A 56,896-nucleotide genomic window follows, 5' to 3' on the forward strand; every position below is an offset into this window, starting at 1 on the left:
GTGCCGGTTCTTGCCGAGAAGGGCCATCGCCATTTTGACTTCGTGTTCCGACCACTGGTTCGGGCCTGGGCCCATGACGGGGTAGGCCGACATCACATCATAGATGGGCGTCAGCTTGAAGCGGCCCGTGCCGGCCAGCAGCTGGATACTGAAGTTCTTGGCGTGGCCGTCCGGCGCGCGCAGCATCCAGAACAGCAGCTGCGACGCCATCAGCGTGCGCATGTCCTCTTTGGCCTGCTGCGACTGCTGGGCCAGCGTGAAAATTTGCTTCAGGCCCGGGCCACCTTCATTCTCATACTTCACCAGGGGCGACACGCCGGTGGCCTGGCAGAAGTCTTCCTGGACGAGCCGGAACAGGTGCTGACCGCTGGCCGAGCGCACCCGGTCGAAGCGCTCGACGACGAGGACACGCTGCTTGCCGAAGGTAGCAATCTCGGCGTTCGCCGTCGGCAGGCCGAATTCCTTGAACAGTCGTAGGCAGAGCCACTCGTTGTCGACCGAGGTCGAGAAGTCAGCTTTGCGGCCGCCGACGAGCCCGATTGGAAGCTTGAAGATGTGCGTCGTCGGCGTGGCGCCGCGCGGCTTCATCCATTTGCCATCCCACCACAGGAACGCGTCCTTCTCTTGCGCGCCAGCCAGAGAAATCCGGAAGTCGTCGTCTGGGGCCTGCGGGCCGCCGCGCTGGTCTGGGTTCACCACATCCAGAAGGTGGCGCTCGATGGCTTCGTCATCGACGACAGTGCCGTCCACGTGGTCAACGCCCTCCGGCTGGGCGCCATCCGGCAGCAGCTGCAGGGCGCCAACGCAGTCCCGGCCGATGGCGGCCAGCAGGTCGAACGCGTCAATGGAGCCTGTCTTGAACCGGGCCGCAACCCGTCTGCGGATCGAATCGCTGTCGGGCAGCAGGCCGTCGAAGTAGTGGGAGACCCGGGCCCCCTTCAGCGGCTCATTGTGCAGGTTGAAGGGTAGCGACAGCGAGATAGGGCGGCCGCGCGGGGAGGCGCACCAGCCGGCATCGTACTGCAGCTCCGAGTTTCCGGCAGCATTGACCGTCCAGCGGCCGACATATTCTCCGTTGGCCCAGAGATTGAGGGTTTGGTTGTGCGAGCGACGCCCCATGATTACCACTCCGCCGAGTTGCTGGCCGCCGACGTATCCCTCTCGCCGAGTTTGAGCTCCAGCTTTAGTGCCGAGCACCAGCTGAGCAGCTGTTTGACGCTGAGTTCCTCGGGGTGATTCTCGAGGTGCGAGATACGGTTCTGGCTGACCCCGACATAGCCAGCCAGCTCAGCCTGCGTGATTTTATGCCGTTTGCGCGTGGCCTTGAGGAGCTGGCCGAGGTGGGATGCCGTAGAGAGCGTGTGGTAGTCGGGCGCGAAGGACATAGGCAATATCCGATATTCAGATATGTCGAGTTTATCTGATTAGCAGATAAAGTCAATATATCTGAATATCGAATAAAGCGATTTTATTCGATATTCGGATAAATCGCAGACTGCTCCGCGACGAGGTACTCCCACAGATCCGCGACGATCTGCTTGCCCGGCCGCGCATCGGACGGCCGTTCCCGATACAGCCGGATCTCCATCTCGATCTCCCACTGACCCGGCTCGCTGGCCCGCGCCAGCTGCCCCTGCGCGACCTCGCGCGTGACCGCCGATTCGGGCAGGAACGCGATGCCATGGCCATCGAGCGCCATCATCTTGAGGCCTTCCGCCATGTCGGTCTCGTAGCGTTTGTCGAAGTGCAGGCCGGGCTTCGCGTCCGCGAGGATCAGGTCCACCATCCGTCCGAGGTAGGCGTTCGTCGTGTAGGAGAGGAACGGCAGCGGCGCGTCCTTGCGGCCGGGCAGGCGGTATTCCGGGTGACCGTCCGCGCCGCAGCGCGCGTACGCGCACAACGCTTCGCGGCCCATCAGCAGCATGTCGTAGCGGCCCGGATCGACCTGCACCGGCTGGCGCGGATGGTGGTAGCACAGCAGCAGGTCGCACCCGCCCTCGACGAGCTGCAGCACCGCGTCATGGACGTTGAGCGCGATGAGGCGGCTGTTGATCGACGCGAAGTCGCGTTCCAGCGCGGCGAGCCACTTCGGCACGAACGTGAGCGACAAGGTGTGCGGGACGGCCAGGTCGATCGTCTTCGTCGCCGTGACGCGGTTGTTGCGCAACATCTCGCGCACGCCGTTGATCTGCCCGAGCATTTCCAGCGCCTGTTCGTAGAAGATCATGCCGGCCGGCGTGACGCGGGTGGGGAACGTGGTACGGTCGATCAGGTCCGTGCCGAGCCAGTTTTCCAGCGAGCGGATGCGGCGCGAGAACGCGGGCTGCGTCACGTGCCGCAGCTGCGCGGAGCGGCTGAAGTTCTTGGTCTCGACCAGTGAAATGAAATCTTCCAGCCATTTGGTTTCCATGCCGCGTCCTGCACTGTTGAATATCGCGGCATTGTAAGGCCATTCCCGGCCCGGCATACAGGGCCTTGCGGAGCCTTTCCAATTATTCATACAGCCCCCGCCAAGGGCGTCCCGAAAGTTGGATGCTCCGGGCTCGCAAACTTCAGTTTCCAAAATAAAACACATTTGTAATCAGGCGTTTACGACGTAAATATTTCAAAGATCTCTCTGGCATGCGGCTTGCTGTTGTGGTCGCACCCGGTTCCCGCCGGGTCACGACAACACGCGGCGCCAAGAAACGCCGCGATTCTTGGAGATCAAAGTGAAAAAGAAGCGTCCCCTGACCCTGTACATCCTGATCGCGATGGTGCTGGGCGCCGCGGTCGGCTACGGCCTGCATGAAACCGTCGCCGACAAGACGATCAGCGCCGACATCGCCGCCCACATTTCCATCGTCACCGACGTGTTCCTCCGGTTGATCAAGATGATCATCTCGCTGCTCGTGTTCTCGACGCTGACGGTCGGCATCGCGCACATGGGCGACGGCCGCGCCGCGGGCCGCATCGGCATGAAGGCCATGGCCTGGTTCGTGATCGCGTCGCTGGTCTCGCTGAGCCTGGGCATGTTGCTGTCGAACGTGATGCAGTTGGGCGCGCACCTGAACCTGCCGCTGCCGCCGGTCGACGCGGCCACGGGCCTGAAGACCGCCGCGTTCACCTTGAAGGACTTTGTCGCCCACCTGGTGCCGAAGTCGCCGATCGAGGCGATGGCCAACAACGAGATCCTGCAGGTGCTCGTGTTCGCGCTGTTCTTCGGCGCCGCGCTGGGCGCGCTGGGCCAGTCGGCCGCCGGTCTCACCGCCGTGATCGACCAGCTGGCGCAGGTGATGCTGCGCATTACCGGCGTGATCATGAACATGGCGCCGCTGGCCGTGTTCGCGGCGATGGCCTCCATCATCACCACCAACGGCCTGGGCATCCTCCTCACGTTCGCGAAGTTCATGGGCGGCTTCTACCTCGGTCTCCTGACGCTGTGGGTGCTGCTGATCCTGGGCGGCTCGCTGTTCATCGGCAAGCGCGTGCTGCACCTGCTGGCGCTGATCCGCGAACCGTTCCTGCTCGCGTTTTCCACCGCCAGCTCGGAAGCCGCGTATCCGAAGCTGCTGCTGGCGCTCGACCAGTTCGGCGTGCAGCGCAAGATCTCCAGCTTCGTGCTGCCGATGGGGTATTCGTTCAACCTGGACGGCTCGATGATGTACTGCACCTTCGCCGTGCTGTTCATCACGCAGGCGTACGGCATCGACCTGTCGCTGGGCACGCAGATCACCATGCTGCTGCTGCTGATGCTGACCTCCAAGGGCATGGCCGGCGTGCCGCGCGCGTCGCTGGTCGTCATCGCCGCCACGCTGAACCAGTTCCACATCCCCGAAGCGGGCCTGCTGCTCCTGATGGGCATCGACCAGTTCCTCGACATGGGCCGCTCGGCCACCAATGCCGTCGGCAACGCCGTCGCCACGGCCGTCGTCGCCAACTGGGAAGGCGCGCTGGAAGAAAAACCGCAACAGGTCGCACCCGTCGTCGCGCAAGTCGGCTGACCACATAACAAATCAAATCAACGGAGACTTCATTGAAATATCGTCATATCGCTGGCGCCGGCGCGTGCGCGCTCGCCATGCTTGCCACCTGCGCGCAGGCGCAATCGTTCGTTAAAGTCTACGGCGTCGCCGACGCCGGCATCGTGCTGGACCGCGGCGGCGCCGCCGGTTCGTCGCAGAACATCGGCAGCGGCGTGGCGTCCGGCTCGCGGCTGGGCTTCAAGGGCAAGGAAGATCTCGGCGACGGCCTGAGCGCCGTCTTCGTGGTGGAAAACGGCTACAACATCGACACCGGCAAGGCCGCGCAGGGCGGGCTGCTGTTCGGCCGCCAGGCGTACGTGGGCCTGTCCGGCGCGGCCGGCACGATCAGCCTGGGCCGCCAGTACGCGCCGTACTACAAGGTCATGCGCGACATCGTCGACCCGTTCTGCACGGGCCTCGCGGGCAATGCGCAGAACATCCTCCCCGGACTCGGCCGGGTCGACAACTCGGTCGAGTACCAGTCGCCGAAGTGGAACGGCTTGTCCGCCGACGTGCTGGTCGGCGCGGGCGAGGTGGCCGGCGATGCCGCGAAGAACCGCACCTTCGACGCGTCGGCCACGTACGAAGCGGGTCCGCTGACGCTGGCGCTGACGCATCACCGGCAAAACGATGCGACGGGCGCCGCGCACGACCGCAACACGATGGTGGTGGGCCGCTACCGCTTCGGCACCGTGACCGCGCACGCGGCCTTCGCGCGCAACCGCAACGTCCTGGGGCATGCCAGCCGCGACGCGCTGCTGGGCGTGGCCGTGCGGGCCGGCGCCGCGGGCAGGGTGCTGGCCTCGGTGATCGTCCACCGCGACGATTCAGGCCGCGACGCCCACGCGCGCCAGGCCGCGATCGGCTACGAGTACAGCCTGTCGCGCCGCACCGACCTGTACGCGGCGTATGGCCATATCGTCAACCGCGACGGCGCCGCGTACACGGTCGGCGACGCCACGAACGCCGGCACCGGCACCACGGGCATCAACCTGGGCGTGCGTCATGTGTTTTAATCGCACAACGTAAACATTCCAGGACCGCCATGCCCGCAGCCGCATCCACCGTCAACCCGCAGCATATCGGCCGCTGGCCGCGGCGGCTGGGGCTGTCGCTCATGCTGCTGCTGGTGTGCGCGGCGCTGGCGGCCGTGGCCTACCGTTATGCCGAGGATGCCGCGATCGACCGGCTGCGGCTGTCCGGCGCGCAGCGGCTGGACACGTACGCGGCAGGCCTCGAACACCTGCTGTCCAAGTACGATTTCCTGCCCGGCACGTTCGAATTGAACAAGGACGTCATCGCGCTGCTGCGCCAGCCGGACGACGAGGCGTTGCGCCGGGACGTGAACATCTACCTGGAGCGCGTCAACCGCCTGGCCGGGTCGACCAGCATCTACATCGTCAACCTGAAGGGCGTGACGCAGGCCGCCAGCAACTGGCGCGCGCCCGACAGCTACGTCGGCGACTACATCGCGTTCCGGCCGTACATACGCGAGGCCCTGCGGGGCATGCCGGGCGGTTTCTACGGGGTCGGCACGACCCGCGGCGAGCCCGGCTATTACTTTGCCCGCGGCATTTATCACGAGGGCCGCATGCTGGGCGTGGCGACCGTCAAGGTCAACATCGAGAGCCTGGAGGCGAGTTGGGCGGAGGCCGGCGGCAGGGCCTTGCTCACCGATCCGCATGGCGTCGTGTTCCTGAGTTCGGTGCCCGAATGGAAATACCGGACGCTCGCGCCGCTGACGCCGGCCGCGCGGCAGGAACTGGAACAGTCGCGCCAGTATTTCTCGCATGCGCTCACGCCGCTGGGCCTGCGCGAGGTGCGCGCGCTCGACGCCCGCGCGCGCATCGTCACCGGGCCGCCGCCGGCCACGGGGCCCATGCTGAGCCAGTCGCGCGGGCTGGTGACGCGCAACTGGCAGATGGTGTACCTGTCCGACCTCGCGCCGGCCCGCGCGAGCGCGCGCGCGGCGGCGCTGCTGGCGGTGCTGTCGGAAGCGCTGGCGGTCATGCTCGTGCTGTATGCGCGCCAGCGCCACCGCCTGGGCCGGCAGCGCCAGCGGGCGCGCGAGGATCTGCAGCGCGCGTACGACCAGCTGGAAAACCTGGTGGCCGACCGCACCGCGAGCCTGGAGCAGATCACGCGCGAGCTGCGCGACGAGAACGCCGTGCGCCGCCAGGCCGAAGAGCAGTTGCGCAAGGCACAGAGCGAATTGGTCCAGGCGGGCAAGATGGCCGTGCTCGGGCAGCTCTCCGCCGGCATCACGCATGAACTGAACCAGCCGCTGACGGCGCTGCGCACGATGGCGGACAATGCCCGCGTGCTGATCGAGCGCGGCCGCCACGCCGATGCCTCCGCGAACCTCGCGACCATCTCGCAACTGGTCGAGCGGATGGGCCAACTGACCGGGCAGCTGCGCCAGTTCGCGCGCAAGTCCGACACGCGGCCGAGCGCCGTGCCGGTGGCGGATGCCGTCACCGCGGCGCTGTTCCTCGTCGAGCGCCGCATCGCGCAGGAACGTGTAGGATTCCGCATGGCGACCCATCCGCGCGACCTGTACGCGCTGTGCGACAGCAACCGGCTGCAGCAAGTCCTCGTCAACCTGTTCAGCAACGCGCTCGACGCGATGGAGATGGCGGGGAGTGTCTCGCGCCAGCTCGTCGTCGAAGCGGGGCGCGAGGGCGCGCGCGTCCTGATCTCCGTGACTGACAGCGGTCCCGGCATCCCGGAGGATGTCCGCGCGCACCTGTTCGAACCCTTCTTTACCACCAAGCCGCAGGGCAAAGGGCTGGGCCTCGGGCTCGCGATCTCCGAGCAGATCGTACGCGAGTCCGGCGGCCGGCTGCGGGCCGAGTCGCCACCCGAGGGCGGTGCCCGGTTCATCATCGATCTGCCCCGGGCGGAGTAGGATAGCTACCATGTCTACATACGAATCCATGAAAGTGCTGCTCGTCGAAGACGACGCCATCGTCCGCGCGGGCAGTGCGCAGGCGCTCGATCTCGCCGGTTTCCAGGTCGAGGCGTTCGACGCCGCCGAGCCGGCGCTGGCGCAAATAAGACCCGGTTTCGCCGGCGTCGTCGTCAGCGACGTGCGCCTGCCCGGCATGGGCGGCATCGAGCTGATGGCCGCCGTCAAGGGCATCGACGCGCAGCTGCCGGTGATCCTCGTGACGGGCCACGGCGACATCTCGATGGCCGTCGGCGCGATGCGCGGCGGTGCCTACGATTTCATCCCCAAGCCGTATTCGTCGGAGCAGCTGGTCGAGGCGGTGCAGCGCGCGCTGGAGACGCGGCGCCTGATCCTGGAAGTCGAGACGCTGCGCCACCGCATCGCGAACGGCGAGGGCATCGAGGCGATGCTGCTGGGCGATTCGGCCCCGATGCGCAACCTGCGCCGCCTGATCCTGGACCTGGCCGACGAATCGGCCGACGTGCTGATCTACGGCGAGACGGGCACCGGCAAGGAGATGGTGGCGCGCTGCCTGCACCAGTTCAGCCGCCGCCGCGCGCATCACTTCGTCGCCCTGAATTGCGGCGCGATCCCGGAAAACATCTTCGAAAGCGAAGTGTTCGGCCACGAACCGGGCGCGTTCACGGGCGCGACCAAGCGCCAGGTCGGCAAGATCGAGCACGCCGACAAGGGCTCGCTGTTCCTCGACGAGATCGAGAGCCTGCCGCTGTCGCTGCAGGTCAAGATGCTGCGCGTGCTGCAGGAGCGCTACGTCGAGCGGCTCGGTTCCAACCACCCGGTGCCGGTGGACGTGCGCGTCATCGCGGCGTCGAAGGTCGACCTGAAGGAATGGTCCGACCAGCAGAAATTCCGCAGCGACCTGTACTACCGCCTGAACCTGATCGTGCTGAACCTGCCGCCGCTGCGCGAGCGGCGCGAGGACATCCCCTTGTTGTTCGAACACTTCATGCTGGGCGCGGCGGCCCGCTACAAGCGCGCCGCGCCCACGGTGCCGGGGCCGCTGATGCAATCGCTGATGGCGCACGACTGGCCCGGCAACGTGCGCGAGCTGCGCAACATCGCGGAGCGCTTCGTGCTGGGCCTGTCCAGTGGCGCGGACGGCCTGCTGACCGCGCGCACGGCGGCGGCGGTGCCGCTCGCGGACCAGGTGGGCGCGTTCGAGCGCGCCGTCATCGAACAGGAATTGCGCCGGGCGGCGGGGAGCGTCGTGGACGTCGCCGCGGCGCTCGGGGTGCCCAAGCAGACGCTGTACTACAAGATGCAGAAGTACGGGCTTACGCCGGACGATTATCGTTGACCATCGCGGGCGCGGGGAAGGTCACGCTGACCTTCAATCCGCGCCCGCTTTCGGCCTTGGCCAGCTCGAGCGTCGCCCCATGCACCGTGGCGATGTCGCGCACGATGGCGAGGCCCAGCCCCGTGCCGCCCGGATTGCTCTCCAGCGTCGCCTGCGCCCGGTAGAAGGGCATGAACACCTTGTCGTATTCGGCCGGATCGAGCCCCGGCCCGCTGTCCTGCACGTCGAGCACGACGACGCCGATCAGCCGCCGCACGCGCAGCAGCACCGTGCCGCCCGGCGGCGTGTAGCGGATCGCGTTGTCGACCAGGTTGCTCGCCAGTTCGTGCAGCAGCAGCGCCTGGCCGTCGATGGTCGTGGCGCCGTCGTCTTCCGCTTCCAGCGCGAGGTCGATGCCTTTCTGGACGGCCGGCAGCGCCAGTTCCAGTCCCACCTGGCGCGCCACCTCGGACAGCGCCACCGGCGCGAGCGCCGCGTTCGCGCCGCCGTGCTCGATGCGCGCGAGCGTCAGCAGGCGGTTCGCGAGGTGCACGGTCGAATCGGTCGTCGCCGCGATCGAGCGCACGATGGCCTGCATCGCGGCCGGATCGTTTTCGCGCAGCGCCAGCTCGGCCTGTGTCTTGAGCACCGTCAGCGGCGTGCGCAGCTGGTGCGAAGCGTCGGCGATGAAGCGGCGCTGGCTCGCGATCAGGTTCTGCATGCGCGCCATCGTCCCGTTCATCGCGGCGACCAGCGGCCGCACTTCGCGGTGCACGAGGGCTTCGTCGACGTCGGACAGGTCGGAGATCGCGCGCGTCTCCACGACCTGTTTCAGCCGCATCAGCGGCTGCAGCACGAGGCGCACGGCGAACCACACGAGCGTCGCCACGGCCAGCACGAGCAGCGCCTGGCGCAGCAGGGTGTTGAGCAGGATGCGCCGCGACAGCGCGCGCCGCGCGTCCAGCGTCTCGCCCACCTGGATCAGGGCGATGCCGCGCATGGAATCGTCGTACACGGGCTGCAGCAGGGCGGCGATGCGCACCGGCTCGCCGTTGTAGTCGGCGTGGTAGAAGCGCACGAGGGCCGGATACAGTTCCGAGCGGGGCGTGTCCTTCGGGACGGGCGGCAGGTCGTCGTAGCCGGACACCGTCTCGCCATGCAGCCCGCCCACGCGGTAGTAGATGCGCCCCAGGGTGTCGGTCTCGAAGCTGTCCAGCGCCACGTAGGGCACGTCCGCCACGACCTTGCCGTCGCGGACCGAGACGCGTTCCGCGAGCGCGCGCGTGGACGCGAGCAGGGAGCGGTCGTAGGCGATGTCGGCGGCGTCGAGCGCGTCGCGGTACAGCGACACGGCGTTGGCCGCGACGAGGATCACGAGCGGCACGATCAGCCAGCGCAGCAGCTGGCCGCGCAGGCTGCCCAGCTTCGTCGACGCCGCCGGCGGGAACCGCATGCTCAGGACGCGGCCGGCGGCCGTTCCTGCAGCAGGTAGCCGATGCCGCGCAGGGTGGCGATGGCGGCGCCGCCGTCCGGGCGCTTGTCCAGTTTCTTGCGCACGCGGTGGATGTACAGTTCGATGGCGTCGAGGTTGGCGTCGTCGTCCAGCGCGAACACTTCGTCGAACAGCTTTTCCTTCGACACGGCGCGGCCCGGGCGCGAGATCAGCGCTTCCAGCACGGCGTGTTCGCGCGGCGTCAGCGCCAGCGGCTCGCCGCAGTAGGTGAACATGCGCGCGACGGTGTCGAAGCTGAGCTGTCCGCACGTGTGCACGAGCGCCTCGTTGCCGACGCTCCGGCGCAGCAGCGCCTTCACGCGCGCTTCCAGTTCGGCCAGTTCGAACGGCTTGGCGAGGTAATCGTCCGCGCCCAGGTTCAGGCCCTGCACCCGTTCTTCCAGGCCGCCGCGCGCCGTCAGGATCATCACGGGCGTGCGCCCGCGCGTACCGCCGCGCGCCCGCAGGCGGCGCAGCACTTCCAGGCCGTCCATGCGGGGCAGGGTCAGGTCCAGGATCACGAGCGCGTAGTCCTGGGTGTGCAACAGCGCGTCGGCGTCGGCGCCGGTGGCCGCGCATTCGACGGTGAGATTGGCGTCGCGCAGGGCTTTGGATACCCAGTGCGACAGCTCGACGTGGTCTTCGACTAACAGGATTCGCATCGCGCCAGTGTAAGCCACGGAACGCGCCGTGTCTTCATGGGTAAGTGATTTCCACAACACCCGACATTGAAAGGTTCAGTGAAAGCTGATTGAAAGGTTGGCGGACCTATCCTTGATCTCACGAAGCGGCACACGACCGCCTTGATGACAACAACGGAGACAATATGAAGAAATCGGCCCTCGCGCTCGCCGTCCTGGCAGCGCTTTCCCTGAACGCATCCGCCCAGACCAATGTCCAGGTCTACGGCATCGTGGATGCCGGCGTCGAATACGTGAACCACGCATCCGCCAGCGACGGCAGCCAGGTGCGCGTCGTCTCGGGCGGCAAGAACACGTCGCGCTGGGGCTTCCGCGGCAGCGAAGACCTGGGCGGCGGCCTGAAAGCCATCTTCAACCTGGAAGGCGGCGTCATGCTCGACACCGGCGCCCAGGACGGCAACCTGTTCAAGCGCCAGGCCAACGTCGGCCTCGAAGGCGGCTTCGGCCGCGTGATCATCGGCCGCTCGTTCACGACGACCTATGACCTGGTCATCAAGTTCGACCCGATGGGCTTCGCGCCCAACTATTCGTGGGCGACGTCGAGCAACGCCACCGGCCCGTCCAAGTACGGCATGACGACGGCGTTCGACAACCTGATCAAGTACACCGGCACCACGGGCGGCTTCACCTACGGCGCCACCGTCGGCATGGGCGAGCAGGCCGGCAACGCGGCCGATGGCCGCAAGTACGCCGTCGGCGGTTCCTGGTTCGGCGGCCCGGTCGGCGTGATGGCGTCGTACGAACAAATCAACGGCAACACGCTCGCCGCCACCGGCGACCGCGACAAGACGACGGCCTTCCACCTGGGCGCCCTGTACAAGGCGGGTCCGATGACCTACCAGGCCGGCATGCGCGGCTACAAGCTCCAGTCGGGCAAGGCCGCCACGCCGGACGTGCGCGGCGACACCTACTGGGCCGGCGCCACCTGGGCGGCCTATCCGTGGACCCTGACGGGCGCCGTCTACCATGTCAACACGAAGAACCTGCCGTCCGCGAAGGACGCGGATCCGACGATGCTCGTGGGCCGCGCCATGTACTCGCTGTCCAAGCGCGTCTGGCTGTACGCGTCGGTGGCGCATGCCAAGGCCGACCACGGCCAGCTCGTGGGCCTGTCGCGCGACGATCCGGGCTTCGGGTCGACGCAGACCGGCGTCACCACCGGCATCCAGTACCGGTTCTGACCGACCCCTGGCCGCAACATCATGAAGCGCGCCATCTCGATCCTTACCGCCGCGGCACTGTCCGCGGCAGCGGCGGCGGCCAGCGCCAACGCCGAATGCGTGGTGCCGTCCAAACCGGGCGGCGCCATGGACCTGACCTGCAAGCTGGCCCAGAAGGCCTTGCCGGACACGAAGCTGAAACTGGCCTACCTGCCGGGCGGGATCGGCGCCGTCGCGTGGCACACGCTCGTGTCGCAGCGGCGCGCCGAGCCTGACACGCTCGTCGCGTTCTCGGGCGGTTCGCTGCTGAATCTCGCCGAAGGAAAATTCGGCAAGGCGCTTGCTGCCGACGTGCGCTGGGTCGCGGCGCTCGGCGTCGACTACGGCATGATCGCGGTGCGTTCCGACGCGCCGTGGCATAGCCTGGACGAGCTGATGGACGCGATCCGCAAGAATCCCAAGCAGGTCCTGATCGGCGTGTCCGGCACCATCGGCAGCCAGGACTGGATGAAGGTGGCGCTGCTGGCGCGCCGCGCCGGCATCGAACCGCGGCGCCTGCGCTTCGTCGCGCTGGAAGGCGGCGGCGAGACGTTCACGGCGATGAGCGCCAACTACGTGCAGGTGATCTCGGGCGACGCATCCGAAGCGGCGCTGTATGCCGGACCGGGCAAGGTGCGCGTGCTGGCCGTGCTGGCCGAGAAGCGCCTGGCCGGTGTGCTGGCGTCCGTGCCGACCGCGCGCGAGCAGGGCTACGACATCGTGTGGCCCGTGATCCGCGGCGTATGGATGGGCCCCGGCGTGCCGGATGCCGACTACCGCCGCTGGGTCGACGCCTTCGCCCGCGTGCAGGCCACCCCCGATTTCGCGGCTTTGCGCAGCCAGGCCGGCCTGTACCCGTTCTCGCTCACGGGCGACGCGCTCACGCGCTGGGTCAAGCAGGCGATCAACGATTACAACCGACAGGCCAGGGAATTCAACCTGGTCCGCGAACACTGACAACACCCTAGGAGACAACCATGAATTTCAAGAAGACCGCATTTGCGACCACCTTTGCAGCTGCCATTTTCGCATTCGCCGCACCGGTGCTGGCGCAGGCCCCGGCAGGCTACCCGGCCGGCTACCAGCAACTGATCGACGCCGCCAAGAAGGAAGGCAAGCTGGTGATCTACGGCGCCACCGACAGCAAGGCCGCCGAACCGCTGATCAGCGATTTCAAGTCGATGTACCCGGGCATCACGGTCGAGTACAACGACATGAACTCGACCGAAGTCTACAACCGCTTCTTCTCCGAGAACGCGGCCGGCGGCGACACGGCCGACGTGCTGTGGTCTTCCGCGATGGACCTGCAGATGAAGCTGGCCGCCGGCGGCTATGCGCTGCCGTACAAATCGGTCGAAGCGGCGAAGATCCCCGGCTGGGCCGTCTGGAAGGACATCGCCTACGGCACCACGTTCGAGCCGGCCGCCTTCGTCTACAACAAGCGCCTGCTGAAGCCGGAGGAAGTCCCGCAGACGCACGCCGATTTCGTGCGCATCATCCAGCAGCCGAAATTCCAGGACAAGGTCACGACCTACGACATCGAGAAATCCGGCGTCGGCTTCATGTTCATGACGCAGGATGCGCGCGCCTTCCCGCAATACAAGCAGCTGGAACAGGCGTTCGGCGCGGCCAGGGTGCGCGTGCAGTCGTCGACCGGCACCATGCTGGAGCGGATCTCGTCGGGCGAAAACCTGATCGGCTACAACGTGATGGGTTCGTATGCGCTCGTGCGCGCCAAGAACGATCCGTCGCTGGGCGTCGTGCTGCCGAAGGACTACACCCTGATCATCTCGCGCGTCCAGTTCATCAACAAGATGTCCAGGCACCCGAACGCGTCGAAGCTGTGGATCGACTACATGCTGTCGCACCGCGGCCAGACCGTCATCGCCAATGCCTCCAAGCTGTACGCGATCCGCGCCGACGTCACCGGCGAAACGACGTCGACTGACCTGATCAAGATGGTCGGCGAGAAGAACATCAAGCCGCTGCCGGTCAGCCCGGCCGTCGGGGAATACCTGGATCCGGCGCTGCGCCTGGCGTTCCTGAAGGAGTGGAAGGCCACTGCCGGCAAGAAGTAAGTCTTCAAGCCGTCATCCCCGCGAAAGCGGGGATCCATACTGAGCCGACCAGGACGCTCAGCATGGGTTCCCGCGTGCGCGGGAACGACGGAGTTGACTGGTTCCAAATCGATCGGACACTCCCATGCCTACTTCAACCATGCCACTGGAATCCAAGGGCGCCGACGCCGGCAGCCTGCCGGCCGTGCGCGCGCCGCGCTTCAACTGGACGCGCGGCATCGTCGTGCTGCTCACCTGCGTGGCCATCTTCCTGCCGCTGTACCTCATCTTCTACCAGAGCTTCCTGACGGCGCCGTTCTTCATGCCCGACAAGATGCTCGGCCTGGACGCGTACCGCTTCATCTTCGACGACAGCGACTTCTGGCTCGCCTTCAAGAACGGCCTCATCCTGGCCGCCGGTCTCGCCGCCATCGCCGTGCCGCTGGGCGGCATGCTCGCCTTCCTGATGGTCCGCACCGACCTGCCGGGCCGCGGCATCGTCGCGCCGCTGCTGCTCGTGCCGATCTTCGTGTCGCCGATGGTGATGGGCTTCGGCTACGTCGTCGCCATGGGCCCGGTCGGCTTCTACTCGACGTGGGCGCACGACCTGCTGGGCTTCGTGCCGTGGAACGTGTACTCGTTCACGAGCATCGTCGTCATCGCCGGCCTCACGCACGTGCCGCACGTGTACCTGTACGCCTCGTCCGCGCTGAAGAGCCTCGGCTCCGACGTGGAGGAAGCGGCGCGCGTCTCGGGCGCGTCGCCGTGGCAGGTGATGTTCAACGTGTCGCTGCCGATGATCATGCCGGCCCTCGCGTATGCGGGCGTGCTCGTGTTCTTCCTCGGCTTCGAAGTGTTCGGCCTCGTGCTCGTGCTGGGCGACCCGGAAGGCCACCTCGTGCTGGCGACTTACCTGTACAAGCTGACCAACAAACTGGGCACGCCGTCGTACCACCTGATGGCCGCCGTCGCCGTCTGCCTCGTCGCCGTGACGATGCCGCTCGTGATGCTGCAGCGCTGGCTCCTGAAGTCGGCCAACAAATACGTGTCCATCAAGGGCAAGGGCGCGCGCCAGAAACCGCTCGCGCTGGGCAAGTGGAAGTGGGTGGCGTTCGCCGTGCTGGGCACGTGGATCGCCGTCACCATCGTGCTGCCGCTGACCGGCATCGTGCTGCGCTCGTTCGTCCAGTACTGGGGCGAGGGCGTGAAGCTGGCCGACGTGCTCACCCTGCAGCACTTCCGCGACATCTTCGAACAGCCGTCGCTCGTGCGCGGCATCGTCAACACGATCCTGATCGGCGTGATCGGCGGCGCGCTGGCCGTGGCCTGCTACACCGCGATCGCGCTGGCCATGCACCGCAAGAACGACGGCATCACGCGCCTGCTGGACTACAGCGTCCTCGTGCCGCGCGCCGTGCCGGGCCTGCTGGCCGGCCTGTCGTTCCTGTGGGTGTTCTTGTTCGTGCCGAGCTGGCTGGACGGCATCCTGCACGGCATGGACAACGGCGTGGCCGCGTGGCTGTCGGAGCACTTCATCCCGGCGCTGCGCCAGATGCGCTCGACGATCTTCGCGCTGTGGCTCGCGTACTCCGTCGTGTGGCTCGCCTACGGCATGCGCCTCGTGTCGACGTCGCTGCTGCAGGTGGGCCCGGAACTGGAAGAGGCGGCACGCGCCGTCGGCGCCAGCCGCGGCCGCGTGACCCGCGACGTGACGCTCCCGCTGATCAAGTTCGGCATGCTGGGCGCCTGGCTGATGGTGTTCCTGATCTTCGAACGCGAATACTCGACGGGCGTGTACCTGCTGTCGCCCGGCACCGAGGTGATCGGCGCGATGCTCGTGTCGCTGTGGGCCGGCGGCTCGACGGACCTCGTGGCCGCGCTCTCGTTCATCAACATCACGCTCGTGGCCATCGGCCTCGGGATCGCGCTGCGCTTCGGCGTCAAGCTGCATAACTAAATCAATCGCGAGACAAACATCATGAACGTTTTGACCGTCAACGACCTGCACCTCGACTACGGCAGCGGCGCCACCGCCAACCCGATCCTGAAGGGCGTGTCGATGCATTTGCAGCGCGGCGAAGTGGTGGCGCTGCTGGGCCCCTCGGGCAGCGGCAAGACCACGCTGCTGCGCGCCGTGGCCGGCCTGGAAAGCCCGAAAGCCGGCACGATCGACATCGGCGAGCGCCGCGTGTACGACGGCAGCAAGAAGCTCGAACTGCCGGCGGAAGCGCGCAACCTGGGCCTCGTGTTCCAGTCGTACGCGCTGTGGCCGCACAAGACCGTGTTCGACAACGTCGCCTACGGCCTCAAGCTGCGCAAGATGGCCGCGCGCGACATCGAGCCCAAGGTGCGCGAAGTGCTCGCGCAGCTGGGCCTCGGCCACTTGGGCGAACGCTTCCCGCACCAGCTCTCCGGCGGCCAGCAGCAGCGCGTGGCGATCGCCCGCGCGCTCGTCTACAACCCGCCCGTGATCCTGCTCGACGAACCGCTGTCGAACCTGGACGCCAAGCTGCGCGAGGAAGCCCGTGCGTTCCTGCGCGAGCTGATCGTGCGCCTGGGCCTGTCGGCGCTGATGGTCACGCACGACCAGGCCGAGGCGATGGCGATCTCGGACCGCATCCTCCTCCTCAACAACGGCAAGATCGAGCAGCAGGGTACGCCGCAATCGATGTACGAGTCGCCGGACACGCTGTTCACCGCGGAATTCATGGGCAGTAACAACCGCCTGCCGGCGCGCGTCGTGGCGCGCAACGGCGGCGCGGCGCGCGTGCAGGTGGAAGGCATGGCGCTGAACGCGACGGCGCGCGGCAGCGGCGCATCGAATCCGGACGTGGAAGCGTCGGCGTTGATCCGCGTGGAAGAAGTGCGTATCGGCCGCACGCCCGTCGACAACGGCATCCAGCTGCCGCTGTCCACCTGCATGTACCTGGGCGACCGGTGGGAATGCCTGTTCAAGCACGGTAATTCGAGCGTGCGCGCGTACTCCAAGTACCGCGTCGATCCGGGCCAGTACTGGCTCGAGATGCCGGCCGAAAAGCTCTGGGTGTTCTGATCAGGACGTTCCTCCCCGCGCTGGCGCTGGCCTTCACGGCGGCGCAACTGTGCATCTTCCTCGACACGCCGCTGCCGTGGATGATCGGCCCGCTGTTCTCGACGGCGATCGCCTGCATGCTGGGCGCGCGCCTCTCCGCCCCCGTGCAGGCGCGCGAGGCCGGGCAGTGGGCCATCGGCACCGCGCTGGGCCTGTACTTCAGCGCGCCCGTGCTGGCGGTGCTGGCGCGGCACCTCGGCTGGATCCTGCTGGCCGTCTCGTTCGCGATCTGCCTCGGCATGGCGGGCGGCGCGCTGCTGCGCCGGCTGTCCGGCGCCGACGCCGCGACGGCCTTCTTCGCGATGGCCGTCGGCGGCGCCTCCGAGATGGCCGTGCAGGCGGAGCGTCACGGCGCCGTCGTCGAACGCGTGGCGGCCGCGCACAGCCTGCGCATCATGATGGTCGTCGGTACGATCCCCTTCGCCGTGCGCTGGTTCGCGGCCCACGGCTGGGGCAACGGCCTCGATGCGTTCGTGCCGCTCGCCGGCCGGGTCGATGCGGCGGGGCTGTGCATCCTCATTGCCATCACGAGCTGCGCCGCGCTGGCGCTGAAACGCCTGCGCGTGCCGAACGCCTGGGTGATCGGCCCGCTGGTCGTGGCGCTGATGATGACGGCGGCCGGCGTGCAGCTGTCGCGTCTACCGGAGTGGATGATCCGCACGGGCCAGCTGTTCATCGGCGTCTCGCTCGGCACCCGCTTCACGCCGGCGTTCGTGCACACGGCGCCGCGCTTCCTCGCCAGCGTCGCTGCGTGCACGGCGCTCACGTTGCTGCTGGCGGGCCTGTTCGCGTTCTGCGTGGCGGCGGTGACCGGCCTGCATCCGGGGACGATGGTGCTGGCCACGTCGCCGGGCGGTATCGCGGAGATGGCGCTGACGGCGCGCGTGCTGCACCTGGGCGTGCCCGTCGTGACGGCGTTCCACGTCGCGCGCATGGTGGTCGTCGTGCTGGGGATAGCGCCGCTGTACCGGGTGTGGACGCGGGTCGGGTGACGCCCGGCGCGACTTGGCGTTAGCGTGGTTGCATATCCAGTCGCTCCGGGTAGCGGATTGTGCGACCATTGATTCACACCCAGCAACATTGTGTGTTCAACGTGCCGGTTGTGTTGTAGATTGTCGCATCCCCGACATCCGCGTCATCGACCATGAGCCACCCGAACCACACCAGCCAGTTTTCCCTGCTGACCCAGCGCCGTTTCGGCCCGTTTTTCTGGACCCAGTTCCTGGGCGCCTTCAACGACAACCTGTTCAAGACGGCGCTGCTCGTCGTGCTGACCTATGACGCGCTGTCGTGGACGACGCTGCCCGCCGCGCTGCTGAACAACCTGATCCCGGGCCTGTTCATCCTCCCGTACGTCGTGTTCTCCGCCACCGCCGGCCAGATCGCGGACAAGGTCGAGAAGGGCCGCCTGGCGCGCTTCGTCAAGCTGCTCGAAATCGGCATCATGGCCATTGCCGCCATCGGCTGGCTCACGCACAACCTGTGGCTGCTCGTCGCCGCGGTCGTCGGCATGGGCGTCCATTCGACGCTGTTCGGCCCCGTGAAATACGCCTACCTGCCGCAGCACCTGAAGCCGGAAGAACTCGTGGGCGGCAACGGCGTCATCGAAATGGGCACGTTCGTCGGCATCCTGCTGGGCGAGGTGATGGGCGCGATCCTGGCCGGCCACGGCGCCGCCGGCGTGCACCTCGTCGCGTTCGGGACGCTGGCCGTCGCCGTGCTGGGCCTCGCCATGAGCTGGCGTATCCCGGCGTCGCCGGCGCCCGCGCCGGGCCTCAGGATCAGCGCGAACTTCGCCGCCGAATCCGTGCGCAACCTGGCGTTCTCGAAAAAGAACCGCACCGTGTTCCTGTCGATGCTGGGGAATTCGTGGTTCTGGTTCTACGGCGCGCTCGTGCTGTCGCAATTCCCGCTGTACGCGAAGGAGTACCTGCATGGCGACCACAGCGTGTTCGTGCTGCTGCTGACCATCTTCTCGCTGGGGATCGGCACCGGCTCGCTGCTGTGCGAAAAACTCTCCGGCCGCAAAGTGGAGATCGGTCTCGTGCCGTTCGGCGCCATCGGCCTGTCGCTGTTTGGCATCGACCTGTATTTCGCGAGCCTCGGCTATACCAACACGGCGCCCGTCGACTTCATCGGCGTGCTGGCGCAGCACGGCACGCTGCGCATCCTGGCCGACATCCTGCTGCTGGGCGTGTTCGGCGGCTTCTTCATCGTGCCGCTGTTCGCGCTGATCCAGACGCGCTGCGACCCGGCGCACGTCTCGCGCACCATCGCAGGCATGAACATCCTGAATGCGCTGTTCATGGTGGCGTCGGCCGGCGTCGCGGTCTTCCTGATCGGCCGCGGTTTCAGCATCCCCGAGATGTTCCTGACGACCGCGCTGCTGAATGCCGTCGTCGCCATCTACATCTTCTCGCTCGTGCCGGAATTCCTGATGCGTTTCCTGGCCTGGCTGCTGATCCACACGATCCACCGCGTGTCGACGGTGGACGTCGAGCGCATCCCGGAAGAGGGCCCCGCGGTCCTCGTCTGCAACCACGTCAGCTACGTCGACGCCATCGTCATCCTGGCCGCGAGCCCGCGCCCGATCCGTTTCGTGATGGACCACCGCATTTTTAAGACGCCGCTGCTGGGCTTCATCTTCCGCACCGGCAAGGCGATCCCGATCGCCCCGGCGCACGAGAACCCGTGGCTGATGGAAAAGGCCTTCGTCGACGTCGCCCAGGCGCTGCACGAAGGGGAACTCGTGTGCATCTTCCCGGAGGGGAAATTGACGCGCACGGGCGAGATGAACGCATTCCGCGGCGGCATCGCCAAGATCGTCGCGCGCAGCCAGGTGCCCGTGATCCCGATGGCGCTGCGCGGGCTGTGGGGCAGCGTGTTTTCGCGCGATCCGTCGAATGTGTTCGAGCGCTCGTTCGCGCGCGGGCTGCGCTCGAAGCTGGCGCTGGCCGTCGGGCGGCCGGTGCCGCCGCAGCAGGTGACACCTGAGGGGCTGTACGAAGAAGTGCTGGCATTGCGCGGGGAATGGAAATAGTTTCTCGTGACAAAAACGCTAGTCATCCTGTGTGCCTCTGTTATAATTGTGGCCCGAGTCGGGGCGTAGCGCAGCCTGGTAGCGTACGTGCATGGGGTGCACGTGGTCGGAGGTTCGAATCCTCTCGCCCCGACCAATGAATTCATAGAGATGGGCCAGCTTTCGAGCTGGCCTTTTTTCATTTCTGTCGAGCAGGCAGGAAGTTCGCAGCTTAAAATACTTGTGTAAGCTCATGCTCGATACCGGATTGTTGCACGTTGTCTTTATGCTTTAAAAGTACAATCGTAGAGTTGTAAAAAGTTAAGCTGAGTGAGACGTGTCCGGCACGGCCATGCTGTCGTGCGGCGTCGCAGTGCGGCTCACCACTGCGGGCTACCGTTCCTGTTATCTGATGAAAAAAAGAGAAAATAAGTACAACCCTAAGCGAGCCCTTTGGGAGCTTAGCGCAGAGAATTTGCAAATTTGCGCACTCTTGGCAAAAAAAGTCAGGTATGGCGGGAATCCCGAGCATAAAAAGAATCCGGGTGATTTTGGTCTGACACCGCCGAGCGGTCCGCGCCAAGGGAAATCGTTATGCGACGTGGTCGCTATTTTTACGCGCGCCGAGGCACTCCGTTATTTGAGGATCGGTCTGAAAAAGGGTCTGGTTAGCGATCGTTTCGTGGACGGGTGGCCGAAAAACATATGGTCGGTGACCGAAAACGGCGTTGCTCTGGAGGCGCAAATCGAGAATCCACAGTTGGGTAGTTATCATGGTTATCCCATGCCCGACTCCGATCCTTTTGTCGAAGAAGTGCTAGCACGGTGGAACCTCAAATCATGAGAAAATTTCAATTGCATCATCCGTGGACTCATGCTGGGGATGATGTGCCGGAATTGCGCCAGACGATTTGCCGACTCGAGTTGAAAATTGGCGATGTTTCATTGACGCAGAACGAAGATATCTTTTCTCAAACGATATCGAATTCGGTCGTCGTATCCGCATATCCGCTAGCCTATTGGTTCGCAGCGAGTTGGTGGCGCCTGGTGTCGGAACCGCTTCCGCCAAGATCAGCGCGGCCTCCGACAAGTTGGCGAATGGCTCATGAAATGGGGGCGGCAAACTCCGGTTACGTGTGGCCTCAAGTTTTATTTGCAACAGACGGGGAGTCAATGCAAGTGTGGGCTGTTCCTTCGCGAGGCTCACGCGATCAATCCGTTCGGTATCTGAATGGCTTAGCTGCGCCAGTAACGTTTGCGATGCAGGATTTCGAAGTCGAGATCGAAGGTTTTATTAATGCGGTCATCGCTCGACTGGATGCAACTGGTGTGGCTGAGGCCGAAGCCTCATTAAAGTCCTTGTGGGCCGAAGTTGTGGCGGAGAGAGCAGATCCCGATACTGCGTTAGCTCGTCGCTGTGAAGCCGAGCTTGGTTATGATCCCGACGAGTGCCCCGAGGAGGTTCTATTCGCGGCTATCCGCTTAAAGGATCGGATCGGTGAGGCTGCGCTATCTGAGCTTGCGCCGGTTTATGGAAAAGCTGGCGGAGCAGATTCGATCTCGGACTTGGGGAGACTGATCGAATGTAAAGGTATTTCAGGCAGACCAGACCTGCCACGGATCAGTTCACGAATCAACAAGGGGGCCGCTCCTTGGGAGCGCGCCGTCGCCGATGCACGTCAGCTACGGAAAGAACTTCACGCCTCCGGCGATCATATCGATACAGATATGTTGTGTGAAGTCCTGGGTGTGCGAAGGGAAGAAATAGATCACTATGCATCGGATTCTCGTCACCGAGCCGGAATCGTGGTTCCCCACGGGAATCGTCACGTTTCTTTAATACCTCGAAAGCGGCATCCGCGATCAAGGCGGTTCGAGATGGCACGATTTGTTGGTGACTTGTTATATGTTAATTCAAACACGGACACTTGGCTTGCCTCCACCGACTTGAGTACCAACCGGCAAAAATATCAGCGTGCATTTGCTGCTGAATTTCTGTGCCCTATCGAAAAACTCCAGGGGTTCCTTGATGATGATTTTTCCGACGATAATCTGGAGGATGCAGCGGATCATTTCGAGATAAGTCCGGCAACGGTCACGTCGCTTCTTGCGAATAACAATCTCTTGTACCGGGAGTTCGGGGCGAGTGGTCTTCCTTACGTGTTATCTTGATGTGACATTCATGTCTTTTCGCATTCGAGTTCTTGTGGCTTGAGACAGGCACGCTTTCGAACTGGTCATATTTGTTAAGGGATTTTGCCGCACGGTAAGTACTCGCGGGCTCATGTCGATTTCAGTATATTAATCGCCAAATAAATACATCAGCGATCCGTCATGATCCGTCGATCCGCGCGCGCAACGACCATAGTCCAGTCCCTGGTTGGACTGTTGCTGGTTCTGACACCCGCATTAATTGTCTGGCAGCACGTCGGGATGACGCGGGTCCTGGAGATCTCGCCCAGGCAGCCTTACGGTGCCACGGTCACCGACGACCGCCACGAGAACGGCCAGTCCGTCTCGTCGCTCGTGCGGACCAAGGATGCCCTCGTCATGGGCTGCGCGCTGCGTGCGGGCTATGCGTGGCCATTCTGCAAGCTGCAATTCCACCTGGGGTGGGACGGCAAGGGCGTGGACCTCAGCCAGTTCGACTCGGTGGCGTTCGACATGCGGTATTCAGGCGCGTCCGGGCGAAAGATCAGGCTGCACCTGACGAATTTTGAACAAGAATTCTCCACCGTCGGCGACTGGAACTCGCAGCGGTACAACTCCGTCGAATTCGATGTGCCGGTGCAGACCACGTTCACGATTCCCATCAACGTCGTACGCACCGCCGACTGGTGGATCACGGCGCACGACGTCCCGCTGGAGAAAACGTATACCCGACTCGATAACGTCACGGCCGTGGAGATCTCGACGGGATCGGTGCCGCCCGGCCAGTCGATCACGCTCGAATTGCGGTCCATCCAGTTTCGCGGCAAATGGATATCGGATACCAAGCTGCTGACCTGGCTGGTGGGCGCGTGGATCGGCTGCGGCCTGCTGGGATTGTCGCTGAGCCTGATGCATACCCGTTCCAGTCTCTCCGCCACCAATGCTCGCCTGGAATTGCTGGCCGCCATCAACAAGGCGCTGCAACTCGAAGCGCGCGACCTCGCCAACCAGGCCCATACCGATCCGCTGACCGGCGCATTGAACCGCCAGGGCCTCAGGGAGGTGCTGATGAAACGCTTGCACGTCGCCGGCCACGTCGACGAGGAGATGGCGGTCGTGTTCATGGATCTCGACCATTTCAAGCGCATCAATGACGAGTATGGCCACGACGCCGGTGACGAGGTGCTGCGGCGTTTCGCTGCGCTCATCCGCCGCGAAGTCAGATCGAGCGACAAGCTGGTGCGCTGGGGCGGGGAGGAGTTCCTGCTCCTGTGTCCGGAAACCGGCGTGGCGCATGCCATGACGATGCTCGACAAGCTGCGCGCGGCGTTGGCGACGCAGGACTGGCCGCACGGGTTGCGCGTCACGTCATCCTTCGGCGTGACGTCGCTGAAGCCCGAGGAAGACATCGGGGCGGCGATCAAACGGGCGGACGGGGCGTTGTACCTCGCAAAGGCGAACGGCCGCAACCGGGTCGAAATCGCCTGACGTCAGGGCAGGCGCCGCCACACCGACATCGGAATGCCGCCGTCCGGCCGCGCCGGCACGCGGTAGCGCAGTTCGTCGCCATGCAACTCGAAGCTGCGCCGCTGCACCGTGCCTTCCCAGTTCGGGAAGGACGCGGCTTCGATGCGGAATACGAGCAGGCCGTCTTCCAGTGCGAGTGTGCCGTAGTGCGTGCTCGACCCGAGCACCGCGGCGCGAAGCTCCTCGCTCGTGCCGGCTGCCTTGTCCGCCGAAGCGAAGCGCGGGCGCTCGGCCTTGAAGATCTGCAGCGTGTAACGTCCTTGCGCATCGATGGCCAGGCGGCCCTTGGGCGCGGCGCCATAGTCACGCTCGATGCTGCCGTCGGGGCGCTGGACGTCGGCGGCGACGAGCGTCCAGGTGCCCGCGAGATCGGGCGGGACAGCCTGCACGGCCGGCGCGACGCTGGCCAGCACCATGCCGGCGATCTGCTTGTTCATGTCGTTCTCCTTTCAGGTGAAAACATCAGCGTAGCGCTGCCGTCGCCTGAACGGAATTCCCGAAATCCGCACCTGTTCCGTGCATAATTGCACAATGCAGACACCTGACTGGGACGACCTCCGCTTCTTCCTCGCGCTGTGCGAGGCCGGCACATTGTCGGGTGCGGCGCGCGCGACCCGTGTGGAACACACCACGGTGGCACGCCGCATCGACGCGCTCGAAACCGCGCTTGGTGCCCGCCTGTTCGACCGCTTTCCGAAGGGCTGGTCGCTGACGGCGGCCGGCACGGCGCTGGTGCCGCATGCGCGCAAGGTGGAAGACGACATGCACGCCTTGCTCAACGTGGCGCGCGGCGCGGCCGAGGTGGCGGGTGTCGTGCGCGTCTCGGCGCCGCCGGCGCTGACGGCCTGCCTGCTCGCCCCGCGCCTGCGTGGACCCTTGTCGCGCCTGCCCGGCGTCGACATCGACTTGCGTGCGGAGGCGCGCACGACGGACCTGACGCGACGCCAGGCCGACATCGCGCTGCGGTTTGCGCGCCCGACGTCGCCCGGCCTCGTCGCCAGGCTGCTGGCGCAGGTCGATTACGCCCTGTATGCGCACGAAGACTACGTGACGGGCCGCGCGCCCGCGCAGTGGGAATTCCTCGGCTACGACGACCTGCAGCAGGATGCGCCGCAACAGGAATGGCTGGACAAGCTGCGCGGCGCGCGCCGCTACAGCGTGCGCTCGAACGACCTGCTGACATTGCTCCAGGCGGCGGTCGGCGGCTGCGGCGTCGGCGTCTTTCCGCACTATACGGCGGCACGCGCGCCGGGGCTGGTCGTACTCGATCCGGCGTGTCCCATCCGCCGCAAGCTCTGGCTGGTGATGCACGCGGACGTGCGCCGCGCCCCGCACGTGCGCGCGGTGGCCGACGAGATCATCGACATGTTCGAGCAGGAATAGGCGGCGGCCTCGTTTCCTCATGTGTAGCATTTTTTCAACCTCACCCACCGAACTGATCAATGTTCGTAGTAAAATTTCATAACATTGCATGACTTGTCGTGCCGCGCTGTGTATAAAGGCTGGTATATACAAGGTATTTGTCCGCCAACGCTGGTTAACTGGTGCGTGTTCTGTAAATTATTTACATTTTGGAGAGCTGAATGAGCGTTGAAGAGGCACGGAACTTCAAGGAAGAGTTGCTGGGGCGGGATATCCGCCAGCTCGGCCGCATGCTGGGGGAAACGATCCGCGCCCAGGAGGGTAACGGGGTGTTCGACCGCATCGAGTCGGTCCGCAAGAGCTGCATCGGTTTCCGGCGCGACGAGGACGGCAGCGCGCACGAGGAACTGGCGGCGATCCTCGCAGACATCTCGGCCGACGAGAAGACCCAGCTGATCCGCGCCTTCACGTATTTCTCGCTGCTGGCCAACATCGCCGAAGACCAGCACCACATCCGCCGCAGCCGCGCGCACCTGTCCGCCGGCTCGGCGCCGAAGAAGGGCAGCATCGCGCACGCCGTCGACGGCGTGTTCGCCGCCGGCCGCATGGACGACCTGCGCGCCTTCTTCGACGACGCGCACGTGAGCCCCGTCTTCACCGCGCATCCGACCGAGGTGCAGCGCAAGAGTGTCCTCAACTGCCAGATGGCGATCGCGCGCCTGATCGGCGAACGTGACCGGACGCAGCTGACGCCCGACGAAGAGCAGGACAACGACGAAGCGCTCGCGCGCGCCATCCTGACGCTGTGGCAGACGCGCCTGCTGCGTCCCACCAAGCTGTCGGTGCTGGACGAAGTCGAGAACGGCCTGTCCTTCTTCGACTACACGATGTTCAGGAGCGTGCCGCGCCTGTACTGCGCACTCGAGGACACGCTGGCGCAAAAGGATGCCGGCTGGGCCGACACGGAGCTGCCGTCGTTCATGAAAGTGGGCAGCTGGATCGGCGGCGACCGCGACGGCAACCCGTTCGTCACGGCCGACATCCTGCGTGCCACACTGAAGGCGCAGGCGACCCGCGCGCTGGATTTCTACCTGCCGGAAGTGCACACGCTGGCGTCGCAACTGTCGCAGGCGCAGTCCCTGTGCGGCAGCACGGAAGCCCTGCACCGCATCGCCGAGCGCACGCCCGACCAGTCGCCGCACCACCAGGACGAGCCGTACCGCCAGGCGCTGCACGGCATGCATGCGCGCCTCGTGGCGACGCGCGACTGGCTCGTCAGCGGCGCCAATGAGCCGGATGCGGTGGCCTACGCCAGCGCCGACGAACTGCTGGCCGACCTGGACGTCATCCACGAGTCGCTGGTGGCCAATGGTGCCCGCCAGCTGGCGCGCGGCCGCCTGCGCCTGTTGCGCCGCGCCGTGAAGGTATTCGGTTTCCATCTCGCGCCCGTCGACCTGCGCCAGAACTCCGACGTGCACGAGCGCGTGCTCGCGGAACTGCTGACGCAGGCGCGCCCCGGCGTCGATTACCTGGCACTGGACGAAGCCGCGCGCTGCGCACTGCTGCTGGAAGAACTGCAGTCGCCGCGCCTGCTCGTGTCGCCGTTCGAGGCGTATTCCGAAGAGACGGCGTCCGAGCTGGCGATCCTGAGCGAGACGAAGCGCGCGCACCTGACGTACGGCCGCGCCGCCGTCACGAACTACATCATCTCGAAGGCGGCTTCCGTCTCCGACCTGCTGGAAGTGGCCGTGCTGCTGAAGGAAGCGGGCCTGCTGCATCCGACGCTCGGCACGCTCGACGTCAACATCATCCCGCTGTTCGAAACCATCGACGACCTGCGCGCTGGTCCCGCGATCATGGCCGCGGCGTTCGGCCTGCCGTTCTACATGCGCCTGCTGCAATCGCGCGACCGCCTGCAGGAAGTCATGCTGGGCTACTCGGACAGCAACAAGGACGGCGGCTACGTCACGTCCGGCTGGGAGCTGCACAAGGCGGAGCTGGAACTCATCGCGGTCTTCCGCGCCCACGGCATCAAGCTGCAGCTGTTCCACGGCCGCGGCGGTTCGGTGGGCCGCGGCGGCGGTCCGAGCTACGAAGCGATCCTCGCGCAGCCGCCGGGCGCCGTGCAGGGACGCATCCGCCTGACGGAGCAGGGCGAAGTCATCACCGCGAAGTACGCCAACGCCGACGTGGGCCGCCGCAATCTCGAGGTGCTCGTCGCCGCGACGATGGAAGCGACCCTGCTGTCGCATGATCAGCCGCAGCCGGACGCGGCGCAGGTGGCCGCGATGGACCGCCTGTCGACGGAAGCGCTGCGTGCCTACCGTTCGCTCGTGTACGAAACGGAAGGCTTCGAGACGTACTTCTGGGAGTCGACGGTGATCACGGAGATCGCCGCGCTGAACATCGGCAGCCGTCCGGCGTCGCGCAAGAAGTCGCGCTCGATCGAAGACCTGCGCGCGATCCCGTGGGTGTTCAGCTGGGCCCAGTGCCGCCTGATGCTGCCGGGCTGGTACGGTTTCGGCACGGCGGTGGAACGCTTCATCGCGGACGCGCCGGCCGAGCGCCTCGCGCTGCTGCGCACGATGTACAAGACGTGGCCGTTCTTCACGACGCTGCTGTCGAACATGGACATGGTGCTGGCGAAGAGCGACATCGCGATCGCGAGCCGCTACGCCGGCCTCGTGGCCGACGCGGCGCTGCGCGACCGCATCTTCGGTGCCATCAGCGCCGAGCATGCGCGGACGGTGGAGATCCTCCGGCAGGTCATGGAGCAGGACGAGCTGCTGGACGGGAACCCGCAAATGCAGCGTTCGCTGCGCAACCGCCTGCCGTACATCGATCCGCTGAACCACCTGCAGGTCGAGCTGCTGCGCCGTTACCGCGCCGGCGTGGACGACGATGCGACCCGCAACGGGCTGCATATGTCGATCAACGGCATCTCGGCGGGGCTGAGGAATAGCGGCTGATCAGTCCTGACCCGTCACCCGCAGCGGCACGGCCAGCCGCTGCGCCACGTTGCGCACGTAGGCTTCCCACGCCTGCGCATCGGGAAAATCGCCGCCCTTGCTCCATCCCGCGCCCAGGTAGTGCACGAACGGCTGCCCGGGCTGCGCGGTCCCGACCAGCAGGGCGTCGCCGCCATCCACCGCGGCGCGCGTCGCCTGGCCGGGGACGATGATCGCGCACGCCGTGTGCCCGTTCGGCGCGCTCTCCGGTTCCCAGTAACTCATCCAGCTTGCGCTCGTGTCGCGCACGAGCCGGCCGTCGCCCTTGCGCTGGGCGATGCCGACGGCGACGGGCAGCGCGCCCGCCTGGTCGCTCGTGTAGCGGCTTTCGACGCGGCTGAAGTTGGCGCCCGCGTCGATCGAGATGCGCTTCGTCTCCGCGACCTGGCGTCCGGCCGCGCTCCACGCGTCGTAGCGCAGCTCGAACACGGCGCGCAGCGGCCCGTCCGCGATCACTTTCCAGCCCGCGTAGACGGATGACGGATACGCCTTGCCATCGCGGTAGATTGCCGTGCCGCCGCAGCCGCGGCCCGTGCCGACGCTGTAGTTGTCGAGGCCCTCGCCGTGGTCGCTGTGGTACTCGCCGCGCTTGTACCACGTGTCCACGACGGGCCGGCGCACGCGCTTGAGCCACACGTCCACGCCGCTGCCCACGTGCTCGTTCGGCACGTGCAGGATCGCCGGGCCGTACGCGCGGTGGGCGATGCGGTCGCTCTCCCACGCGAAGTCGTCGTAGCGTTCGGGCACGTAGCGTGCGTGCACCTTGACGTCGGGCGGCGCCAGCGCGGGCAGGGCGCTGGCCGGCAGCAGCAGGAAGCGGCGTCGTTCACGGGGCGCGAAGTTTGCCTGGAACAGCAGCGTGTCGCCGATGCGCTGCGTGGGCAGCAGGCGCGACGTGCCGGTTTCCATCACGGCCAGCGCTTGTGGAGAATCCGGCGCGAGCGGCAGTTCGATCGTCTCGTCGGCACGGTGAAAATCGCCCGGATTCGTCACGCGCACCGTGCGGGGTACGGCGCGTTCGAGCAGCGCCATGCGGAACACTTCGCTGCCCGCGAGCAGGAAGGCGCCGACGCCATAGACTTCCGTCGCATCGTCCGCGAAGCCCGTCGGCGCCTGGCCGATCGGCTGTACGTGCGTGAGCTTGCCGTCCGGCTGGACGCTGGCCACGAGCGCCGTCCATGCGCGCCGCACGCCCGGTTCGAACGCGGCGCGGTCCAGCAACCCCTGGTTGACGCCCCACGCGAGCGCATACGCGAACAGCGCCGTGCCGCTCGTTTCGCGCGCCGGATAGCCGGCCGGGTCGAGCAGGCTCGCGCGCCACAGGCCGTCGGCCTGCTGCAGCGCGAGCACCTTCGCGGCCATCGCGCGGAACTGCTGTTCGAAGCGGGCGCGCGCCGGATGGTCCGCCGGGATGTACTGGAGCGTGCGCGCCAGGCCCGCCATCACCCAGCCGTTGCCGCGTGCCCAGAACACCTTGCGGCCATTGGCTTCGCGCCGCGCGAAATAATTGCTGTCGCGGTAGTACAGGTGTTCGTCCTTGTCGTACAGGTAGTCCGACGTGCGCCACCACGCGGCGACGGCGTGGTCGAGATAGCGCGCGTCGCCGGTGGCGGCGGTCAGGCGCGCCCACGCGGGCGGTCCCATGAACAGGGCGTCGCACCACGACCAGCGGTCCTGGTTGCCGGGCACCGTGAATTTCAGCGTGCCGTCGTGCGGCTCGGCGAGGATCGCATCGAAACGCGCCTTCAGCGGCGCCAGCATGGCCGGGTCGCGCAACTGCAGGTACAGCTCCGCATACGTCTGCCCGACCACGTGGTCGTCCGCGTGATAGGCGCGCGGACCGAGTTGCCAGCCATTGCGTTCGCCCATCGCCGCCATCGCGTCGCGGTACGTGCGCGAGCCGGACAGGTTGGCCAGCACCATGAAGCCGGCGTCGCCGACGCCCTGCGTCCAGTGCGTCGGCGCATGCGCGCTCGGATGCGCGAGCTGCCAGTCGGCGACGCGTTCCATCGTCGCCAGCACGGCGGCCGGCGTCGGTGCCTGCGCGTCGGCCCTGGCGGCGGGCGGTGTGTGTGTCGCGCATCCGGGCAGGAGAGGGCCGAGCAGCAGCAGGGCGAGCGTGGCGTGCTTGAAGGGGATAGTCGGGATCATCGTAGGATAACGTTTAACTAGATGTATGGATTCTGGCTTAAAGCTGAGATAAGGTAAACGCTTTCATAAAAATGGAGAAGACCATGCGGATACGAGGACTCGGAGCAGCCATGTTCATCGCGGCACTGGCCGCGCGTCCGGCGGGCGCGTGCGAGGCGCCGCCGCCGGCCGTCATCGACATCGATGCGAACAGCTATTACAGCGACAGCCATCACTCGATCGTCGACCCGGTGCGCAAGGCGCGCAACGAGGCGGCCGTCAAGCCCGTCAACGACTACCTCGACGCGGTGGCCCATGCCGCCGTCGCGTGGCAGCGGACGCACCGCGACGCGGATGCCCGCTGCGCCCTGGCCTGGCTCGCCGACTGGGCCGGCCGCAAGGCGATGCTGGGCACGATGACGACGGAGCAGTCGTACTACACGCGCAAGTGGACGCTGGGCGGCCTCGCGCTCGCCTACGCGCGCGTGAAGCCCGCGGCGACGCTGGAGGAGCGCGGCCGCATCGAGGCGTGGCTGCTGGCGCTGGCCGATGCAACGATCCGCCATTCGGACGCGCACAAGGGCGTGCGCAACAATCACTATTACTGGGAGGGCCTCGCGGTGACGGCGACGGGCGCTGTCACGGGCGACGCGCGCTGCCTCGCGTGGGGCCGCAAGGTGTTCGACGCTGCGATGGCGCAGATCCGGCCGGACGGCGTGCTGCCGTACGAACTGGAACGGGCGGGCAGGGCGCTGCACTACCACCTGTACGCGGCCGCGCCGCTCGTGCTGATGGCGTCGATCTTCGACGTGCAGTCGCCGCGGCTGGACAAGCTCATTGCGTTCTCCGTCGGCGGCGTCGCCGATCCGTCGGCCATCGCGACGATGACGGGCGTCGAGCAGGAGCGGTCGGGCGGCGTGCCGGGATGGATCGCCATCTACCTGCGCCACGGCGGCAAGGTCGCGGTGCCCGTCAGGCTGCCGGCCGTGAACTGGGATGCGCGCATGGGCGGCGACCGCAGCCTGGCCAATCCGCTCGAACACGTCGTCACTGGTAGCGGATCGTCCAGCGGATCCTGAGCGGCTTGTCGAACGTGAACGCGCCCGTGCGGCAGGCGGCCAGCGTGGCCATCGGTCCATACGGCGCGCGGTACGCTTCGCTGCCGGTCACGTCGTCGGCGCTGCAGCGTGCGAGGCCGTCGACGGCGAAGGCACGCACGGCACCGTCGCGGAAGGCGATCGTGTTGCCGTCCACCGTGGCGCCGCTTGAAAACGACGCGAAGTCGAGGCTCACGCCGGCCACGTCCAGCGGTGCCGCCGGCGTGTACGTGTCGGTGCGCGTGATGACGCCGTGGCGCAGGGTGTATTCCGTCTCGACCGCGATGCGCGTGTCCTTCACGGGCACGTTCTTGCCCAGCTTCGTGAGCGCATCCTGGCGGTACGTGACGCGATGGCCGCCGTCGATGTCGCTCGTCTCGATGTTCTTGATGAACGCGGTCGCGATCAATTCGCTGCCGTCGGCGAGACGGAATTTCGGCAGCAACTGCGGATGCGCGGCGCCGCTGTCGGCGATGCCGGAGACGATCCCGTACGAGAACGGCAGCGGATAGTACGGGCTGTTCGCATGCTGGCTCGGACCGCCGTTGATCATCGAGAGGCTGAATACGTGTGGCCCGTCGCGCCAGATGGCGAGGGCGCGGTCGTATTCGCCGCCCGCGAAGCGCGTGAGGCTGAAGGGAGGACGCGCGCGTTCCAGCCACGCCGCAAGGTCCGCGCGCGGTACGGCGTTCTTCATGCCGGCCCGGTTCCACATCTCGTCCGTGCCGATCAACTGGTGCAGTAGCGAGAAGTTCTCGCCGAGGATGCGATGCTTGCCGCGGTACGTGTCCGTGCGGCGGCCCTTGCCCCACATGTCGACCGAGTGCAGCGCCGGGTCGTACCAGAAGTTCATGTAGCGCTCGCCGATACGCGCGGAGTAGGCGTACGCGTACTCCTTTTCTTCCGGCGTGAGGACGCCGAGGTAGGCGGCCGTCGACAGGATTTCCAACATCGCCGTCTCGCCGTACGGCCCGAGGCTGCGGCCCATCGTGAAGCCGCTGCCGTCGGCACTCGCCGCGTTCAGCGCGACGTCGGCCGACTTGCGCAGCAGGGCTTTCAGTTCCGGCGTCACCGTCAGGCCGGTCTCGATGAAGCGTTCGCAGATCTCGGCCGCCAGCAGGATGCTGTAGCGGTCGAAGCGGCCCTGGCCATCCGTCTCGTCGGAAAAGCCGTAGGTGCCGGAGTAATCGGCGTAATGCTTCAGCATCCTGTCGAGCAGGACGTCGCTCGCCTGCGCGTCTTCCCAGCCCATCAGCAGGCGCAGGCGCGCAATGCTGAAGGCGACGCCATAGTAATTGGTCGGCAGGTCGATCAGTTCGTAGGCCGGCACGCGCACGAACGTCCGCCAGTCGAGCTTCTTGCGCAGTTGGTCGAGCGTGGCGGGACGCACGGCGCGCTCCAGCAGGCCGGCCCGCTTCAGCTTGACCAGCGCGCCAATGTAGTAATAGATGCCCCAGGTATCGTTTTCCATGCCGACGGTAAGGTCGGCGATGGATGCATAGTCGCGCAGCATGCCGGGCAAGCGCGGGTCATTGGCGGACGTGTGCAGCAGCACGTCCGCCAGGCCCGTCGCGATTTTCCCGGGCAGGAATTTGTCGTGGCTCTGGAACGGCGCGCGGCCGTCGATCGTGATGCCGTCCCGTTCCTTCACGAGCTTCTGGAAAAAGTAATCCAGCTGCGGGTAGGCCTGTTCGACCGTCTGGTGCAGGGGCCTGGTCGCGAGTGCGGGCGCGGCGTGTGACAGGGCGAGAACCGCCATCGTGATGACGGGCAGGACAGGGCGCATGCGTGTCTCCAGTGTTGTTAAACGTTTTCCTAAAAGGATAGGTCAACTCTTCCGGAAAGTAAACGGCGATACGGGCTCAGGGGCGGCGGGCGATCGTCGACCCGCGCAGGATCAGTTGCGGCGCGACCTTGGTGAGCTTTTCGACGTGTTCGCCGCGGATCACGGCCAGCAGCTTTTCCATCGCGGTCGCGCCCATGCGCTCGCTCTGCAGGTCGACGGTGGTAAGGGCGGGGGTCGTGTATTTGCCGTAGGGGATATTGTCGAAGCCGACGACCGAGATGTCCTGGGGGATCGAGATGCCCAGGTTGGACGCTTCTTTCATGAAGCCGAGCGCCATCAAGTCGTTGTAGCAGATCAGCGCATCCGGACGCTGGCTGCCCAGCACGATCGCGGAGCACAGGCGTTCGCCTTCGGCCAGCGACGGCGCCTCGGCATCGAAGATCGCGAGTTCGAGGCCGGCTGTCTTCAGCGATTCGCGGATGCCGCCCAGGCGCTCCTCGTCGCGCCGCGACTTGGAAAAGCCGAGGTAGGCGATGCGGCGGTGGCCCAGCATGCGCAGGTGCTGGGCCAGCATGTAGGCGCCGCCGTGGTCGTCGCTGGCCACCGTAGGCAGCGGCAGTTGCGCCAGGCTGCCGAAGAAGACGAGCGGCTTGTCGATCTCGGTCATCCACGCCATCTCGTGCTCGCGCATGCGCGAGAACACGATCATGCCGTCCACGCGCCGGCTCAGTTCTTCCAGCGTGCGCCGCTCGCGGCTGGGCGTTTCCTCCGTGTCGACGAGCAGGACGGAAAAGCCCTGGTCGTGCGCCACGCGGTTCGCGCCCTTCAGGATGCTGGAGAAGTGCGGGTTGGTGATGTCCAGCACGGAGAGGCCGATGGTGTTCGTGCGCCCCGTGATCATCGACTTGGCCAGCGGGTTCGATTTATAGCCCAGGCCCGCGATCGCGGACTCGATCGCCGCCTCGACCTTGGGCGAAAAGCGCTGTGCGCCGTTGATGAATTTCGACACCGTGGCAGTGGACACGTGGGCGGCTGCGGCGACGTCGCGGATGGTCGGGGCGGACTTTTTCATGGAAGGTTAATCGTTACTCAGCGGCACATCTTAGCATGCGTCCCCAAGGGCGGAAGCGAGCTGGGGCAAGAAATCGGCGTATGGAATCGTTGCCACCTGTCCGGGCGGGGCCTCCGGGCGAAAAAGCGGTCCAAAAAATTGACATCGAAAGCGTTTTGGATATACTCGGTTAAACGTTTAACATATGCGAGCCTGTCCATGACCCCAGCGACCGAGTCCAAGCCTTTCCACCGTCTTCTCCTGACCGGCGCCGGTGGCGGCCTCGGCACCGTGCTGCGCGAGCGGATCAAGCCGTGGGCCGACGTGGTTCGCCTCAGCGACATCAAGGACATCGCGCCCGCCGGGCCGGGCGAGGAAGTCGTGCGCTGCGACCTGGGCGACCGCGCCGCCGTGATGGCGCTGACGGAAGGCGTGGACGCCGTGCTGCACTTCGGCGGCGTCTCCGTCGAGGACACGTTCGAGACGATCATGCATGCCAACATCCTCGGCCTGCATCACCTGTACGAGGCCGTGCACAAGCGCGGCATCAAGCGCGTGATCTACGCGAGCTCCAGCCACGTCGTCGGCTACTACCCGACCACGCAGATCGTCGATGCCAACGTGCCGCTGCGGCCGGACGGCATCTACGGCGTGTCGAAGTGCTTCGGCGAGGCCTTGTCGCGCTACTACTTCGACCGCTTCGGCATCGAGACCGTGTGCCTGCGCATCGGCTCGTCGTTCGGCGAGCCGCGCAATGCGCGCATGCTGGTCACGTTCCTCGCGTACGACGACCTCGTGGAACTGGTGCGCTGTGCCCTGTTCACGCCGCGCGTGGGCCACACGATCACGTACGGTGTGTCGGACAACCCGGTGCGCTGGTGGGACAACCGCGCGGCGGCCCACCTGGGCTTCGAGCCGCGCCACAGCGCGCGCGCGTTCGCCGACCGCTTCCCGGCCGGCGGCACGTGGTCGGATGCGGGCGACATCACGGCCGTGTACCAGGGCGGGCCGTTTTTGACGGCGGGGCCGATCTACGAAGACTGAAGCGCCCGCGAACGCGACATGCCGGGCCGGTGCAGTGATGCCCCGGCCCTTTTTGTTTCCAGCAACCGGGTCAGACCGCGATTATTGGAAATAGCTTCAATTCGGGGTCAGAGCACGTTTTCAGCAAGATTCGCGGTCAAAGCCCTTTTCGGTGCGAGTTCTTTGTGCGGTGAGCGCAATTCCGTGTTTGGTAGCGCAGTGGACATTGATCCGAAATGTGCTCTGACCCCGATTTTGGGAAATGGCCTCGGATAAAAAAATGCCGCCAGGTCGCCCGGCGGCATCGAGGGAAACGCGGGCCGGGGCCCGCGGAGGAAACCCGGTATCAGAACTTCAGGTCGAGGCGCACGCTGTAGAAGCGGAATACGTCGCGCGGCGGCACCCAGCTGTTGACCGTGATGGCGGGGGAGGTCGACGTCGGGCCCGCGCGGTACGACGGGCCGCTCGCGTTGGCGTTGCCGATGTAGAAGCGGTCGAACAGGTTGTTGATGCGGAAGGACAGGCGCCACATGTCGTTGTTCTGGCGCAGGCCGAAACCGAGGTCCGAGATCGAGTACGCGTTGTTCACCGAGCGCGGGTCGTTGTTGATGTTGGTCTGGTACTCGGTCTGGTAACGCACGTTCGCGTTCACGAAGGCCCAGTACGGGCGGTCCGCGAAATGGTAGTCGTAGTTCGTGCCGATGTTGACCTTGTTCTTCGGCGTGCCCGGAAAGATCCCGCCCGTCAGGTTCTGCACGCCCGTCGTCGAGCCGGCGCGGATCGGGAAACAGGCGCGGTTCCAGCCGCCCAGCGAACCGCCTTCGCCCAGGCCCGTCGTGCCGATGGCGGGGTTCGTGTTGTCCTGGTAGCAGGGGCCGTTCTTCCAGTCGACGATCTCCGGACGCGTGTATGCGTACGACACGTTCATCGACCAGTTCGACGTCAGCAGGAAGTGCGAATCGATTTCGAAGCCGCGCGTGCGGATCTTCGGGATCGAGTTCAGCTGCGTGTAGATCGTCGGGTCGTTCGGCAGCACGAACGACGTGTTCTGCTGGTAGTTCTTGAAGTCCGTCTTGTAGATCGTGGCGGCGAGCGACATGCGGTTGTGGAACAGGTTCGCCTTGGTCCCGAGCTCGACACTGCGGCTCGTCTCCGGCGCCACCGGGAACGCGGCCGCCGCCTTCAGGCCGCTCGTCACGTCGTACGCGAGGCCCTTGTAGCCGGTCGCCGTCATCGCATAGACCATCCAGTCGCTGTTGATCTGCTTCTGGATCGACAGCTTGCCGGTCGTCGCCCAGTCGCGGTTGCCGCTGCTGGAGAACTGGTCCCGGCCGACGGGGCCCGGCACGAAGGTCGAGCGGTCCAGCTGGTCCGTATAGAAATTGCGGATGTAGTTGAAGCCCGAGGTTTCCACGTTGCGGCGGATGCCCGCGACCAGCGTGTACGTCGGATGGAAGTCCCACGTGGCCTGGCCGAACACGGCGCGGTTCACGTTGTAGATGTCGGTGTAGTAGTTCGTGGGGCTCGACGGCGAACTCGCTGTGCAGACGCTCGGGCGCACGCAGAAGCCGCGGATGAAGTGGCGGTCGATCTCGTTCTGCGCCCACCACAGGCCGGCCACGTAGCGCAGCTTCCCGATATCCGGCGACACGTAACGGATTTCCTGCGTCTTCGATCGGATGTCGTAGGTGCCGAATTGCGCGTTGCCGACGCTGAACTTCGTCTCGCCCGGCCGCGCGATGGTCGGCACGTCGACGAAGTCCTGGTCGCGGTAATCGTTTGCCTTGTAGTGCTCGTACGACGAGATCGACATCAGCGTGCCGTCGTTCGGCAGGTTGTACGAGAACTTCAGGCCCGTGCCGAACGTGGACGAATTGATCCCGGTCGGGAAGTCGCGCCGCACGTTGCGGTTGTTCGGATCGTACGGGTTGATGCCGGCCAGCGTGAGCGACGCGGGCAGTTGCGGGTTGCCGTTCATGTACGCGGTCGCGAGGTCGGCCTGGCTACCCGCGCGGTAGAAGCCGTTCACGGCCGTCACGCCGCGGCTGTTTTCCTGCGCGTTGTAGTGCGGCGTGAAGTCGATCTCCAGGTCCTTGATCGGGTTCCACTGGAACTTCGTCATGATCGTCCTGCCGCCCGATCCGTTGACCTTCTGGCCGTTCGTCAGGTTCGTGAAGTTACCCGGCATGTCGCTCTTGTTGACGGCGATGCGCATGCCGAAGTCGTCGCGCAGCTTGCCGCCGACCGACGCGCCCACGCGCCACTCGTGGTCGTTGGTGTAGTACGCGTTGGCGCGGTAGACGATCGGCCCGCTGATCGGTTTCGTCACGATGTTGATCGCGCCGGCCACGGCGGATTTGCCGAACAGCGTAGACTGCGGCCCTTTCAGCACCTCGACGCGGGCCACGTCGGCCAGGTCGCGGAAGGCCTGGAACTGGCTGGCGATCGGAATGTCGTCGATGATGACGGAGACGTCGGACTCCACGCCGATGCCGACGGAGACGGTACCGATGCCACGCATGAAGATGGCGTTGTTGGCGGCCGTCGTGCCCGACGACAGCGTCAGCGACGGCGTCAGGTTGATGACGTCCTCGATCTCGCGCACGTTGTTGCGCTGGATCTCCGCCTCGGACAGCACGGAGATCGACTCCGGCACGTTTTCCAGCCGCTCCACGCGCTTGTTCGCGGTGACCAGGACGGTCTGCAGCTGGTTGGGGTTCGTCGGTACTTCTTGCGCCCGCGCGGGCACGGTCCAGTGGGCGACGGCCATCGCGACGACGGCCGCCACGGGCTTGACCGCGATCCGCGCGCCCGGTGTTCTCTGCTTGCTCACAACGTCTCCTTGGTTTTTCTAATGAAAACTGCCAGTCCCGCTGCGCGCCGCCTTCAGGCGTGCCGCCTTCATGCGCAACAGCGCCTCCAGAAAGTAGTAGTCCGCGTAGTTCAGCGGCACGTCGATTTCCGATTTGGCCGGCTTGTGGCCGGTCGCATGCTTGAGGAGGAAGCCGCCGTTGTCTCCAGGCGCCGCGAGGTACGCACTGGACGACAGGCTGCGCAGCGTCTGTTCGGCGAAGTCGCGGTAGCGCGCGGCCGTCTCGCGGTCGGAGAACGTCGCCAGTTCCAGCAGGGCGGAGGCGGCGATGGCGGCGGCGGAAGCGTCGCGCGGGGCGGCGGGAATGGCCGGGTCGTCGAAGTCCCAATAGGGCACCTTGTCGGCCGGCAGGCGTGGATGGGTCGTGTAGAAGCGGGCGATCTTGTGCGCCTGCTGGAGATAGTTGTCGTTGCGGGTTTCGCGGTACATCATCGTGTAGCCGTACAGGCCCCACGCCTGTCCGCGCGCCCATGCGGAGCCGTCCGCGTAACCTTGCACGGTCATGCGCGTACGCACGGCGCCCGTCTTCGGGTCGTAGTCGACGAGGTGGAAACTGGACCCGTCGGGGCGGAAGTGGTTCTTCAGCGCGGTGTCGGCATGGGCGATGGCGATCTCGCGGTAGCGCGGTTCGTTCGCGGCCTTCGCGGCCCACATCAGCAGCTCCAGGTTCATCATGTTGTCGATGATGACGGGGAAGGCCCACGTCGTGTTGGGCCACAGGTCCCACGACTGGATGCTGCCGACTTTCGGGTTGAAACGCGTGATCAGTGTCGTCGCGCCGGCCAGCAGGGCGTCGCGGTAGGCCACGCGCGTGGCCGCGTCGTCCACGAGGCGCAGGCCGTTGCCGTAGCCGGCGCCCAGCATGAAGCCGAGATCGTGCTGGGACTTGTCGAACTTCGCGGGCGCCGTCAGCGCCGTGTAGCGCATCGCCGCCGTTTTCCATGTCGCGTCGCCGGTGGCTTCGAACAGGTACCACAGCGAGCCGGGAAAGAAGCCGGCCGTCCAGTCGCCCGGCCCGATCATTTTTACTTCGCCACGCTCCACGGTGCGGGGGAAGCCCGGCTTGCCCGCGGCCTTGTCCAGCAGGATGCGGTACTGCGCGCTGGCGACCTTGAAGTCCTTGTCGATGACGGCGCCGATCGGTTCCGCGGCCGTTGCGGCCGACGCGCCGCACGCCGCCAGCAGGATCCCGCAGATAATCGTTTTCGCAGTCATGGAACGCGTCTCCCTGTTGGTCTGATTATTGAGCAAATCGTAATCAGAACGGGAAGCGGTGTCAACAAAAATAGGTAAACGCTTAACTTGACGTTTTCAGGGCTTAACGACGTGCTGGTGGCGGCAATAGCGAAAACGTTTTGCCGGCCGGACGACTAGAATGGCGGCGGCTCGTCCGGCGGGAGCGGCGGCACGTCGAGGTCGATCGTCGTACGCGGCAGGTGCGCGAGATCCGCGCCGTCCACGAGCGCCTGCGCCTGGAACGCGGCATGCGCGCGCACGCCATGCTTTTGCACGGCCACGAGCATCACGGGCAGGGTGGGGAAGTATGGACGCAGGCGCTCCAGCAGCACGTCGCCGACGCCGGGCGCGACCCACGCCGGCGGCGGAAAGGCCAGTGCCACGCGCACGCCTTTCAGTTCGGCGAGGGCGACCTCGAGTTTCATGATGTGCTCCGAGAGACCCCGTCCTTCAGGGCGGGGAGGAAAGGAGCCGATTGTGCCGCAATCGATGCCTTTCGGTTGCTAAAAATGCTGCATATAATCACAGCATGATGCTGGTTTTTCGTTACCGGGTGAAGTCCCTTAACGGGCTGCTCAACAGGCAGTCGCGCGCGTGTAACTTCGTCTGGAACTACTGCAATGATCGGCAAAAGGATGCGCTGCGTTTTGGCCGTCCTTGGCTGTCGGGCTTTGACCTGAACAAACTGACGACCGGCAGCAGCAAAGAACTGGGCTTGCATTCTGGGACAGTCAACGCGATCTGCGAACAGTATGCGAAGTCGCGTTCGCAAAAGAAGCGACCTTATCTTCGCTATCGTGGCGAGCGTTCCTTGGGCTGGGTGCCGATCAAGGGACGGGAACTGAAGCGGGAAGGTGATGCGTTTCGCTTCGCAGGCAATACCTTTCGCGTCTTTAACAGCCGACCGCTGCCCGAAGGGAAGATCAAGGATGGCACCAACTTTTCGCGCGACACGCGAGGGAACTGGTACCTGAATATCGTGATCGATGTGGTCACGCCCGATAGCAGTGCCCGCCGACCGTTGCGCGGTGTCGGTATCGATCTCGGCCTGAAAGACTTCGCGACGCTTTCCACCGGCGAAAAGATTGAAGCGCAGCGCATTTATCGTGGTGCCGAGCAGGCTCTCGCGCTGGCGCAGCGCGCCAACAAGAAGCGGCGCGTCAAAGCGCTCCACGCGAAGATAGCGAACCGTCGCAATGACTTTCTGCACAAGCTCTCGGACCGCATTGTCCGGCAATTCGACTATATCGCGGTCGGCAATGTGGCCGCCGCCAGACTCGCCAGGACCGGCATGGCGAAGTCTGTCCTGGATGCGGGCTGGTCGAGCTTCCGACATCAACTGGCGTACAAGGCTGTTAAGCATGGCGCGTGGTTCGAGGAAGTCGACGAAAGTTTTACTTCCCAAGTCTGTTCGAATTGTGGTGCCATGCCCGATTCGCGGCCGAAAGGTATCGCAGACCTTGGAATAAGAGAGTGGCAGTGTGGTGTTTGCGGTTGTACACATGATCGCGATATCAATGCTGCGATAAACATTCTCCGTCGCGGACGTGCGACGCTGGCCGCAGGAATCCCCGGCTTTTAGGGCGGGGAGGACGTCAAATGCGATCGCTTTCCTTGCGCACGACACGGCCGATGATGAGGCAGGCGTTGCCCTGGCAGAGTTTGCGGTGGTATTTGCGCTGGTCCGGATTGTCAGAGGTCAGCCACCATTTGCCGGCGTCGCGCGTCAGCCGCTTTACGACGGCCTCGCCTTCGTAGTTGAAGGCATACACGGCACCGTCCATGAGCTTCGTGTCGAGCGTGTTGATGATGACGATGTCCCCCGCGTACAGCGACGGTTCCATGCTCTCGCCCTTGACGAGGATGGCCATCAGGTGGTCGGGATGGTAGTTGTGCCGTTCGATCCACGTGCGGCGCATGCCGAGCGTGCCGCCGTCGCGGCGTTCGGGCTCCGTCTGGAAGCCCGTGATCCCGGCCGATAGCCGCAGCTTGACCATGCGGATCTGGACGAATTCCGCATCGTCGTTGTCGGCCGGGCGCACCGGCATGCCGTCCTTCAGGCCGTGGAAGGGGGCCTGGCGCGGGTCGCCTTCGCCGGTCATCAGCCAGATGTGCGAGAACCCGAGTTCGCGCTCGATGTTCAGGGCGTAGCGGATGTCCATCGACTTGATTTTCCCGGTCAGCCACTGGTTCACCACGCTCTTCGAGGCGCCCGAGGCTTTGACGAGGCCGGTCTGGCCACGCTCGCCTTCGAGCTGCGGCGTGGTGCGGTAGATGTGGTCGAGGCGGTCGGATAAGAGGTTCATGTTCGGGCCCTGCACTCGTTCGGGTTTAGTGTTCTTGACGTTGATCAGTTTAGAGTTCTATACTGGACTCTACTCGACTTGCCGGGTTTTGTGAAGGGGAGGCGAGCTTTCGATGGGGGAGAACAGCTATGAACAGACCAGGTATCTTCGGCGTGGCCAGCTATGTCGCGGGCGTGGCGTCGATCGGCGCATCGTTGACCATGGCGGACGTCGGCGCGGCGGTCGGTATCGCGACCGCCGTCCTGACCTGCCTGACCAATACCGTGTACACGTACCGCCGCGACCGGCGCGAACAACGCGAGTGCGAGGCGCGGCTCACGCAGCTGGAGCGGCAGACGTGAACGTGTCACTTTGATCCAGGTCAAAGTGATGTGGGCCTGATCTGTCAGACAGTGGGGCGAGAGGCGTAGGCGCTGAAAGAGCTCAGGCGCATGGAGGCGGCGTGAACGATATGTCCGATACGAAGGAGACGCCAACCGGGCGGGGCGTGGACGGCGGCGGCCCGACGCTCCGTCCCATGCTGTGGTATTGGCTGTTCGCCATTGTCCTGTTCATGCTGTTCCAGTCGGTGACGGACGTGATCGCGTCGTCGCCGCTGGCATACAGCGAGTTTAAGGAGCTTTTGCGTGGCGGCAAGGTCAACGAGGTCACTCTGGCGGAGACGACCGTGTCCGGCACGCTCAAGTCCGGCGGCCTCGACGCCATCCTGCCGAAGAACCGCGCCGAGTCCGTCAAGTGCAATGCGGACGGGCTGTGTCCGTTCAACGCCGTCCGCGTGGCCGATCCGGATCTTGTCAAGGACCTCGACGCGGCGCACGTGCGCTACTTCGGCCAGCAGCACAGTGAATGGCTGAGTACGTTGTTGTCGTGGGCGCTGCCGCTGCTCCTGCTGTTCTGGATGTGGGGCGCCATGGCGAAGCGGGGTGGCGTTGCGGCCGGGTTGTTTGATGTGGGCAAGAGCCGGGCCCGTGTCTACATGCAGAGCAAGACCGGCGTGAGTTTCAACGACGTGGCCGGTATCGACGAGGCGCGCGACGAGCTGATGGAGATCGTCGACTTCCTCAAGAGCCCGCAGCGCTATCGGCGGCTCGGCGGGCGCATTCCGAAAGGCGTGCTGATCGTCGGGCCGCCCGGCACCGGCAAGACCCTGCTGGCCCGGGCCGTGGCCGGCGAGGCCGGGGTGCCGTTCTTTTCGATCAGCGGTTCGGAATTCGTCGAGATGTTCGTCGGCGTCGGCGCGGCCCGCGTGCGCGATATGTTCGTGCAGGCGCAGAAGGTGGCGCCCTGCATCATCTTCATCGACGAGCTCGATGCGCTGGGCCGCGCGCGCGGCGTGGCGGGCGTGGTCGGCGGCTATAACGAGCAGGAACAGACGCTCAACCAGTTGCTCGTCGAGATGGACGGTTTTGACACCAACAAGGGCGTGATCATCCTCGGCGCCACCAACCGTCCGGAGATCCTCGACCCGGCCCTGCTGCGCCCGGGCCGCTTCGACCGCCACGTCGCGCTCGACCGGCCGGACCTGAAGGGCCGCCAGAAGATCCTGCAGGTGCATGCCCGCGACGTCAGGCTGGCGCCGGACGTGGACCTGGCCGCCGTGGCTGCGAGGACGCCCGGCCTGGCCGGTGCCGACCTCGCCAACCTGGTCAACGAGGCGGCGCTGCTGGCCGCGCGGCGCGGCAAGGAGAGGGTCGAGCGCGGCGACCTGGAGGAAGCCGTCGACCGCGTCATCGCGGGCATGGAAAAGCGCTCGCGCCTGATCAATCCGATGGAAAAGGAAACGGTGGCCTTCCACGAGGCGGGGCACGCGCTGACGGCGGAGTTCCGCGCGCATGCGGACCGCGTGGCGAAGGTGTCGATCATCCCCCGCGGCATCGCCGCGCTCGGCTATACGCAGCAGCTGCCGGCCGAGGACCGCTACCTGCTGAAGAAGAGCGAGCTGCTGGACCGGATGGACGTGCTGCTCGGCGGACGCGTGGCGGAGGAGCTGGTGTTCGGCGACCTCTCGACGGGGGCGCAGAACGACCTGCAGATGGCGACCGATCTCGCGCGCCACATGGTCGCGCAATACGGCATGAGCGAACGTATGGGCCTCGCGACGTTCGAGCAGCCCGCCGCCGCGCCTTATGCGCCGGCCCAGCCGCCGAATACGGCATACAGCGAACGTACGGCGCGCCTGATCGATGGGGAGATCGCGCGGCTGCTCGACGAAGCGCATGAACGGGTGCGCGTCACGCTGCGCGAGCAGCGCGTATTGCTGGATGCGCTGGCCCGCCAGCTGCTCGACCATGAGACCGTCGAGCGCGACGCGCTGCAGGCGCTCGTGCGCGAGCATGCGGCGCGACCTGTCGCGGCACCGTCTGCGGCGCCGGCCGTGGAGCAGGTGGCGGACAGGCAGTCCGGACGGTGATCGGCACGGCGACAAGGGCAGCATGGCGTCGCGCCGGTCAGGCTGTCTCCGCCGCCGGCGTTGCGCGCGCCGCATCCAGCAGCGCGCGCACGGCATCGACGACGCGCCGCGGCTCGATCCCGGCCAGGCAGGCCTGGTGGCCTTCCGGACACGTGCTCTTGTAGCAGAAGCGGCACGGCACATCGTGGAACAGGACGCGGCTGCGCACATTCCACGGCGTGTGCTGCGGATTGGTCAGGGCGTACAGGTCGACGACCGGCGTGCCCACGGCGGCGGCCATGTGGGCCGGCCCCGTGTTGTTGGTCACGGCGACGGCCGCCAGGCGCAGCGCCGCGCCCAGCTCGCCCAGCGCCAGCCGTCCCGCGAGCGAGATGGCCGGCACCGCGCTGGCGAACTGGATGCCGTCGACGAGTTCGCTTTCGTCCGCGCTGCCCGTGAGCACGAGGGGCAGTTGCAGTTCCTGCGCGAGCAGGCGCACCACGTGGGCCCAGTGCGCGGCCGGATAGCGGCGCGAGGCCGCGCTGGCGCCCGGATGCAGCAGGATCCACGGCCGGTCCGGGTCGATGCCGGCGGCGGCCAGGCGTGCCCGTGCCGCCGTAAAGTCCGCCGGACGGGGAACGAACGACAGGCCAAGGCCGGCGCTGCGGCAGCCGACCCGCTGCACGAGGGCCAGCTGGCGCTGGACTTCATGGCGCACGAGCATGGCCGGCTCGGGGTCGGGCACCCAGTCGCTCAGCAGGTCGTACGGGTTTTCGCGGCAGTGGGCCAGCCGCAGCGGGATGCCCGCCAGCTGGCACAGCAGGGCCGCCGGCAGCGCGCTCTGCGTGTAGGTCGTGAAGATCACGGCCGCGTCGAAGGCGCGCGCCGCCAGTGTGGCGATTGGCGCCGGCGCGGCGGCCCCGGTGGTGGCAGACCTGGCGGACTTCGTCCACGGCGCCGACCAGGCGATGGCGTCGTCCAGTTCGGGAACGAAGGGCAGGGCGGCGGCGCCGGACGCGGAGCTCAGCAGGGTCAGCGTGCGGCCCGGCACGGCCTGGCGCAGCGCACGCATGGCCGGGGTGCACATCAGCACGTCCCCCAGCGAGTCGAGGCGCACGCACAGGATGCGCCGGGCGCGATGCCACGGGGCCGTCATGGCGTGTCTCCGTGGCTGGCGATCAGCACGGCGGCCGTGTACAGGTCGGGGGCCATGCGCGTCGGCACGCGGCGGGGGCCGAGCCGCCATTCGGTCTCGTTGCCGTTGTCGATGAGGATGGTGCGGCAGCCGGCCCGGTTGCCGGCCTCGACGTCGTGCAGGATGTCACCCACCATCCACGACGCCCGCAGGTCGATGTCGTGCTCGTGCGCCGCCTTGAGCAGCAGGCCCGGCAGCGGTTTGCGGCAATGGCATTCGGCCGACCAGGGCGCGACCGTGCCTTCCGGATGGTGCGGGCAGACATAAAAGCCGTCGAGCGCCAGGTGTTCGCGCAGCAGCAGGTCGCGTATGCGGGCGCTGACGGTGTCCATCGCGGCCGCGGCGAAGCGCCCGAAGGCGATGCCCGGCTGGTTGGTGACGACGAACAGCCGGTAGCCGAGGCGCACCAGCAGGCGCAGCGCCGGGCCGGCGCCGCGGCACAGCGTGATGCAGGCGGGCTCCACGTTGTGGGGCAGGTCGGGTACGAGCGTCCCGTCCTTGTCGAGAAATATGGCTTTCACGGCGCGGCTTTCATGAGGACACAAGTCAGGGCCAGGAAGTTTCCTGCATGGGCAGCACGGTCATTTCCGCGATCACGCTTTCGCGCGGCAGCAGCAGCGCGTGCCGGATCGCCTGGGCCACGCTGGCGGGATCCTGCAGGCGGGTCGGATCGAGGTCGGGGAAGCGGTCGAGCAGGAACGGCGTGCGCATGCCGCCCGCGACGACGGCCGTGACGCGGATGCCGTGCGGCCGCAGTTCGGCATGCAGCGCATGCGACAGGCCGAGCAGTCCCCATTTGCTGGCGTGGTAGGCGCTCGCATTCGGCCAGGCCCGCTTGGCCGCCGTGGAGGCGACGTTGACGATGTCGCCGCTGCCCTGGCTGCGCATGTGCGCGGCCGCGTGCTTGGCCAGCAGGAACGGCCCGTTCAGGTTCGTGTTGATGACGCGCAGCCAGTCCTGCTCGGACAGGTCGGACAGGGGCAAGGTCACGTCCGTGCCGGCGTTGTTGACGAGGATGTCGATGCGGCCCATCGTCGCGACGCAGCGTTCGACGGCGGCGCGCGCGGCGCCCGGGTCGCCGACGTCGAGGGCCAGCGCGCTGGCGCGTACGCCGTGGCCGAGCAGGGCCGGCATGGCCAGCTGCAGCGCGTCGGCGCGGATGTCGGCGGCCACGAGGTCGCATCCTTCCGCCGCCAGCACGGCGGCCAGCGCGGCACCGAGTCCGCTGGCGGCGCCCGTGACGAGTGCGACCCTGCCGTGCAGGGGCCGCTGCCAGCGGACCGGATCCGGGGCCGGGTCGGGTAGTGCATCCACGGACGGTTGCGCCGTGATGGACGGGGAGGCGTTGAGGTCGGCCATGCTTACTCCTGGGGTTGGGTCACGGCGATGGGGGCGCGCGCTTCGGCGAGGACGGCGGCATAGATGGCCGCGACCTGCTGGGCGACGGTGCGCCACGTGTAATGGCGGTAGGCGCGGCGCAGTCCGGCTTCGCCCATCGCGCGCGCCAGCACGGGATCGCGCTGCAGGCGGGCGAGGTGCGCGGCCAGCGCCTGCGGGTCGCGCGCCGGCACGAGGAAGCCGGTGGTGCCGTCGACGACGGTGCTCTTGATGCCGCCCACGTCGGCGCCGACGACGGGCCGGGCGCAGGCCATCGCCTCGACGGGCGTGATGCCGAACGGTTCGTACCACGGCGTCGTGGCGAATACGTCCGCGGCGCCGTACCAGACCCGCAGCGCCGCGCGCGGCTGCTGGCCGGCGAACTGCACGTGGCCGGCAATGCCCAGCGTGTCGGCGAGGGCGCGCAGCCGGGCCAGTTCCGCGCCGTCGCGCCCGCCCGGCTGCGCGTCGCCGCCGAACCACGAGCAGTCCGGCGTCGATGCCGTACGCGGCGCGCAGCAGCGCGACGGCCTCGATCACCGTGTCCACGCCCTTGCGCGGCACCATGCGGCCCAGCTGGAGCACGGTGAAGCGGTCGGGGGCCAGCGCCAGCGCGGCACGGGCCTCGTCGCGCGGCATGGGCCACAGTTCGTCGGGATCGAAGCCGCACGGCGCGATCGCGATGCGTCCGCCGCTGGCGCCGTACAGGCGCTCCATGTCCTGCCGGTCCTGCTGGCATTCCGCGATGATGCGGTCGGCGTGCCGCATCAGGCTGCTTTCGATACGGGTGCGCGCCGCCGGAAACGCATCCGCCGTACCCTGCGCGAGGCGGCGTACGCGGCCGAGCGCGTGGAAGGTGATCACGAACGGCACGCCCAGCGCCTGCTTGAGGTGGCGGGCGACCATGCCGGACATGAAGAAGTTCGCGTGCACGATGTCGTACGGGACCGGCTGGTGGCGGGCGAAGCGGGCCGCGAAGCGGGAGAAGGACGGGATGTGCGGCAGCATCTGCTCCTTGGGGACGTAATGGGCCGGTCCCGCCGGCACGTTCACGACGCGCAGGTTTTCGCGCCAGCGCACGAGCTGCTTCTGTTTCGCGTCGTCGCGGCGGGTGAAGACGTCGACGAGGTGACCCGCCAGCGCCAGTTCGCGCGCGAGGTGCGCGACGTAGACGTTCTGGCCGCCGCAATCGATGCTGCCCGGTGCCGCGAGCGGCGACGCGTGGTCGCTGATGAGGGCGATGCGGCGTCGGCCGGCAAGGTGGGCCGGACGGGGCGGGGCGGCCGCGGCGCGCGGCCGGTCGTCGAGTTTCATGGCGGCGGTCAGCTGGTCACGGCGCGCAGCGCGGCATCCCAGTCGGCGCTGAAGCGGGCGATGGCGAAGCGTTCGCGCGCCCGCAACTGCGCGGCTTCGCCGAGGCTGCGGGCCAGGCCGGCGTCGCCGAGCAGCGCGCGCATGGCGATGGCGAGCTGGCGCGTGTCGGTCACGGCGAACCCGGAGACGCCGTGCTCGATCACGGTCGCCATTTCGGCGGTCGCCAGTGCGACGACGGGCATGCCGATCGTCATGGCTTCGATCACGGACAGGCTGAGGCTGGAATAGCGGACGGGCGAGAACAGGAACCGGTACGCGGCGGCGAACGCGGGCAGTTGCGGATGGTCGACCTCGCCCAGGCCGCCCAGCTCCGTCGCGCCCATGCCGACGAGGTCGAGGGGCAGGGTCGTGCGCAGGCGGCCGAACAGGTCCGCGCCCATGCGCCGGCCGCGCCGCGCCAGGTGGTTCGTGATCACGAGGCCCCGCTCGACGTCGCCGCGCCAGCGCACGCCGTCGGGCACGGCGACGCCATGCTCGATGACGCGCGTCGGCGTGCGGCCGCTGTCCCACATCAGGTCGTTGAATGGCGTGACGTGCACGAGCAGCACGGCGGGATCGTCGACCGGGTGGCGCACGTCGGTCGGCCATTGCGGCCGGCGGGCGTCAGCGACGATGTCGTCCGGGGGCAGCGAGGGCGGATCGTGCTCCAGGTAGATGCGGGGCAGCGCGCGCTGGGCCGGCGTGAGAAGTTCGTACTGGTCGCGTTCCCAGTGATGGTCTTCCTGGAACAGTATGCAGTCGAAGGCCTGCGCGCGCGCCTGGTCGGCGGGCAGGTCGCGGACGTTCGGGCCGAACGGGAAGGGGCCGCAGCGGCCGCCGTAGCCGGGCGGCCGGCCCGGTTTCACCAGCACGTGGAAGTCGTGCGGCGCATGGGACAGGTAGTACAGGTAGCTGCCATGCGTATGCCACGTCAGGACGTTCAGGCGGCGCATGACGCCTCCATGGCCCGTATGGAGGCGGCACTAAGCTCGTGTGCAATCCCGTTCTGGTTTGGCATGCTTCGCTCGCGGTCTGAATGTGACAGGTTCGACCGCGAGCGAAATGGCTGGGTTCCGGAACTAGCCCGGAGCTTGAATCTGGATCAAGGATGGCTCAGGGCTTGCGCTTGAAGCCGGTATCGTCGTCCATGTTGTCGTCGCCGTGGAGCTTGTTGGCGAAGCCGGGGCTGCGCGGGTAGCCGCCGGCGGCATCGTTCGACTTGTGCACGGGTGGGCCGTTGTGGGAACCGGTCTGCGAGCCCTGGCGGTCGGTGCTTGCGGCGCCCGTGTTGCCCGGCGAGCGCGGCAGGCCGCCGGCCACGTCGTTCGACTGGTGCACGCCGCCCACGTCCGAGTTCTGGTTCGACATCGAGCGCGAGCCGGCCACGTCCAGCTGTGTGTTGCCGCGCTGGGCCTCATGGCCGCCCGCGGCGCCCGGTCCCGGCATGCCGCCGCCCTGCGTGGAGCCCGATGCCGACTGGCGGTTGCCCATCGAGCCGCGCGGCGGCTGCGACGGCAGTTCGCTGCGCGGACCGTGCATGCCGCCGCCCTGCGTGTGCGTGGAGGCCTGCAGGTTGCCGCGCGAGTCCGAGAGCGAGCCGCCTTGCAGGTCTGGCTGGGCGGCACTCTGGGCGGGCAGGTTGCCGCGCACGACGTCGCGGTGCATGTCGCGTTGCCGGTTCAGATCCACGCCCGAGTCTTTCGGACGGTGTCCGACAGCCTGTTCCAGTAAGCCGTAGGCGCCGGACTTCTGTTCCATCTGGCGCTGGTGGCTGTCCGTGATGCCTTGCACTGCGCCGGAGCCGCCGTTGATCTGGTTGTCCATCGAACCGCCGGGAATGCCGGCATCCTCGCCATACTCGCGGCCGCCCACGCCGCCCTGGCCGCCCATGATGTCGCGTTGCTGGTTGCCCTGCTGCGGTACGCCGGTGCCTTGCGGATACGTGTGGTCGAGCGGCTGGCCGCGGTCGGCGCTGGCGCCCTCGGACCCGGGCGTCCATTTTTCATTGGCGCCGTTGTTCGTCTGGTTGTTCGCTTCGCTGCGTTGGTTCGCGTCCATGGTCGTCTCCTTTCGATCTGGAATTGAGATGATGCGCGTCCAGGAGCGACTTCAGTATAGGAAGACGTTGCGGTTATATGTAGGACGATTACCGACGAGTTATTTACGACTGGAAGTATTGTTTCGAGAGTGAATTTTCTGTGTCACATTGTCCTACAAAGTCATCTGAAATGCTCCTATAGTCTCATCTAGACGGCATGCCTAAGATGTTTTCCGACCGAGCGCTCATCCGATGGCATCGGCAGGCCTGCCGCGGGACGCGGCGGTTTCAACTGCAACGAGGAGAGAACATCATGGCATCCAGCAATCAAGGCAACAAACAAAGCGGCGGTACCAAGAACCGCGGTTTCGCATCGATGGATCCGGAGCGTCAGCGCCAGATCGCCAGCGAGGGTGGCAAGGCCGCCCACCAGAAGGGCACCGCCCACGAGTTCACCTCGGAAGAGGCACGTCGCGCAGGCAGCATGAGCCATGGCAACCGCCAGTCGGCTTCGGGCTCGTCGTCGCGCAGCTCGTCCAAGGGCAACAAGCAGTAATCCCACGCAACGGGACGGTGGCTGTGCCGTCCCTCTGCCAAGATTCCACACGGGGAGCACGAGCTCCCCGTTTTGCATTTCTTTAACACAATTCTTAAATGGGATGGGGTAGAATCCTCGGGCTTTCAACCACTTAGCCCATAGGAATTCGTCGTGAAATCAGCGGTCATCCGTCAAGTCAAGAGCATGTCCATGTCGTGCGACCGGGTCGGCAACCTGTTGTTGACCAAGTTTTCCGCACACGGCGCGAGCGACGTCGCCGTATTCGTGCCGGCATCGATCGTGTTCTGGCTCCTGAAGCACCTGCCGGTGAACCAGGACCCGAACCTGCAGCCGCCGCCGGCCGGTCCGCAGATCACCCAGTGGGACTGGGATCACCCGAACATCCCGCGCGCGTTCACCGTGCAGTGCAAGGTCTTGCCGGGCAAGATCAGCATGACCTACAACCTCGACCGCAAGCCGGACCTCACCGTCGTCCTCGACCGCAGCAACGTCGAGCTGATGCGCCAGATCATGCTGGCCTACAGCAAGGACCTGATCGACCTCGACGCGTAAGTCGAAGCGTCCGGCCGTCAGTGATGGCCGGCGGGCGTGGGCTCGGCTATCATGCGGTCTTTGACCGCTTTTCGAGGAACCCGCCCATGCCCATCAAGATCAGCCAGCTGTTCGATTCCGGTGCGATCGACGTCGTCCAGGCCACCGACCCGCGCCAGATCGACCTCAAGCTGCGCAAGGATTCTTCAGCCGACATCCACCAGTGGTTCCACTTCCGCCTGCAGGGCGCGCGCGGCCAGGCCTGCACGATCCGCTTCCTGAACGCGGGCCAGGCGACGTATCCGAAGGGCTTCGAGGGCTACCAGGTGGCGGCCAGCTACGACACCGAGAACTGGTTCCGGGTTCCGACATCCTTCGACGGCCAGGTCATGACCGTCAACCACACCCCCGAGCTGGACAGCATTTATTACGCCTATTTCGAGCCCTACACCTGGGAGCGCCACCTGCGCCTGCTCGGTGAAGTGGCGGAGAACCCGGTCGCGCGCGTGCACGACATCGGCACGACCGTCGACGGCCGCGACATGAACCTCGTCGTGGTCGGCAATCCGCAGGCCGAGAAGAAGATCTGGGTGATCGCGCGCCAGCATCCGGGCGAGACGATGGCCGAGTGGTTCGTCGAGGGCATGATGGATGCGCTGCTCGACAATTCGAACCCGATCTCGCGCAAGCTGCTGCAGCGTGCCGTGTTCTACATCGTGCCGAACATGAATCCGGATGGTTCCGTCCGGGGCAATTTGCGCACGAACGCGGCCGGCGCGAACCTGAACCGCGAGTGGATGACGCCGTCGCCCGAGCGCAGCCCGGAAGTGCTGTGCGTGAAGAACAAGATCCACGAGACGGGCGTCGACATGTTCTTCGACATCCACGGCGACGAGGCGCTGCCGTACAACTTCGTGGCCGGCAGCGAGATGCTGGAAGACTTCACGCCGGAGCGCCTGGCCGCCCAGAACGCGTTCATCGAGCGCTACATGGCCGCCAGCCCCGACTTCCAGAACGTCTACGGCTATGCCGCGAGCAAGTACAACGAGGAACTGCTGACCCTGGCCTCGAAGTACATCGGCCACACGTTCAAATGCCTGTCGCTGACCCTGGAGATGCCGTTCAAGGACAACGCCAACCTGCCCGACCCGTACGTCGGCTGGAACGGCGCCCGCAGCGCCGCGCTGGGTGCCGCGATGCTGCAGCCGATCCTGCAATCGCTGGACGACTGACATGGGCGTCGAGATCGAACGCAAGTTCCTGCTGGCGCATGAAGGCTGGCGCGGGCGGGGCGTCCCGACGCGCATGCGCCAGGGCTACCTCGTGGCGGATGCCGTGCGAACCGTGCGCGTGCGCATCGAGGGCGAGCGGGCCGTCATCACCGTCAAGGGAAAAAGCACCGGCGCGTCCCGCGGCGAGTGGGAATACGAGATCCCCGTGGCGGACGCGACGGAGCTGCTCGACGGCCTGTGCGAGCAGCCGCAGGTGGAAAAGATCCGCCACCGCATCGAGCATGCGGGCCACACGTGGGAAGTCGACGAATTCCTCGGCCTGAATGCCGGGCTCGTCGTCGCTGAGATCGAACTCGATGCCGAGGACGAAGCGTTCGAGAAGCCGGACTGGATCGGCCAGGAAGTGACGGGCGAGAAGCGCTACTACAACTCCAGCCTGATCCGGATGCCGTACGCGCAGTGGCAGGGTAACGCCGTGAAGCGGCCATGAAGCGCCGCGCGCTTCTCGCGCTGGCCGTGTGCGCAATGGCCACGGCGCATGCCGCCACGCTGCCGAAGCCCAAAGCGGAGCCGTCGTACTTTCCGCCGGCCGGCGAGTGGGCCCACAAGACGCCGGGCCAGCTGGGCATCGACGCCGCCAGGCTGCGCGACGCCGTCGCGTACGCGCAGGCGCACGAGACGGAGCGGGCCCGCGACTTTTCCGACCAGAGACAGACGTTCGGCGAGCCGCTCGGTTCGCTGCCGTCGAAACGCGCACCGACGAATGGCATCGTCATCTACAAGGGCTATGTCGTGGCGGAATTCGGCGACACGCACTTCGTCGACCCGACGTATTCCGTCGCGAAGAGCATGTTGTCGACGGTTGCCGGCGTCGCCCTGCGCGACGGCAGGATCGCGGACCTCGACCAGCCCGTCGCCGCGACCGTGAAGGACGGCGGCTACGACGCGCCGCATAACGCGCCGATCACGTGGAAGCACCACCTGCAGCAGGAATCCGAGTGGGAAGGCAGCATGTGGGGCAAGAACGCGGACTTTGTCGGCCACGACGCGTTCGGTGCGGGCGAGCGCAAGCCGCGCACATTCCAGGATCCGGGCACGTTCTACGAATACAACGACGTGCGCATCAACCGCTTCGCGCTGTCGCTGCTGCGCGTGTTCGGCAGGCCCGTCCCGGACGTGTTCCAGGACGAGGTCATGGACCCGATCGGCGCGTCGCACCAGTGGAAGTGGGTGCCGTACACCAACAGCTACGTGGACATGAATGGCAAGCTCGTGGCGTCCGTCAGCGGCGGGACGCGCTGGGGCGGCGGCATGTGGATCGATTCGTGGGACATGGCGCGCTTCGGCTATCTATGGCTGCGTCAGGGCAATTGGAACGGCCGCCAGATCGTGCCCAAGGACTATGTGAAGGCGGCACTGACGCCCAGCGCGCACGGGCCCGACTACGGTTATCTGTGGTGGCTGAACACGAAGGGCAAGAACCTGCCTGGGCTGGCGCCGACGGCGTTCGCGGCGCTGGGCGCGGGCAGCAACGACATCGTGGTGTCGCCCGAGCACGATCTCGTGATCGTGTGGCGCTGGCATGCGGGCAATCCGGCCGAGTTCGCCAAACGCGTGATCGCGGCGCTGCCGGTCCGGTAATCCGCCCGGCACTGCCGTTTTTTGTAGTTTTTGAGGCGTTTTTTTTAGCGACGACAGGCCGTACCGGGCGAGAATCGGCCGCATCGATCACTTTGCGATGGGGACACGATGCGGGACGCCCGTACGACGATGGACTTGCCGGTGGCGCCGGACGCGCGGCAGGCGGGGGTCCGGTATTACCGGCCCGAACTGGACGTGCTGCGCTTCATCGCGTTCCTGTTCGTCTTCATGACGCACCGCACCGACCTGGCGCCCATCGACCAGGCGCGGCATCCGTGGTTCCATGCGTTCGCGCAGATCGGCGTGTATGGCGTGCCGGTGTTCTTTTTCCTGAGCGCCTTCCTGATCACCGAATTGCTGGAGCGGGAACGGAGCGCGACCGGCACCATCGACGTGCGCGCCTTTTATGTCAGGCGCATATTGCGGATCTGGCCCCTGTATTTCCTGGTCTTTTTCGGGCTCGTCCTGCTCAACCAGGTCCTGCCCGGCGCCGGCGCGGACTCGCCCGCCAAATGGCTGTTCTTCATGCTGTTTGCCGGGAACTGGTACATCACGTTCAACGGCTGGATCGAATATCCCGTCAATCCGATGTGGAGCCTGTCGGTCGAGGAGCAGTTCTACATCGTCATCCCGCTCCTCGCCTCGCTCGGACGCCGTGCGCTCGTGGCGGTCAACGTCGCCGTCCTCGCCGTGTCGTACGGCGTGATCGCCTGGTATGCGCGCGGATTCACCACGCCGCCCGGCTTCAGCGGCCAATGGACCAACAGCTTCGTGCACTTCCAGTTCTTCGCGGGCGGCATGTTGCTGGCGCTGGCCTTGCGCGGCCGCCGGCCCGACTGGCATGTCGCCGCGCGGGCCGGCCTGTGGATCGCCGCCATCGCCGCCTGGGTGGTCGCCTCGGCCGTGTGCGGGATCAAGGCCGACTATCCCCATTCGACCGTGACGGAAAGCCTGGCTGGCTGGGGCCTCGTGCTGGCCGGCGCCGCGCTCATGCTGGTCGCGACGCTCGGCACGCCGCAGCGGTTCCTGCCCGCCCCGCTGGTCTACCTCGGGCGCATTTCGTACGGCCTCTACCTGACCCACATCTTTTTCTTCTGGCTCGTGTACGACAAGTTCAAGCCGTGGCTGGCGGGCCTCGGCGACGACGCCGGCATGCTGCTCGCCTTTGCCGCGACCGTGGCCGTGGCCTCCGTGCTGTACCGGACGTTCGAAACCCCGTTCCTGCGCCTGAAGCGGCGCTTCACCCGGGTACCATCGCGCGACTGATACCCCTGCATTAATCCAGTCCACATCGCGCCCGAAGTGCGCTAGCATGCCGGCGTACCCCACCACGAGGCGCCGACCATGTCCGAACACGATCCCGAACTCATCTCCGCCAGCCTCGCGCCCGATTCCGAGGCGCGCGCCGCCATCGACCTGGCCACGCGGGGCCACCAGATCTATCCCGTCCTGGGCGCGGACGACATCCAGCGCCTGCGCCGCTTCGGCACGTGCCGCACGTGGCCGGACGGGGCCACCGTGTTCCGTGCCTGCGTCGATTCGCCGGGCATGGTCGTCGTGCTGGCGGGGCGGTTGTCGTGCAGCCGGACGGACGCGCTCGGCAAGCGGGTCGAGGTCGTCGAGTACGGGCCCGGCCAGTTCAGCGGCGAAGTGGCGCAATTGTCGGGCCGGCCGCCGCTCGCGGACGGCTTCGCGGTGGGCGAGCTGGAAGCCCTCGTGCTCGACGCGGAATGCCTGCGCGCCGTGATCGTGGCCGAGGCCGAGCTGGGCGAGCGCCTGATGCGCGCGTTCATCCTGCGCCGTGTGCAGCTCATCAACAACAAGCCGGGCGGCCCCATCCTGATCGGGCCGAACGCCCACGCAGGGCTGTTCGAGCTCGAGAATTTCCTGTCGCGCAATGCCTACCCGTACACGCGGCGCGATCCGGCCACGGACCCGGAAGCGGCCCAGCTCGTGCGCGAGCACTGGCGCAACGAGTCCGACTGGCCGCTCGTCGCGCTGCCGGACGGCTTCGTGCTGAAGAACCCGACCCTGGCCGAAGTGGGCCGCTGCCTCGGCACCTTGCCCCGCATCGAACGGGGGACCGTGTTCGACGTGCTGGTCGTGGGCGCCGGTCCGTCCGGCCTCGCGACGGCCGTGTACGCCGCTTCCGAGGGCCTGCGCGTGATGGTGCTGGACCAGCGTTCCTATGGTGGCCAGGCCGGGGCCAGCGCGCGCATCGAGAATTTCCTCGGCTTCCCGACCGGGATCTCCGGCCGCGCGCTCGCGGGCCGCTCGTACGTGCAGGCCCTGAAATTCGGCGCCGAGGTCGCGATTCCCGCGCAGGCCACGCGCCTGCTGTGCCACGAGCGGCCGCTGAAAGTGGAAATGGATGACGGCACCTGTCTGCAGGCCAGGACCGTCGTGCTGGCGTCGGGCGCGCGCTACCGCAAGCCGGACATGCCCAACCTGGCGCAGTTCGAAGGCCGCGGCGTGTACTACTGGGCATCGCCCGTGGAAGCGCGGCTGTGCCGCAACGAAGCCGTCATGCTCGTGGGCGGCGGCAATTCCGCCGGGCAGGCCGCGGTCTTCCTCGCGGCGCACGCGACCGAGGTGCACATGCTCGTACGCCGGGGGCTGGAAGCGACGATGTCGAGCTACCTGATCGAACGCATCGCGGCCACGCCCAACATCCATTTGCACACGCGGCGCGAGATCGCCGCGCTGGAGGGCGACGACAATGGCCTGAGCGCCGTGCGCTGCCGCAGCATCGACGGCGACGACGAGCGTGCGTTCGCCGTGCGCCGGCTGTTCCTGTTCATCGGCGCCGATCCGAACAGCGACTGGCTGCACGAGTGCGGCGTCGAACTGGACGACAAGGGCTTCGTGCTGACAGGCGCCGACACGCGCGCGGAACACGGCGCCCGTTCGCTGGAGACGAGCGTCGATGGCGTGTTTGCCGTGGGCGACCTGCGGGCCGGCTCGACCAAGCGCGTGGCCGCGGCGGCGGGCGAGGGGGCGGCGGCCGTGTCGCAGATCCACGGCTACCTGGCGACATTGGCGGAGCGCTGACCCACGGCGCATGGCGAAACAAGGTTGAGTTGAACCTTCTAGATGACAGCAGGCATAATGCGCCGGCAAGCGGCCGACCGTCCTTCGGCCCAGCCCGAGGAGTGCAATGGCCTTTTCCGTACTGTCATCATCCAGCATGCGGGGCGTGTGCGTCGCCGCGGTCTTGCTGTG

47 protein-coding genes, 1 tRNA gene and 1 pseudogene (2 of these 49 cut by a window edge) are annotated in these 56,896 nt (G+C 66.4%); 30 read left to right on the forward strand and 19 right to left on the reverse strand.

Features of this window, described 5'->3' with window-relative positions:
* The 3 genes from ACEN9G_RS20640 to ACEN9G_RS20650 all read right to left on the reverse strand — a co-directional run.
* A protein-coding gene (locus ACEN9G_RS20640; RefSeq protein ID WP_413342821.1) for a type II toxin-antitoxin system HipA family toxin crosses the window boundary here: on the reverse strand, positions 1-1,119 show its 5' portion. The gene continues 228 nt to the left of window position 1, outside the view; 1,119 of the gene's 1,347 nt are visible here — the first part of the coding sequence; it begins with the start codon at positions 1,117-1,119; its stop codon lies off the left edge, out of view.
* Positions 1,120-1,121: 2 nt separating this feature from the next.
* Positions 1,122-1,385, reverse strand: a complete 264-nt coding sequence (locus ACEN9G_RS20645) for a helix-turn-helix domain-containing protein (protein WP_413342819.1) — start codon at positions 1,383-1,385, stop codon at positions 1,122-1,124.
* Between the two features lie 83 nt (positions 1,386-1,468).
* Positions 1,469-2,410, reverse strand: a complete 942-nt coding sequence (locus ACEN9G_RS20650; RefSeq protein ID WP_413342817.1) for a LysR substrate-binding domain-containing protein — start codon at positions 2,408-2,410, stop codon at positions 1,469-1,471.
* A 301-nt stretch (positions 2,411-2,711) separates the two neighbouring features.
* Between ACEN9G_RS20650 and ACEN9G_RS20655 the strand changes: the two genes are divergently transcribed.
* The 4 genes from ACEN9G_RS20655 to ACEN9G_RS20670 all read left to right on the forward strand — a co-directional run bounded on the left by ACEN9G_RS20655 (position 2,712) and on the right by ACEN9G_RS20670 (position 8,272).
* Positions 2,712-3,983, forward strand: a complete 1,272-nt coding sequence (locus tag ACEN9G_RS20655; protein WP_413342815.1) for a dicarboxylate/amino acid:cation symporter — start codon at positions 2,712-2,714, stop codon at positions 3,981-3,983.
* Positions 3,984-4,060: 77 nt separating this feature from the next.
* Positions 4,061-5,020, forward strand: a complete 960-nt coding sequence (locus ACEN9G_RS20660; RefSeq protein ID WP_495605565.1) for a porin — start codon at positions 4,061-4,063, stop codon at positions 5,018-5,020.
* 29 nt (positions 5,021-5,049) lie between these two features.
* Positions 5,050-6,912: a sensor histidine kinase gene (locus tag ACEN9G_RS20665; RefSeq protein ID WP_483126901.1), complete on the forward strand. Its 1,863-nt coding sequence runs from the start codon at positions 5,050-5,052 to the stop codon at positions 6,910-6,912.
* A 10-nt stretch (positions 6,913-6,922) separates the two neighbouring features.
* A complete protein-coding gene (locus ACEN9G_RS20670; protein WP_413340964.1) occupies positions 6,923-8,272 on the forward strand; it encodes a sigma-54-dependent transcriptional regulator in 1,350 nt (449 codons plus the stop codon).
* On the opposite strand, the gene ACEN9G_RS20675 is transcribed toward ACEN9G_RS20670, so the two are convergent.
* A complete protein-coding gene (locus tag ACEN9G_RS20675) occupies positions 8,250-9,704 on the reverse strand; it encodes a sensor histidine kinase (protein WP_413340962.1) in 1,455 nt (484 codons plus the stop codon). The genes ACEN9G_RS20670 and ACEN9G_RS20675 overlap by 23 nt on opposite strands.
* A 2-nt stretch (positions 9,705-9,706) precedes the next feature.
* A complete protein-coding gene (locus ACEN9G_RS20680; RefSeq protein WP_413340960.1) occupies positions 9,707-10,405 on the reverse strand; it encodes a response regulator in 699 nt (232 codons plus the stop codon).
* Between the two features lie 164 nt (positions 10,406-10,569).
* Here ACEN9G_RS20680 and ACEN9G_RS20685 point away from each other — a divergent pair, with 164 nt between their 5' ends.
* The 11 genes from ACEN9G_RS20685 (at position 10,570) to ACEN9G_RS20735 (ending at position 23,449) form a co-directional block, all read left to right on the forward strand.
* On the forward strand, positions 10,570-11,625 hold the full coding sequence (locus tag ACEN9G_RS20685) for a porin (protein WP_413340958.1): 1,056 nt from the start codon (positions 10,570-10,572) through the stop codon (positions 11,623-11,625).
* 21 nt (positions 11,626-11,646) lie between these two features.
* The gene (locus tag ACEN9G_RS20690; RefSeq protein ID WP_413340957.1) at positions 11,647-12,600 is read left to right on the forward strand and encodes a tripartite tricarboxylate transporter substrate binding protein; all 954 of its coding nucleotides are present in this window, start codon (positions 11,647-11,649) and stop codon (positions 12,598-12,600) included.
* A gap of 20 nt (positions 12,601-12,620) precedes the next feature.
* A complete protein-coding gene (locus ACEN9G_RS20695) occupies positions 12,621-13,721 on the forward strand; it encodes an ABC transporter substrate-binding protein (RefSeq protein ID WP_413340955.1) in 1,101 nt (366 codons plus the stop codon).
* A 139-nt stretch (positions 13,722-13,860) separates the two neighbouring features.
* Entirely contained in the window at positions 13,861-15,657 is a 1,797-nt protein-coding gene (locus ACEN9G_RS20700; protein WP_413340968.1) for an ABC transporter permease, read from the forward strand.
* 21 nt (positions 15,658-15,678) lie between these two features.
* Positions 15,679-16,752: an ABC transporter ATP-binding protein gene (locus tag ACEN9G_RS20705; RefSeq protein WP_413340954.1), complete on the forward strand. Its 1,074-nt coding sequence runs from the start codon at positions 15,679-15,681 to the stop codon at positions 16,750-16,752.
* A 53-nt stretch (positions 16,753-16,805) separates the two neighbouring features.
* Positions 16,806-17,783, forward strand: a complete 978-nt coding sequence (locus tag ACEN9G_RS20710; protein ID WP_495605566.1) for an AbrB family transcriptional regulator — start codon at positions 16,806-16,808, stop codon at positions 17,781-17,783.
* Positions 17,784-17,935: 152 nt separating this feature from the next.
* The gene (locus tag ACEN9G_RS20715) at positions 17,936-19,831 is read left to right on the forward strand and encodes an MFS transporter (RefSeq protein WP_413342443.1); all 1,896 of its coding nucleotides are present in this window, start codon (positions 17,936-17,938) and stop codon (positions 19,829-19,831) included.
* 59 nt (positions 19,832-19,890) lie between these two features.
* A tRNA-Pro gene (locus ACEN9G_RS20720) sits at positions 19,891-19,967 on the forward strand.
* Positions 19,968-20,147: 180 nt separating this feature from the next.
* Positions 20,148-20,654: a hypothetical protein gene (locus ACEN9G_RS20725; RefSeq protein ID WP_413342441.1), complete on the forward strand. Its 507-nt coding sequence runs from the start codon at positions 20,148-20,150 to the stop codon at positions 20,652-20,654.
* The gene (locus tag ACEN9G_RS20730) at positions 20,651-21,982 is read left to right on the forward strand and encodes an ImmA/IrrE family metallo-endopeptidase (protein ID WP_413342439.1); all 1,332 of its coding nucleotides are present in this window, start codon (positions 20,651-20,653) and stop codon (positions 21,980-21,982) included. The genes ACEN9G_RS20725 and ACEN9G_RS20730 overlap by 4 nt, the downstream gene beginning before the upstream one ends.
* A 261-nt stretch (positions 21,983-22,243) precedes the next feature.
* The gene (locus ACEN9G_RS20735) at positions 22,244-23,449 is read left to right on the forward strand and encodes a GGDEF domain-containing protein (RefSeq protein ID WP_413342437.1); all 1,206 of its coding nucleotides are present in this window, start codon (positions 22,244-22,246) and stop codon (positions 23,447-23,449) included.
* Between the two features lie 2 nt (positions 23,450-23,451).
* Here the strand turns inward: ACEN9G_RS20735 and ACEN9G_RS20740 are convergent, their stop codons facing one another.
* The gene (locus ACEN9G_RS20740) at positions 23,452-23,925 is read right to left on the reverse strand and encodes a lipocalin-like domain-containing protein (protein ID WP_413342435.1); all 474 of its coding nucleotides are present in this window, start codon (positions 23,923-23,925) and stop codon (positions 23,452-23,454) included.
* A gap of 94 nt (positions 23,926-24,019) precedes the next feature.
* On the opposite strand from ACEN9G_RS20740, the gene ACEN9G_RS20745 reads away from it, so the two are divergent.
* Positions 24,020-24,871: a LysR family transcriptional regulator gene (locus ACEN9G_RS20745; RefSeq protein WP_483126902.1), complete on the forward strand. Its 852-nt coding sequence runs from the start codon at positions 24,020-24,022 to the stop codon at positions 24,869-24,871.
* Positions 24,872-25,071: 200 nt separating this feature from the next.
* The gene (ppc, locus tag ACEN9G_RS20750) at positions 25,072-27,819 is read left to right on the forward strand and encodes a phosphoenolpyruvate carboxylase (protein ID WP_413338564.1); all 2,748 of its coding nucleotides are present in this window, start codon (positions 25,072-25,074) and stop codon (positions 27,817-27,819) included.
* Here the strand turns inward: ppc and ACEN9G_RS20755 are convergent, their stop codons facing one another.
* On the reverse strand, positions 27,820-30,009 hold the full coding sequence (locus ACEN9G_RS20755) for a glycoside hydrolase family 88 protein (RefSeq protein ID WP_413338562.1): 2,190 nt from the start codon (positions 30,007-30,009) through the stop codon (positions 27,820-27,822).
* A gap of 110 nt (positions 30,010-30,119) precedes the next feature.
* On the opposite strand from ACEN9G_RS20755, the gene ACEN9G_RS20760 reads away from it, so the two are divergent.
* Positions 30,120-31,067, forward strand: a complete 948-nt coding sequence (locus ACEN9G_RS20760; protein WP_413338560.1) for an alginate lyase family protein — start codon at positions 30,120-30,122, stop codon at positions 31,065-31,067.
* On the opposite strand, the gene ACEN9G_RS20765 is transcribed toward ACEN9G_RS20760, so the two are convergent.
* Positions 31,036-32,871 (reverse strand): hypothetical protein, encoded by a 1,836-nt coding sequence (locus ACEN9G_RS20765; RefSeq protein ID WP_413338558.1) that lies wholly within the window; start codon positions 32,869-32,871, stop codon positions 31,036-31,038. The genes ACEN9G_RS20760 and ACEN9G_RS20765 overlap by 32 nt on opposite strands.
* A 76-nt stretch (positions 32,872-32,947) precedes the next feature.
* Entirely contained in the window at positions 32,948-33,943 is a 996-nt protein-coding gene (locus ACEN9G_RS20770; protein ID WP_413338556.1) for a LacI family DNA-binding transcriptional regulator, read from the reverse strand.
* Positions 33,944-34,141: 198 nt separating this feature from the next.
* Between ACEN9G_RS20770 and ACEN9G_RS20775 the strand changes: the two genes are divergently transcribed.
* On the forward strand, positions 34,142-34,966 hold the full coding sequence (locus ACEN9G_RS20775; RefSeq protein ID WP_413338554.1) for an NAD-dependent epimerase/dehydratase family protein: 825 nt from the start codon (positions 34,142-34,144) through the stop codon (positions 34,964-34,966).
* A gap of 325 nt (positions 34,967-35,291) precedes the next feature.
* On the opposite strand, the gene ACEN9G_RS20780 is transcribed toward ACEN9G_RS20775, so the two are convergent.
* From ACEN9G_RS20780 to ACEN9G_RS20790, 3 genes are all read right to left on the reverse strand, one after another.
* Positions 35,292-37,778 carry a TonB-dependent receptor gene (locus ACEN9G_RS20780; protein WP_413338552.1) on the reverse strand — a complete coding sequence of 829 codons (2,487 nt, stop codon included), beginning with the start codon at positions 37,776-37,778 and terminating at the stop codon, positions 35,292-35,294.
* Positions 37,779-37,796: 18 nt separating this feature from the next.
* On the reverse strand, positions 37,797-39,032 hold the full coding sequence (locus ACEN9G_RS20785) for a glycoside hydrolase family 88 protein (RefSeq protein ID WP_413338550.1): 1,236 nt from the start codon (positions 39,030-39,032) through the stop codon (positions 37,797-37,799).
* Between the two features lie 155 nt (positions 39,033-39,187).
* On the reverse strand, positions 39,188-39,478 hold the full coding sequence (locus ACEN9G_RS20790) for a hypothetical protein (protein ID WP_371767463.1): 291 nt from the start codon (positions 39,476-39,478) through the stop codon (positions 39,188-39,190).
* Between the two features lie 104 nt (positions 39,479-39,582).
* On the opposite strand from ACEN9G_RS20790, the gene ACEN9G_RS20795 reads away from it, so the two are divergent.
* Positions 39,583-40,635, forward strand: a complete 1,053-nt coding sequence (locus tag ACEN9G_RS20795; protein ID WP_413338548.1) for an RNA-guided endonuclease InsQ/TnpB family protein — start codon at positions 39,583-39,585, stop codon at positions 40,633-40,635.
* Positions 40,636-40,648: 13 nt separating this feature from the next.
* On the opposite strand, the gene ACEN9G_RS20800 is transcribed toward ACEN9G_RS20795, so the two are convergent.
* Complete coding sequence (locus ACEN9G_RS20800) at positions 40,649-41,359, reverse strand: LexA family transcriptional regulator (protein ID WP_056136824.1); 711 nt, start codon at positions 41,357-41,359, stop codon at positions 40,649-40,651.
* A gap of 128 nt (positions 41,360-41,487) precedes the next feature.
* Here ACEN9G_RS20800 and ACEN9G_RS20805 point away from each other — a divergent pair, with 128 nt between their 5' ends.
* Both ACEN9G_RS20805 and ftsH read left to right on the forward strand, forming a co-directional pair.
* Positions 41,488-41,700: a phage holin family protein gene (locus tag ACEN9G_RS20805; RefSeq protein WP_413338546.1), complete on the forward strand. Its 213-nt coding sequence runs from the start codon at positions 41,488-41,490 to the stop codon at positions 41,698-41,700.
* A 176-nt stretch (positions 41,701-41,876) separates the two neighbouring features.
* Positions 41,877-43,769 carry an ATP-dependent zinc metalloprotease FtsH gene (ftsH, locus tag ACEN9G_RS20810; protein ID WP_483127745.1) on the forward strand — a complete coding sequence of 631 codons (1,893 nt, stop codon included), beginning with the start codon at positions 41,877-41,879 and terminating at the stop codon, positions 43,767-43,769.
* 37 nt (positions 43,770-43,806) lie between these two features.
* Here ftsH and ACEN9G_RS20815 read toward each other — a convergent pair whose 3' ends face one another.
* The 6 genes and pseudogenes from ACEN9G_RS20815 to ACEN9G_RS20840 all read right to left on the reverse strand — a co-directional run bounded on the left by ACEN9G_RS20815 (position 43,807) and on the right by ACEN9G_RS20840 (position 49,731).
* Positions 43,807-44,904 carry a glycosyltransferase family 9 protein gene (locus ACEN9G_RS20815; RefSeq protein WP_483126903.1) on the reverse strand — a complete coding sequence of 366 codons (1,098 nt, stop codon included), beginning with the start codon at positions 44,902-44,904 and terminating at the stop codon, positions 43,807-43,809.
* Positions 44,901-45,464: a D-glycero-alpha-D-manno-heptose-1,7-bisphosphate 7-phosphatase gene (locus ACEN9G_RS20820; protein ID WP_413345907.1), complete on the reverse strand. Its 564-nt coding sequence runs from the start codon at positions 45,462-45,464 to the stop codon at positions 44,901-44,903. The genes ACEN9G_RS20815 and ACEN9G_RS20820 overlap by 4 nt, the downstream gene beginning before the upstream one ends.
* Positions 45,465-45,489: 25 nt before the next feature.
* Positions 45,490-46,302 carry an SDR family oxidoreductase gene (locus ACEN9G_RS20825; protein ID WP_413383938.1) on the reverse strand — a complete coding sequence of 271 codons (813 nt, stop codon included), beginning with the start codon at positions 46,300-46,302 and terminating at the stop codon, positions 45,490-45,492.
* A 2-nt stretch (positions 46,303-46,304) separates the two neighbouring features.
* A pseudogene (locus ACEN9G_RS20830) lies at positions 46,305-47,562 on the reverse strand (glycosyltransferase).
* Positions 47,563-47,642: 80 nt separating this feature from the next.
* Entirely contained in the window at positions 47,643-48,626 is a 984-nt protein-coding gene (locus ACEN9G_RS20835) for a glycosyltransferase (RefSeq protein WP_483126905.1), read from the reverse strand.
* A gap of 160 nt (positions 48,627-48,786) precedes the next feature.
* Positions 48,787-49,731, reverse strand: coding sequence for a hypothetical protein (locus tag ACEN9G_RS20840; RefSeq protein WP_413340613.1), 945 nt, complete (start codon positions 49,729-49,731; stop codon positions 48,787-48,789).
* 293 nt (positions 49,732-50,024) lie between these two features.
* Here ACEN9G_RS20840 and ACEN9G_RS20845 point away from each other — a divergent pair, with 293 nt between their 5' ends.
* The 8 genes from ACEN9G_RS20845 to ACEN9G_RS20880 form a co-directional block, all read left to right on the forward strand.
* The gene (locus tag ACEN9G_RS20845; protein ID WP_052170513.1) at positions 50,025-50,267 is read left to right on the forward strand and encodes a KGG domain-containing protein; all 243 of its coding nucleotides are present in this window, start codon (positions 50,025-50,027) and stop codon (positions 50,265-50,267) included.
* A gap of 153 nt (positions 50,268-50,420) precedes the next feature.
* Entirely contained in the window at positions 50,421-50,822 is a 402-nt protein-coding gene (locus ACEN9G_RS20850; RefSeq protein ID WP_259452807.1) for a hypothetical protein, read from the forward strand.
* Positions 50,823-50,908: 86 nt separating this feature from the next.
* On the forward strand, positions 50,909-52,033 hold the full coding sequence (locus tag ACEN9G_RS20855) for a M14 family metallopeptidase (RefSeq protein ID WP_413340611.1): 1,125 nt from the start codon (positions 50,909-50,911) through the stop codon (positions 52,031-52,033).
* Between the two features lies 1 nt (position 52,034).
* The gene (locus ACEN9G_RS20860) at positions 52,035-52,523 is read left to right on the forward strand and encodes a CYTH domain-containing protein (RefSeq protein ID WP_413340609.1); all 489 of its coding nucleotides are present in this window, start codon (positions 52,035-52,037) and stop codon (positions 52,521-52,523) included.
* Complete coding sequence (locus tag ACEN9G_RS20865) at positions 52,520-53,674, forward strand: serine hydrolase domain-containing protein (protein WP_413340607.1); 1,155 nt, start codon at positions 52,520-52,522, stop codon at positions 53,672-53,674. The genes ACEN9G_RS20860 and ACEN9G_RS20865 overlap by 4 nt, the downstream gene beginning before the upstream one ends.
* Before the next feature lie 108 nt (positions 53,675-53,782).
* Entirely contained in the window at positions 53,783-54,940 is a 1,158-nt protein-coding gene (locus ACEN9G_RS20870) for an acyltransferase family protein (RefSeq protein ID WP_413340605.1), read from the forward strand.
* 78 nt (positions 54,941-55,018) lie between these two features.
* Complete coding sequence (locus tag ACEN9G_RS20875; protein ID WP_413340603.1) at positions 55,019-56,725, forward strand: FAD-dependent oxidoreductase; 1,707 nt, start codon at positions 55,019-55,021, stop codon at positions 56,723-56,725.
* Between the two features lie 106 nt (positions 56,726-56,831).
* Positions 56,832-56,896: the 5' end (the start) of a tetratricopeptide repeat-containing diguanylate cyclase gene (locus ACEN9G_RS20880; RefSeq protein ID WP_413340601.1), read on the forward strand. The gene runs 1,993 nt beyond the window's last position; 65 of the gene's 2,058 nt are visible here — the first part of the coding sequence; its start codon is at positions 56,832-56,834; its stop codon lies off the right edge, out of view.

This window comes from Massilia sp. Masssp94, from assembly GCF_059491305.1.

What these genes read in the sequence shown, in the direction of transcription:
- ACEN9G_RS20645 (WP_413342819.1), bottom strand. Translation starts at nt 1,385, where the DNA reads ATGTCCTTCGCGCCCGACTACCACACGCTCTCTACGGCATCCCACCTC.
- ACEN9G_RS20650 (WP_413342817.1), bottom strand. Translation starts at nt 2,410, where the DNA reads ATGGAAACCAAATGGCTGGAAGATTTCATTTCACTGGTCGAGACCAAG.
- ACEN9G_RS20660 (WP_495605565.1), top strand. Translation starts at nt 4,061, where the DNA reads ATGCTTGCCACCTGCGCGCAGGCGCAATCGTTCGTTAAAGTCTACGGC.
- ACEN9G_RS20665 (WP_483126901.1), top strand. Translation starts at nt 5,050, where the DNA reads ATGCCCGCAGCCGCATCCACCGTCAACCCGCAGCATATCGGCCGCTGG.
- ACEN9G_RS20670 (WP_413340964.1), top strand. Translation starts at nt 6,923, where the DNA reads ATGTCTACATACGAATCCATGAAAGTGCTGCTCGTCGAAGACGACGCC.
- ACEN9G_RS20675 (WP_413340962.1), bottom strand. Translation starts at nt 9,704, where the DNA reads ATGCGGTTCCCGCCGGCGGCGTCGACGAAGCTGGGCAGCCTGCGCGGC.
- ACEN9G_RS20680 (WP_413340960.1), bottom strand. Translation starts at nt 10,405, where the DNA reads ATGCGAATCCTGTTAGTCGAAGACCACGTCGAGCTGTCGCACTGGGTA.
- ACEN9G_RS20685 (WP_413340958.1), top strand. Translation starts at nt 10,570, where the DNA reads ATGAAGAAATCGGCCCTCGCGCTCGCCGTCCTGGCAGCGCTTTCCCTG.
- ACEN9G_RS20690 (WP_413340957.1), top strand. Translation starts at nt 11,647, where the DNA reads ATGAAGCGCGCCATCTCGATCCTTACCGCCGCGGCACTGTCCGCGGCA.
- ACEN9G_RS20695 (WP_413340955.1), top strand. Translation starts at nt 12,621, where the DNA reads ATGAATTTCAAGAAGACCGCATTTGCGACCACCTTTGCAGCTGCCATT.
- ACEN9G_RS20700 (WP_413340968.1), top strand. Translation starts at nt 13,861, where the DNA reads ATGCCACTGGAATCCAAGGGCGCCGACGCCGGCAGCCTGCCGGCCGTG.
- ACEN9G_RS20705 (WP_413340954.1), top strand. Translation starts at nt 15,679, where the DNA reads ATGAACGTTTTGACCGTCAACGACCTGCACCTCGACTACGGCAGCGGC.
- ACEN9G_RS20715 (WP_413342443.1), top strand. Translation starts at nt 17,936, where the DNA reads ATGAGCCACCCGAACCACACCAGCCAGTTTTCCCTGCTGACCCAGCGC.
- ACEN9G_RS20730 (WP_413342439.1), top strand. Translation starts at nt 20,651, where the DNA reads ATGAGAAAATTTCAATTGCATCATCCGTGGACTCATGCTGGGGATGAT.
- ACEN9G_RS20735 (WP_413342437.1), top strand. Translation starts at nt 22,244, where the DNA reads ATGACGCGGGTCCTGGAGATCTCGCCCAGGCAGCCTTACGGTGCCACG.
- ACEN9G_RS20740 (WP_413342435.1), bottom strand. Translation starts at nt 23,925, where the DNA reads ATGAACAAGCAGATCGCCGGCATGGTGCTGGCCAGCGTCGCGCCGGCC.
- ACEN9G_RS20745 (WP_483126902.1), top strand. Translation starts at nt 24,020, where the DNA reads ATGCAGACACCTGACTGGGACGACCTCCGCTTCTTCCTCGCGCTGTGC.
- ppc (WP_413338564.1), top strand. Translation starts at nt 25,072, where the DNA reads ATGAGCGTTGAAGAGGCACGGAACTTCAAGGAAGAGTTGCTGGGGCGG.
- ACEN9G_RS20755 (WP_413338562.1), bottom strand. Translation starts at nt 30,009, where the DNA reads ATGATCCCGACTATCCCCTTCAAGCACGCCACGCTCGCCCTGCTGCTG.
- ACEN9G_RS20760 (WP_413338560.1), top strand. Translation starts at nt 30,120, where the DNA reads ATGTTCATCGCGGCACTGGCCGCGCGTCCGGCGGGCGCGTGCGAGGCG.
- ACEN9G_RS20765 (WP_413338558.1), bottom strand. Translation starts at nt 32,871, where the DNA reads ATGCGCCCTGTCCTGCCCGTCATCACGATGGCGGTTCTCGCCCTGTCA.
- ACEN9G_RS20770 (WP_413338556.1), bottom strand. Translation starts at nt 33,943, where the DNA reads ATGAAAAAGTCCGCCCCGACCATCCGCGACGTCGCCGCAGCCGCCCAC.
- ACEN9G_RS20775 (WP_413338554.1), top strand. Translation starts at nt 34,142, where the DNA reads ATGACCCCAGCGACCGAGTCCAAGCCTTTCCACCGTCTTCTCCTGACC.
- ACEN9G_RS20785 (WP_413338550.1), bottom strand. Translation starts at nt 39,032, where the DNA reads ATGACTGCGAAAACGATTATCTGCGGGATCCTGCTGGCGGCGTGCGGC.
- ACEN9G_RS20790 (WP_371767463.1), bottom strand. Translation starts at nt 39,478, where the DNA reads ATGAAACTCGAGGTCGCCCTCGCCGAACTGAAAGGCGTGCGCGTGGCA.
- ACEN9G_RS20795 (WP_413338548.1), top strand. Translation starts at nt 39,583, where the DNA reads ATGATGCTGGTTTTTCGTTACCGGGTGAAGTCCCTTAACGGGCTGCTC.
- ACEN9G_RS20800 (WP_056136824.1), bottom strand. Translation starts at nt 41,359, where the DNA reads ATGAACCTCTTATCCGACCGCCTCGACCACATCTACCGCACCACGCCG.
- ACEN9G_RS20805 (WP_413338546.1), top strand. Translation starts at nt 41,488, where the DNA reads ATGAACAGACCAGGTATCTTCGGCGTGGCCAGCTATGTCGCGGGCGTG.
- ftsH (WP_483127745.1), top strand. Translation starts at nt 41,877, where the DNA reads ATGCTGTGGTATTGGCTGTTCGCCATTGTCCTGTTCATGCTGTTCCAG.
- ACEN9G_RS20815 (WP_483126903.1), bottom strand. Translation starts at nt 44,904, where the DNA reads ATGACGGCCCCGTGGCATCGCGCCCGGCGCATCCTGTGCGTGCGCCTC.
- ACEN9G_RS20825 (WP_413383938.1), bottom strand. Translation starts at nt 46,302, where the DNA reads ATGGCCGACCTCAACGCCTCCCCGTCCATCACGGCGCAACCGTCCGTG.
- ACEN9G_RS20835 (WP_483126905.1), bottom strand. Translation starts at nt 48,626, where the DNA reads ATGCGCCGCCTGAACGTCCTGACGTGGCATACGCATGGCAGCTACCTG.
- ACEN9G_RS20840 (WP_413340613.1), bottom strand. Translation starts at nt 49,731, where the DNA reads ATGGACGCGAACCAACGCAGCGAAGCGAACAACCAGACGAACAACGGC.
- ACEN9G_RS20845 (WP_052170513.1), top strand. Translation starts at nt 50,025, where the DNA reads ATGGCATCCAGCAATCAAGGCAACAAACAAAGCGGCGGTACCAAGAAC.
- ACEN9G_RS20855 (WP_413340611.1), top strand. Translation starts at nt 50,909, where the DNA reads ATGCCCATCAAGATCAGCCAGCTGTTCGATTCCGGTGCGATCGACGTC.
- ACEN9G_RS20860 (WP_413340609.1), top strand. Translation starts at nt 52,035, where the DNA reads ATGGGCGTCGAGATCGAACGCAAGTTCCTGCTGGCGCATGAAGGCTGG.
- ACEN9G_RS20865 (WP_413340607.1), top strand. Translation starts at nt 52,520, where the DNA reads ATGAAGCGCCGCGCGCTTCTCGCGCTGGCCGTGTGCGCAATGGCCACG.
- ACEN9G_RS20870 (WP_413340605.1), top strand. Translation starts at nt 53,783, where the DNA reads ATGCGGGACGCCCGTACGACGATGGACTTGCCGGTGGCGCCGGACGCG.
- ACEN9G_RS20875 (WP_413340603.1), top strand. Translation starts at nt 55,019, where the DNA reads ATGTCCGAACACGATCCCGAACTCATCTCCGCCAGCCTCGCGCCCGAT.